At 38.7% G+C, this 57,671-nt stretch carries 45 protein-coding genes (1 of these 45 running past the window's edge); 15 read left to right on the forward strand and 30 right to left on the reverse strand.

Going from position 1 to position 57,671, the window contains the following annotated elements; translation table 11 throughout:
- On the forward strand, nt 1–180 hold a 180-nt coding region (locus tag I6E72_RS19760), incomplete at its 5' end, for a hypothetical protein (RefSeq protein ID WP_231620556.1).
- Nucleotides 181–316: 136 nt separating this feature from the next.
- Nucleotides 317–1,285, forward strand: a complete 969-nt coding sequence (locus tag I6E72_RS13640) for an integron integrase (RefSeq protein ID WP_197112668.1) — start codon at nt 317–319, stop codon at nt 1,283–1,285.
- Nucleotides 1,286–1,474: 189 nt separating this feature from the next.
- On the opposite strand, the gene I6E72_RS13645 is transcribed toward I6E72_RS13640, so the two are convergent.
- The 5 genes from I6E72_RS13645 to I6E72_RS13665 all read right to left on the reverse strand — a co-directional run bounded on the left by I6E72_RS13645 (nt 1,475) and on the right by I6E72_RS13665 (nt 10,845).
- Nucleotides 1,475–3,730 (reverse strand): acyl-CoA dehydrogenase, encoded by a 2,256-nt coding sequence (locus I6E72_RS13645; RefSeq protein ID WP_197112671.1) that lies wholly within the window; start codon nt 3,728–3,730, stop codon nt 1,475–1,477.
- Between the two features lie 339 nt (nt 3,731–4,069).
- Nucleotides 4,070–5,098: a zinc-binding dehydrogenase gene (locus tag I6E72_RS13650; RefSeq protein WP_197112673.1), complete on the reverse strand. Its 1,029-nt coding sequence runs from the start codon at nt 5,096–5,098 to the stop codon at nt 4,070–4,072.
- A gap of 10 nt (nt 5,099–5,108) precedes the next feature.
- The gene (locus I6E72_RS13655) at nt 5,109–6,521 is read right to left on the reverse strand and encodes a TolC family protein (RefSeq protein WP_197112675.1); all 1,413 of its coding nucleotides are present in this window, start codon (nt 6,519–6,521) and stop codon (nt 5,109–5,111) included.
- Nucleotides 6,514–9,666 (reverse strand): efflux RND transporter permease subunit, encoded by a 3,153-nt coding sequence (locus tag I6E72_RS13660; protein ID WP_197112677.1) that lies wholly within the window; start codon nt 9,664–9,666, stop codon nt 6,514–6,516. The genes I6E72_RS13655 and I6E72_RS13660 overlap by 8 nt, the downstream gene beginning before the upstream one ends.
- 9 nt (nt 9,667–9,675) lie before the next feature.
- Nucleotides 9,676–10,845 (reverse strand): efflux RND transporter periplasmic adaptor subunit, encoded by a 1,170-nt coding sequence (locus tag I6E72_RS13665; RefSeq protein WP_197112679.1) that lies wholly within the window; start codon nt 10,843–10,845, stop codon nt 9,676–9,678.
- Between the two features lie 119 nt (nt 10,846–10,964).
- Between I6E72_RS13665 and I6E72_RS13670 the strand changes: the two genes are divergently transcribed.
- Nucleotides 10,965–11,903: a LysR family transcriptional regulator gene (locus I6E72_RS13670; RefSeq protein WP_007582020.1), complete on the forward strand. Its 939-nt coding sequence runs from the start codon at nt 10,965–10,967 to the stop codon at nt 11,901–11,903.
- A 10-nt stretch (nt 11,904–11,913) separates the two neighbouring features.
- Here I6E72_RS13670 and I6E72_RS13675 read toward each other — a convergent pair whose 3' ends face one another.
- The 7 genes from I6E72_RS13675 to I6E72_RS13705 form a co-directional block, all read right to left on the reverse strand.
- Nucleotides 11,914–12,951, reverse strand: a complete 1,038-nt coding sequence (locus I6E72_RS13675) for a GGDEF domain-containing protein (protein WP_197112681.1) — start codon at nt 12,949–12,951, stop codon at nt 11,914–11,916.
- 169 nt (nt 12,952–13,120) lie between these two features.
- The gene (gene moaA, locus I6E72_RS13680) at nt 13,121–14,092 is read right to left on the reverse strand and encodes a GTP 3',8-cyclase MoaA (RefSeq protein WP_007582018.1); all 972 of its coding nucleotides are present in this window, start codon (nt 14,090–14,092) and stop codon (nt 13,121–13,123) included.
- A 186-nt stretch (nt 14,093–14,278) separates the two neighbouring features.
- On the reverse strand, nt 14,279–16,570 hold the full coding sequence (locus tag I6E72_RS13685) for a xanthine dehydrogenase family protein molybdopterin-binding subunit (RefSeq protein WP_121955117.1): 2,292 nt from the start codon (nt 16,568–16,570) through the stop codon (nt 14,279–14,281).
- 12 nt (nt 16,571–16,582) lie between these two features.
- Entirely contained in the window at nt 16,583–17,071 is a 489-nt protein-coding gene (locus tag I6E72_RS13690) for a (2Fe-2S)-binding protein (protein WP_007582016.1), read from the reverse strand.
- Between the two features lie 199 nt (nt 17,072–17,270).
- Nucleotides 17,271–17,864 carry a nucleotidyltransferase family protein gene (locus I6E72_RS13695; protein WP_197112683.1) on the reverse strand — a complete coding sequence of 198 codons (594 nt, stop codon included), beginning with the start codon at nt 17,862–17,864 and terminating at the stop codon, nt 17,271–17,273.
- Nucleotides 17,858–18,886, reverse strand: coding sequence for an XdhC family protein (locus I6E72_RS13700; protein WP_197112685.1), 1,029 nt, complete (start codon nt 18,884–18,886; stop codon nt 17,858–17,860). Before I6E72_RS13700 ends, I6E72_RS13695 begins: the two co-directional genes overlap by 7 nt.
- A gap of 84 nt (nt 18,887–18,970) precedes the next feature.
- Nucleotides 18,971–19,834 (reverse strand): DUF6279 family lipoprotein, encoded by an 864-nt coding sequence (locus I6E72_RS13705; protein ID WP_197112687.1) that lies wholly within the window; start codon nt 19,832–19,834, stop codon nt 18,971–18,973.
- A gap of 687 nt (nt 19,835–20,521) precedes the next feature.
- On the opposite strand from I6E72_RS13705, the gene I6E72_RS13710 reads away from it, so the two are divergent.
- On the forward strand, nt 20,522–21,247 hold the full coding sequence (locus I6E72_RS13710; protein ID WP_007582012.1) for a tetratricopeptide repeat protein: 726 nt from the start codon (nt 20,522–20,524) through the stop codon (nt 21,245–21,247).
- A 143-nt stretch (nt 21,248–21,390) separates the two neighbouring features.
- On the opposite strand, the gene I6E72_RS13715 is transcribed toward I6E72_RS13710, so the two are convergent.
- The 13 genes from I6E72_RS13715 to dnaK form a co-directional block, all read right to left on the reverse strand.
- Nucleotides 21,391–22,809: a coniferyl aldehyde dehydrogenase gene (locus I6E72_RS13715; protein WP_197112689.1), complete on the reverse strand. Its 1,419-nt coding sequence runs from the start codon at nt 22,807–22,809 to the stop codon at nt 21,391–21,393.
- 256 nt (nt 22,810–23,065) lie between these two features.
- A complete protein-coding gene (locus I6E72_RS13720; RefSeq protein ID WP_197112691.1) occupies nt 23,066–24,541 on the reverse strand; it encodes an SLC13 family permease in 1,476 nt (491 codons plus the stop codon).
- Nucleotides 24,542–24,549: 8 nt separating this feature from the next.
- Nucleotides 24,550–25,506, reverse strand: coding sequence for a porin (locus tag I6E72_RS13725; RefSeq protein WP_197112693.1), 957 nt, complete (start codon nt 25,504–25,506; stop codon nt 24,550–24,552).
- 174 nt (nt 25,507–25,680) lie between these two features.
- Entirely contained in the window at nt 25,681–27,045 is a 1,365-nt protein-coding gene (locus I6E72_RS13730) for a sigma-54-dependent transcriptional regulator (protein WP_197112696.1), read from the reverse strand.
- Entirely contained in the window at nt 27,038–28,768 is a 1,731-nt protein-coding gene (locus I6E72_RS13735) for a sensor histidine kinase (RefSeq protein ID WP_197112698.1), read from the reverse strand. The genes I6E72_RS13730 and I6E72_RS13735 overlap by 8 nt, the downstream gene beginning before the upstream one ends.
- A 170-nt stretch (nt 28,769–28,938) precedes the next feature.
- Nucleotides 28,939–29,202: a CBU_0592 family membrane protein gene (locus tag I6E72_RS13740; RefSeq protein WP_010553937.1), complete on the reverse strand. Its 264-nt coding sequence runs from the start codon at nt 29,200–29,202 to the stop codon at nt 28,939–28,941.
- Between the two features lie 203 nt (nt 29,203–29,405).
- The gene (locus tag I6E72_RS13745) at nt 29,406–29,657 is read right to left on the reverse strand and encodes a hypothetical protein (protein WP_165729466.1); all 252 of its coding nucleotides are present in this window, start codon (nt 29,655–29,657) and stop codon (nt 29,406–29,408) included.
- Nucleotides 29,658–29,800: 143 nt separating this feature from the next.
- Nucleotides 29,801–30,169, reverse strand: a complete 369-nt coding sequence (locus tag I6E72_RS13750; protein WP_197112700.1) for a response regulator — start codon at nt 30,167–30,169, stop codon at nt 29,801–29,803.
- A gap of 92 nt (nt 30,170–30,261) precedes the next feature.
- Nucleotides 30,262–30,666: a DUF1761 domain-containing protein gene (locus tag I6E72_RS13755; RefSeq protein WP_024591801.1), complete on the reverse strand. Its 405-nt coding sequence runs from the start codon at nt 30,664–30,666 to the stop codon at nt 30,262–30,264.
- 150 nt (nt 30,667–30,816) lie between these two features.
- Nucleotides 30,817–31,278 (reverse strand): Cys-tRNA(Pro) deacylase, encoded by a 462-nt coding sequence (gene ybaK / locus I6E72_RS13760; protein WP_007585460.1) that lies wholly within the window; start codon nt 31,276–31,278, stop codon nt 30,817–30,819.
- 79 nt (nt 31,279–31,357) lie between these two features.
- Nucleotides 31,358–32,686 carry an IS4 family transposase gene (locus I6E72_RS13765; RefSeq protein WP_010554630.1) on the reverse strand — a complete coding sequence of 443 codons (1,329 nt, stop codon included), beginning with the start codon at nt 32,684–32,686 and terminating at the stop codon, nt 31,358–31,360.
- 128 nt (nt 32,687–32,814) lie between these two features.
- A complete protein-coding gene (gene dnaJ, locus I6E72_RS13770; RefSeq protein WP_010553942.1) occupies nt 32,815–33,954 on the reverse strand; it encodes a molecular chaperone DnaJ in 1,140 nt (379 codons plus the stop codon).
- Between the two features lie 202 nt (nt 33,955–34,156).
- Entirely contained in the window at nt 34,157–36,070 is a 1,914-nt protein-coding gene (dnaK, locus tag I6E72_RS13775) for a molecular chaperone DnaK (RefSeq protein WP_008171317.1), read from the reverse strand.
- Between the two features lie 242 nt (nt 36,071–36,312).
- On the opposite strand from dnaK, the gene I6E72_RS13780 reads away from it, so the two are divergent.
- Nucleotides 36,313–37,128 carry a thioesterase family protein gene (locus I6E72_RS13780; RefSeq protein WP_197112702.1) on the forward strand — a complete coding sequence of 272 codons (816 nt, stop codon included), beginning with the start codon at nt 36,313–36,315 and terminating at the stop codon, nt 37,126–37,128.
- On the opposite strand, the gene I6E72_RS13785 is transcribed toward I6E72_RS13780, so the two are convergent.
- Nucleotides 37,117–37,785 (reverse strand): substrate-binding periplasmic protein, encoded by a 669-nt coding sequence (locus tag I6E72_RS13785; RefSeq protein ID WP_231620558.1) that lies wholly within the window; start codon nt 37,783–37,785, stop codon nt 37,117–37,119. The two genes, I6E72_RS13780 and I6E72_RS13785, sit on opposite strands and share 12 nt — an antisense overlap.
- Nucleotides 37,786–38,033: 248 nt before the next feature.
- Between I6E72_RS13785 and I6E72_RS13790 the strand changes: the two genes are divergently transcribed.
- From I6E72_RS13790 to I6E72_RS13805, 4 genes are all read left to right on the forward strand, one after another.
- Nucleotides 38,034–39,200 carry a paraquat-inducible protein A gene (locus I6E72_RS13790; RefSeq protein ID WP_010553945.1) on the forward strand — a complete coding sequence of 389 codons (1,167 nt, stop codon included), beginning with the start codon at nt 38,034–38,036 and terminating at the stop codon, nt 39,198–39,200.
- Nucleotides 39,197–40,852 carry an intermembrane transport protein PqiB gene (pqiB, locus tag I6E72_RS13795; RefSeq protein WP_007582433.1) on the forward strand — a complete coding sequence of 552 codons (1,656 nt, stop codon included), beginning with the start codon at nt 39,197–39,199 and terminating at the stop codon, nt 40,850–40,852. Before I6E72_RS13790 ends, pqiB begins: the two co-directional genes overlap by 4 nt.
- Complete coding sequence (locus I6E72_RS13800) at nt 40,852–41,460, forward strand: PqiC family protein (RefSeq protein ID WP_007582431.1); 609 nt, start codon at nt 40,852–40,854, stop codon at nt 41,458–41,460. Before pqiB ends, I6E72_RS13800 begins: the two co-directional genes overlap by 1 nt.
- Nucleotides 41,461–41,917: 457 nt before the next feature.
- Complete coding sequence (locus tag I6E72_RS13805; RefSeq protein ID WP_024591807.1) at nt 41,918–43,300, forward strand: Na+/H+ antiporter NhaC family protein; 1,383 nt, start codon at nt 41,918–41,920, stop codon at nt 43,298–43,300.
- Nucleotides 43,301–43,548: 248 nt separating this feature from the next.
- Here the strand turns inward: I6E72_RS13805 and I6E72_RS13810 are convergent, their stop codons facing one another.
- Nucleotides 43,549–46,431 carry an insulinase family protein gene (locus tag I6E72_RS13810; RefSeq protein WP_197112704.1) on the reverse strand — a complete coding sequence of 961 codons (2,883 nt, stop codon included), beginning with the start codon at nt 46,429–46,431 and terminating at the stop codon, nt 43,549–43,551.
- A gap of 235 nt (nt 46,432–46,666) precedes the next feature.
- Between I6E72_RS13810 and I6E72_RS13815 the strand changes: the two genes are divergently transcribed.
- Nucleotides 46,667–47,083: an MAPEG family protein gene (locus I6E72_RS13815; RefSeq protein WP_024593147.1), complete on the forward strand. Its 417-nt coding sequence runs from the start codon at nt 46,667–46,669 to the stop codon at nt 47,081–47,083.
- Between the two features lie 64 nt (nt 47,084–47,147).
- Here I6E72_RS13815 and I6E72_RS13820 read toward each other — a convergent pair whose 3' ends face one another.
- Nucleotides 47,148–47,888, reverse strand: a complete 741-nt coding sequence (locus I6E72_RS13820; protein WP_197112705.1) for a peptidylprolyl isomerase — start codon at nt 47,886–47,888, stop codon at nt 47,148–47,150.
- A 248-nt stretch (nt 47,889–48,136) separates the two neighbouring features.
- Between I6E72_RS13820 and I6E72_RS13825 the strand changes: the two genes are divergently transcribed.
- Together I6E72_RS13825 and ushA are read left to right on the forward strand one after the other, a co-directional pair.
- Nucleotides 48,137–48,322 carry a hypothetical protein gene (locus I6E72_RS13825; RefSeq protein ID WP_024591811.1) on the forward strand — a complete coding sequence of 62 codons (186 nt, stop codon included), beginning with the start codon at nt 48,137–48,139 and terminating at the stop codon, nt 48,320–48,322.
- 87 nt (nt 48,323–48,409) lie between these two features.
- Nucleotides 48,410–50,041 carry a bifunctional UDP-sugar hydrolase/5'-nucleotidase UshA gene (gene ushA / locus I6E72_RS13830; RefSeq protein ID WP_121953579.1) on the forward strand — a complete coding sequence of 544 codons (1,632 nt, stop codon included), beginning with the start codon at nt 48,410–48,412 and terminating at the stop codon, nt 50,039–50,041.
- A gap of 26 nt (nt 50,042–50,067) precedes the next feature.
- Here the strand turns inward: ushA and I6E72_RS13835 are convergent, their stop codons facing one another.
- A complete protein-coding gene (locus I6E72_RS13835) occupies nt 50,068–51,012 on the reverse strand; it encodes a hypothetical protein (RefSeq protein WP_197112706.1) in 945 nt (314 codons plus the stop codon).
- Nucleotides 51,005–51,871 (reverse strand): hypothetical protein, encoded by an 867-nt coding sequence (locus tag I6E72_RS13840; RefSeq protein WP_197112707.1) that lies wholly within the window; start codon nt 51,869–51,871, stop codon nt 51,005–51,007. Before I6E72_RS13840 ends, I6E72_RS13835 begins: the two co-directional genes overlap by 8 nt.
- Before the next feature lie 251 nt (nt 51,872–52,122).
- Between I6E72_RS13840 and I6E72_RS13845 the strand changes: the two genes are divergently transcribed.
- The 3 genes from I6E72_RS13845 to I6E72_RS13855 all read left to right on the forward strand — a co-directional run.
- Entirely contained in the window at nt 52,123–52,977 is an 855-nt protein-coding gene (locus I6E72_RS13845) for a S1/P1 nuclease (RefSeq protein WP_197112708.1), read from the forward strand.
- Between the two features lie 43 nt (nt 52,978–53,020).
- Nucleotides 53,021–56,194, forward strand: a complete 3,174-nt coding sequence (locus I6E72_RS13850) for a TonB-dependent receptor (protein WP_024607515.1) — start codon at nt 53,021–53,023, stop codon at nt 56,192–56,194.
- 336 nt (nt 56,195–56,530) lie between these two features.
- A protein-coding gene (locus I6E72_RS13855) for a TonB-dependent receptor (RefSeq protein WP_197112710.1) crosses the window boundary here: on the forward strand, nt 56,531–57,671 show its 5' end (the start). Its footprint extends 1,979 nt past the window's final position; only the first 1,141 of its 3,120 coding nucleotides appear in the window; it begins with the start codon at nt 56,531–56,533; its stop codon lies off the right edge, out of view.

A 57,671-nucleotide genomic window follows, 5' to 3' on the forward strand; every position in this document is an offset into this window, starting at 1 on the left:
AGTGTATTCATTACTTACCTCCAAATATGGGATAACCCCAAGGTAAGTGTGGCTCAAATGGTCAGAATAGGATCTCCACGTAGCGGCTTAGTTCAACAATTTAATAGTCCGCTCATCGCGCATATTTCTGCCAACGATACGCTCATGTTTTTTATAAATCTTTTTTACCAAATAACTTAATACATTGCTATATATAATTTTTTATTAGCACTCAAACTCTCAATAAAAGACAAAATGCGCTCGCCGCTCATTTTCTTGAATATGTGTGCATCACAACTATACTGTATATAAAAACAGCACTATTGTTGGTAATAGTATGAAAACACGTTCCCCATTTTTAAATTACATAGCTGAATATATGCTAGTTCGTCAATATTCATTACGCACCGTCGATACCTACCTAAGATGGATTGCATCTTATATCCATTTTCATAATAAACGCCATCCCGCCTCAATGGGGGGCAATGAAGTCGAACGCTACTTAGAACATTTAGTGTTAAAGCAAAACGTTGCACCACGTACGCAAGCTACCGCACTCAATTCATTGTCATTTTTATACAAGCACATAATAAAAAAAGAACTCTCATTAAATTTAAATTTTGCCCGTAGTAAAAAACAAGCAAAGCTCCCTGTAGTGATGACCCCAGAGGAAGTTAAAATGTTGATGGCTCATTTAAATAAGCGCTATTATTTAATTGCAGCCCTTATGTATGGAAGTGGCTTAAGAGTAATGGAAGCGGTGCAATTAAGGGTGAAAGATATTGATTTTGATTATAAATGCATTCAAGTATGGAATGGAAAAGGTAATAAACACCGCATTGTTACGCTGGCCACAGAGCTAATTCCTATGCTGAGAAATCAAATTTTGAACGTTGATGACTATTTAAAACTGGATTTAAATAATACGGAATATTCTGGCGTATGGATGCCATATGCTTTAACAAAAAAATATCCAAGTGCCGCAAAATCGCTTGCGTGGCAGTATTTATTTCCTTCTCATATATTAAGTTCAGATCCTCAAAGTGGTGAAATAAGACGACATCATTTTCATCACTCTTGTATTAGAAAAGAGGTTAAAAAAGCCGTCCAAAAATCAGGGTTAACAAAAATAATAACACCTCATACATTAAGACACTCTTTTGCTACTCATCTACTGCAAAATGGCGCCGATATAAGAACTGTTCAAGCTCAGCTTGGCCATTCTGATGTTAAAACCACACAAATATATACTCATGTATTACAACAAGGTGCTAACGGGGTTATCAGCCCTTTTTCGAGGTTATAAGCGTCTCTTTTTAATCCTCTACGCATACATATTCGCTTACAAATCAATACCGTCATCTATTTCCACTTTAAAAACACATAAAAAAGCCCCGCTTGTTTTTACACAAGCGAGGCTCCACACTAATACTTTGCAAGAATAAAAGCGCCGATACTACGGGCGCTTTGCATCATTGAATATTGTTACTTTAACTTACTGATTAACTACGCTTTTAAGCGGGTTAATCGGCTGTGCGTTATCGTCTAGTATGTTCATATCAAAATCGAACTCATCTACACGAATCGCTTTTTCACGTTTGATGTTGTAATCAATTAACTGAACGTGTTCAGCTTGCGTGATTACGTTTGCCGCTAGTGCGTTATCAAGCGTGATGTTAAAGCGTATACCTGGTTTAATTACTTTAGCACGTAGTGCTTTTTTAACTTTAGCCAGCTCGCCAAGTGATGCCATTTTAGCTTTGTAAGCTTGCTCATTAATATGATGACCATCGCCTATTACTGGTTTAACTAAATGCGTAATTTGCGCTTTAAATGCGGTATCTAGCTGAGCTTGCTTAGCTAGTTCGCGGATTAGATCATCGCTAATTTTTGGCATTTTAGTTGAGTAGTTCATTGTAATGAAACGAATAAACTTACGAGTACCACTTGCAGGGAAGTTATCTAAAAACTTATGCAATGCTTCTTCAGCACTTTGTAGTGCAAAACGAGTCGCGTAATGGAAATACGGCGCAGCTTGCTCACGGTCACTACTTGATACTTTTTGCTCGTAGTATTTAATTGATGCCATAGCTGCGTATAAGAAGCTCATTACATCGCCTAAACGCGCCGATAGCATTTCTGCTTGCTTTAATTTACCGCCAAGTACAAGTAACGAAAAGTCTGCGTACACTGCAAGTTTTGCAGATAACTTATGTACTGCTTTTTCGTAGTCGCGTACTTCTGGTAATTCAGAATTAGCACTTGCTGTAAATGGTAAAACACCAAGGCGGAAAGCACGTAAGCTGTTTGCTGTGCTGTAACCAATTGTTTTACGTAAAATACCGTTAAATTCTTTATCTGCGCCTTTGTCTTCGCTGTGAATTGACTCAACCATAGATTGTAAATATGGGTGACAACGCATAACACCTTGACCAAATATCATTAGGTTACGTGTAAGAATGTTCGCGCCTTCTACCGTAATGGCAATCGGCTGAGCAACATAACCACTTGCTAATGTATTTTGTGGACCGTTTTGAATCGCTTTACCTGCTTGAATATCCATTGCTGAATCAAGCACGTCGCGACCAAGCTCTGTCATGTGGTATTTAGCGATTGCAGTTACTACTGATGGTTTTAAGCCCATGCCTAAGCCTTCAGTTGTAAGTACGCGCATTGCTTCTTGTAGGTATGTTTTACCTGCAATGTCAGCTAGTTTTTCTTGAATACCTTCAAACTGGCCAATGGCTAAACCAAACTGTTCACGCACTGCTGCGTATTCAGATGCTGATTTAAATGCAACTTGTGCTGTACTAACACCTAGCGCAGGTAATGAAATACCACGGCCAGCACCTAAACAGCTAACCAGCATTTGCCAACCACGGCCGATATTTTTCTGTCCACCAATAACAAAGTCCATTGGTACAAATACTTTGTTACCACGTGTAGTACCATTGTAAAAACGAATACCCATTGGGTCGTGACGATTACCAAGCTCTACACCTGGGTGCTCTTTAGGAATAAGTGCACAAGTAATACCTAAGCTTTCTTTACCACCTAATAAACCATCAGGGTCCATTACTTTAAAAGCTAAACCAAGTACGGTAGCAATAGGTGCAAGCGTTATGTAGCGCTTGTCCCATGTGATTTCAAGGCCAAGTACTTCTTCGCCTTTATACATGCCTTTAGTAACTGTACCAATGTCTGGAATGCCACCTGCATCAGAACCGGCTTCTGGGCTTGTTAATGCAAAACATGGAATGTCTGTACCATTTGCTAGGCGTGGTAAGTAATGTGCTTGTTGTTCTTGCGTACCAAAGTGAAGTAATAACTCACCCGGACCTAACGAGTTAGGAACCATTACGGTTACCGCAACTGCTGAGCTTTTAGTCGCAATTGTGCCAACAATAGTAGAGTTTGCATAAGGGCTAAACTCTAAACCACCAAACGACTTAGGAATGATAAGCGAGAAAAAACGCTCTTTTTTCAAAAATTCTAAGATGTCATTTGGTAAATGAATGCCGTTTTGAATCACTGAATCGTCAATCATGCCCAGTAGTTCTTTTACTGGACCGTCTAAGAATGCTTGCTCGTCTGCGCTTAATGTAGCAGCAGGTACGTCGCGAAGTGCACTGAAATCAGGTTTACCTTGGTAGATAGAACCTTCAAGCCATACATCACCCGCGTCTAGCGCTTCTTGTTCTGTGATAGAAATACTTGGTAATACTTTTTTTAGTTTTGTACGTAAACTCATGATTGAACTCATCCGACCAGCTAAATAATACCTACATTACGTCATAAAAAATCGTTTAGATCAATTACTCTATTCAATTAATTAACAGTTTTATCAATTTATTTTCTTTACCCGAACGTAAACTGTTGAAACACAAAGGCTTACAGTTGTACGCTGAAAAAAAGTATTTTAACTAAAATGATGAATAAAACAGCAAAAGCTCTAGCGCTGCATCTATTTTTTGATGGGCATAAAAAAACACAGCACAAATAGGCTGCGTTTTTATTCAATTTGTAGAGGCTACATTATCAGTTAATCTAGCTAAAACTACTTAAATTTAAATCAAATTGTATAAGCTCTTTACTTAGCAACTTTAACAACTTGCTTTCCGGTAAAACCACCAGCAAGTTGTTTATTAAGCGCTTGCGATACTGACTCTGCACTAAAATCTACGGGCGTTATTTCTGGGTGTTTAATGTCGCCACTAACAGCTCCTTCAAGTAACAAGTTGCCCATAAAACTCAAACGTTGTTGTGCACATAAACTATTAGCAAGCCATGCACCACCAATTGATACTACGCTAATATTAGGCGCTCGGTGATACATTAAGTCTTGATCAAAACAAGGGAGTGGATTTAAGCAGGCAATACGTCCGCAAAAACGCATTAACTCAATATTACGCTGAGTACACTCACCACCAATCGTATCAATAACCGCATCAAAGCCTTGCGGGCCAAGTTCTCTGCGGATTTTTTCGCATAGCTTTTTATCGCTATAGTCAAAAACCACATCAGCACCTAGCTGCTTAACCAATTTATGGTTACGCTTTGATGCTGTGGTAAATACGTCTGCACCACGCTGTTTTGCATATTGAATAGCAAACTGCCCTACCGCTCCGGCTCCGCCTTCAATAAAAATAGTATCGCCTTCACTAATGCCTATTTTATCTAAGCTAATAAGTGCTGCCATACCGGCGCATGGAAGTGTTGCTGCAATGGCCGGATTTAAACCGCATGGCACAACCGACACTGCAAAGTTAGGTACCTTGGTGTATTCGCTCAAAGCACCTTGCTCACCAATGTTGGCATGCCACATAACACGCTGGCCAACATTTGGAAACACACCTTTATTAGCTTTAACCACAACACCTACGGCATCTAAGCCTAAAATGTGTGGATACTGCCATTTACAAAAGCCTGTTTTAGCAAATTGACCATCAACTGGATTTAAACCAACGTACTCTACTTTTACAAGCAGCTCGTTATCTGCACAAATAGGAACAGGCAGCTCAGCATCCGCTAAGTCAATTGCTTCATTTGGTTCTGGCAGTACAATAGCGCGCATCGTTTGCGGGATAATGTATTCATGTAAATTTTCAGTATTTGGCATCAATATAACTCTACTTATTAGTGTCGTTTAACGCATAACTCCATTGGCCATTAAATGACTGGTAAGCATTTACTTTGGCAAGCAGTGAAGAAATTGTTGTTTCAACAGCATTTTCTTGTGCTATTAAAACATCCTGGCGCGCATCTAACAACTCAAGGTAAGGAATTTGACCTTCTTCGTACATTGCTTGTGCTTGTAAAAATGCTTTATTAGCAAAGTCATAGCGCTCATCGGCAAAGCGTTTTTGCTGTGCTTGATTGACCAACAATTGCAGTGAAAGTTCACTTTCACTTAGTGCAGTTAATACTACTTGTTGATAATCGCTGTAAGCGGCTTCACTTAAAAACTGCTGCGCGTCGCGCTGTGCTAATAATGCTGGGTAGCTTAATAACGACCATTGCAATTGCGGCGCTACTTGCCACTGTTGGTCGGTATTTTTTAAGCCTGTGCTATCTATACTCACAACCCCTGCAAATGCAGATAAGCTAATATCTGGTAATAACGCTTTGCTCGCTGCAACACTTAAGCTATTTGCTTGGCTAAAGTCAAACAGTGCACGGCTAATATCTGGACGTAAGGCAATGGCATTATTAGCGTTTTTTAGTGCTACGCTAAAGTCACGTTCAAGCACGCCTTGCTCGTTTTCAATAGCAATATTTTGCGCTAGCTTACCGCTTAGTACTGCAAGAGCAGATAAATCGCTGTATTTTGCATACTCAATAGCAGGCATTAATGCTTGTTGCTGCCTAAGCTGCGCCATCGTACGGTTTAAATCAAGCTCGTTTGCGACGCCTTCGTCAACACGGGCTTGAAGAACGTCAATACTTTGCTCAAGCGCTTCAATTTGAAGCGTAACAATGTGTTGTTTTTCAACATTCCCTTGATAACTTACAAAGCCTTTAACAACTGACGAAACTACTTCAATTTGTAATAAGCGTACTTGCTCTGCTTGGCTCATGGCTGATGCATTTGCAGCATCAACCAACGCTGTTATGCGACCAAATAAATCTAGTTGCCAATCAAGTGCAACATTTGCACTTGATTGGCGGTCAAACACGCTTGGTGCATCGCTTCGAGCTGCGCCAATATTTACGCCACCTTGCGGTAGGTATTGGGCTTTTTGCTCTCCTAGTCGCGCTAATGCACTTTTAAGTGTTAGCTGGCTTGTTTGCAAATTATAGTTATTTGCAAGCGCACCATTAACAAGCTCATTTAGTTGATCAGAATTAAGCTTTTTCCACCAGTTTGTTTCATCAGCAACGCTAACGTTACTAGCAATATTAGCTTTAGCAACAAATTCGTTAACGGCTTTTTGCTCACTCATGGTGTCTATTTTACTCGCACACCCGGCTAAAAACGCAGCGACTAATACTGCACTGGCGGTCAGACTTGTTTTAAGTCTTTTTTGCATTAATTTAGTCATGAGTATTCTCCTGCGCTTTCTCTTTTTTGTTAGTCACTAACATATAAAATACCGGCGTGAATAATAGACCAAACACGGTTACACCTATCATGCCTGAGAATACTGCGTTACCCATTGCGTGTCGCATTTCGGCGCCTGCACCGGTGGCAAGTACTAAAGGTACAACACCTGCTGTAAATGCAATTGAGGTCATTAATATTGGGCGCAAGCGCATACGACATGCCTCAAGTATTGCCTCTAAGTGCGATAAGCCTGAGTCGTGTCTATCTTTTGCAAACTCAACCATCAATATTGCATTTTTAGAAGCCAACGCGACCAGTACTATTAACGCTATTTGGGTGAATATGTTGTTGTCAGAGCCGACAAACCACACACCTAACAAGGCTGAGAAAATAGTCATTGGTACAATTAATATAATTGCCAGTGGTAAACGTAAGCTCTCGTACTGCGCTGCAAGTACCATAAATACAAGTAATACAACTAACGGGAATACATAAACCATGGTGTTACCGGCAAGTACTTGTTGGTACGTTACTTCAGTCCACTCATATTCAATACCTGTTGGTAGTGTGTCTGCGAGTACTTTTTCAATAGCAACTTGTGCTTGATCAGAACTATAACCTGGCGCTGGGCTACCATTTAACTCTGCACTTGGATAACCGTTGTAATGCATAACACGGTCAGGACCAATTGTTGGTGTTACTGTTAATACTGAGCCTAGTGGCACCATATTACCTGAGCGGTTACGTACTTTTAAATTAAGTATTTGATCAGGGTCTAAGCGATAGTCAGCATCAGCCTGTGCATTTACTTGGTACGTACGACCAAACATATTAAAGTCATTTACGTACACAGAGCCTAAATAAATTTGCAGGGCATTAAATACTTCATCAAGTGGAATACCTTGAATAAGCGCTTGCTCACGGTCAATATCAATATCCATTTGTGGAACTTGGATACGGAAACTTGAGTACAGGCCCATTAATGCAGGGTCTTGTTGCGCTTTAGTAATTACGGCCTGCAGACTATTAAATAGTGCTTCAAACCCTTTATTAGCCCTGTCTTCTATTTGCAGTTTAAAACCACCGGTAGTGCCTAAACCTTGAATTGGCGGCGGTGGAAATACCGCTACAAATGCCTCATCAATGGCGGCAAAACGTTTATTCAACTGCGCCGCTATCGCCATCGCAGATTGGCTTGGGTCGGTACGTTTATCAAAGCTTTCAAGTGGTGTAAATACAATGCCGCTGTTAGGGCTATTTGTAAAACCGTTCACTGATAAGCCAGGAAAAGCAACAGTATGTGCAACGCCTGGTACTTCTAATGCAATTTGCTGCATTTGAGCAAGTACGTCTTCAGTACGATCAAGGCTTGATGCGTCAGGTAACTGCGCAATAGCCACTAAATACTGTTTATCTTGCTGTGGAATAAAGCCACCTGGTACGGTATCAAATAACTTAATTGTGCCGCCAACAAGTGCTATGTAAGCCACCATTACAACAATGGTCATACGAATTAGTTTTTGTACCAGTTTTTCGTAACCTTTAGCACCACGATTAAATACGCGGTTAAATGGTTTAAATAACCAACGACCAAACAATTTATTAAGTAAACGCGTAAATGCATCTGGTTTTGCATCATGCGATTTTAATAACAATGCAGCAAGCGCAGGCGATAACGTTAATGAGTTAAACGCTGAGATAATCGTCGAAATTGTAATTGTAAGTGCAAATTGCTTATAAAACTGACCTGATAAACCGGTAATAAACGCAGTAGGAATAAATACAGCACTTAGTACTAGCGCAATGGCAATAATAGGGCCTGTTACTTCACTCATTGCAACGCGGGTTGCTTCAAGTGGCGATAAGCCTTTTTCAATATTACGCTCTACGTTTTCAACAACTACAATCGCATCATCTACAACAATACCTATGGCCAATACTAAACCAAACAACGACAAGGTATTAATTGAGACACCTAACCACTGCATTACGGCAAACGTACCAATGAGCGAAATAGGCACAGCAATTAGCGGAATAATTGATGCTCGCCAGGTTTGTAAAAATACAATAACAACAATAACTACCAGCACAATTGCTTCAAGCAACGTTGCAATTACCGCGTCAATTGAGCCGCGAACAAATACCGTAGGGTCGTACACAATGTCGTATTCAACACCAGTAGGGAAATCTTTAGATAAGCGCGCCATTGTTTCGCGTACTTGATCAGAAAGCTCAATAGCGTTTGAACCTGGGCGTTGGAATATTGGCATTGCAAGAGCTGGTTGGTTATCAAGCTCAGCACGCAGTGCGTAAGTGTCTTGGCCTAAATCAACACGGGCTATATCAGATAAACGCGTTAACTGACCTTCGTCGCCTACTTTAATAATAACTTGTTCAAATTCTTCAATACTGTTTAAACGACCTTTAACGTTTAACAATATTTGAAATTGACTGTCGTTTGAAATTGGTTGCGCACCTAAGCTACCTGCAGCAACTTGCTGGTTTTGCGAGCGAAGCGCTGTTACTACATCTGTTGCTGTTAATTCGCGTGCAGCAAGTGCATCTGGGTTTAGCCATACTCGCATCGAGTATTTGCCAGCACCAAACATGCGAATATCACCTACGCCTGGTAAACGCGCAATTTCATCTTTAATGTTTAAATCGGCATAGTTAGATAAGTAAGCTGTGTCGTGCGTTTTTTCAGGTGAGTATAAATGCACTACCATGGTTAAATCTGGTGATGACTTTTCAGCCACAACACCTAAACGTTGTACTTCTTCTGGCAAACGCGGAAGCGCACTGTTTACACGGTTTTGCACTTGTACTTGAGCACGGTCTAAATCGGTACCTAACGCAAAGGTCACCGTTAATGTCATACGGCCATCGCTTGTACCTTGCGAAAACATATACAACATGTTTTCAGTACCGTTAATTTCTTGCTCCAGCGGTGTTGCCACTGTTTGCGCAATAACGGTTGGGTTAGCACCCGGGTAGTTAGCGGTAACAACAACAGTTGGAGGAACTACTTCTGGATATTCACTTACTGGTAATTGGAATAGTGATATACCACCAGCAATTAAAATAACCAATGACAGCATGGCCGCAAATATTGGGCGCTGTATAAAGAAATGCGAAAATTTCATTAATAAACCTTATTGCTTAGCCACAAATTGTGCGTTGTCGTTTGACAATGTAAATGCCACACCACTTGTATCAATTGTTACTGTTTGCGGAGAGATTGGCATACCAGGGCCTACGCGAGCTGGGCCATTTACAGCAATAACATCACCTTCGTTAAGGCCCGATGTAACCGCACGTAATGCACCGTAACGCTCACCAGTAGTGATAAGTTTGTATTCAAGTACGTTGTTTTCGCCAACCGTTAATACAAAACGATTTTTTAAGTCGGTACCAATTGCACGTTCTGGGATAATAATCGCGTCGCTAATAGAGTTGGCTGCAAGCTTAATACGTGCAAACGAGCCTGCGCGTAATTGGTTGCTGTCTTCATTAAATACCGCACGTACGCGTAATGTACCTGTTGATGAATTAATTTGGTTATCAATAAAGTTAATGTAGCCTTTGTATGCAAAATCGCTTTGACCCACTTTTTGCATTACAACAGTTTGGTGGCTCGCAGCAGTAACATCATTAAAAGAGCTATTCCATGTGCGTTCATCAACATCAAAATAAGCATACATAGATTGGTTTGAAACAATTGACGTTAATACGCTTTGACCCGCAAGTATGTTATTACCTTTGGTAATATTTGCGCGAGAAATAATGCCATCAATTGGTGATACTACTGACGTAAACTCTAAATCAAGCTCTGCTGAAGTAAGTTGTGCTTGAAGTGCAGAAAGCTGTGCTTCGCGTTGGCGTAGTGTTGAAGTACGCGCTTGTGCTTGCTCAGTTGAGATTGCCTTGCGGTCTAATAAGCGTACCGCACGTTTGTCTTCACTTTTAGCTTGCTCTAAGGCAGCTTCTGCACTGTTAATCTGTGCTTTTAAACTAGCAACCACAGCAGCAAATGGACGAGCATCTAATTGAAATAAAACATCGCCTTCTTTAACCACATCGCCTTCTTTAAATTCAATGCTATCGATGATTCCTGATACACGCGGCATTAAGGCAACTTCTTGTGGAGACTCTAAACGCGTTGTATATGTGTGCCAGCTTTGTACCGGCTTAACAAGCACCTGTGCTACATCAATTGGTTGAAGTTGCTGTGCAGGTGCTGATTGAGCTGTGCTCTCATCAGCACAACCTGCTAGTGTTAAAGATGCCGCAGTAAGTGCAGCAGCAATTAGATGTTTGTTCATGAAGACGCTCCATTGTTGATTAGCCTCGCATAATACGGATTAAACCCGTGTGTAAAAACCATAGATTTTTAAATTCATTAATGCCAAAATGGCATCAATAGATTAATTAAGGTGTAATAATGGATACAACAAGTCGACTTTTAATGTTACTTGAAGTGGTTGAGCAAGGCTCTTTTGCAAAAGCTGCAGAAATACGCAACATAGATCGCTCTGTTATATCCAAGCAAATTAGTCGTTTAGAAGATGAGTTAGGCGTTAGGTTACTCAACCGAACCACACGTTCATTTTCGCTCACAGCGGCAGGCGCCGAAATGATCAAAAAAGCCGCAGAGCTTAGAGAGCTCCTTGGCGAAACCGTACGCATGGCTGAAAACTACCATTTAGAACCGCGTGGCGTATTAAAAATCACTTCATCAACACTTATTGGTCGTCGTTATTTACAACCTGTACTTAATGATTTTCAAAAACGCTTTCCTCAAGTAGAAGTTGAACTGCGTTTAGACGATAGATTAGTAGATATAGTCTCTGAAGGATTTGATTTGGCTTTTCGTGTAGGTGAGCCTAAAGATTCATCACTTATTGCACGTAAAATAGCGCGTAACCGATTATTAATTTTAGCTGCACCGCAGTTTATTGAAACTTACGGTATGCCAAAAACAATCGAAGAGTTAGCGCAATTACCAGCAGCAAGCTATGCCAGTAATTCTATTCGAGTAGAAACCATAGATTACTACGATAGTAAGGGTGAACGCTGCGAGCAAAAAATAAAAAGTGTGTTTCGTGCTAATGATGCCGAGTCATTGTTAATGAAAACATTATCGGGAACAACTTACTTTGTTGCCCCTGCATTTATTATTGGTGATGAAATAATACAAGGTAAGCTAGTGCCTTTATTGACCGATGTAAAACTGATGGAGTTTAGTGCGATGTATGCCGTATATCCGCACCGAGATTTACCAGTGAGGACCCGGTTGTTTTTTGATGCTGTGCGCGAGCATTTAGGAAAAGATAAACCGATTTGGGAAAACGGGATCCCCAATTTTGAGCAAATGTATTAAGTAATCCTGCTTAAGCAACTACCGTTTCATAGTCATGTTCTTTTTTAAACTTACAATACACTTTATTGCGGCCAAATTGTTTTGCTTTGTATAACTGTTTATCTGCTTGGTTTACAAAGCTTTCCAATGAATTAGTACTTTTAAATTTTGCCACACCAATACTGGTTGTAACATTGATTGCAAGGCCGTCAATGTCAAATGTGGTATTTTCAAAACGTGCTCTTATTTGTTCAGCGGTACTAAGTGCAGCCTCATCATTTTCAAAAGAGCTAAATAAAGCAAACTCTTCTCCGCCTACTCTAAATACATACCCTCTACCAAGCACAACTCTTAGTAAAGTGGCCACTTCGATAAGTACTTGGTCACCGACACCATGGCCATGCTCATCATTTATCTGCTTAAAAAAGTCTAAATCGAGTAAAAACAAATATAACTGTGACTTATCTTGTAGTTCTACTTCAAAGTAGTGGTTCATTGAAAGGCGATTACCTGCACCCGTTAATGGGTCAAGTAACGCTAAATTTTTAAGTCGCCTTGAAAAGTGTGAACGACTTCCTTCAAAAACATGAGAAATCGCCCAAATACTAAAATAAGCACAGAGTAGATTAAGGGATAAGTTAAAAGTTTCAAAGGGGGCAAGTGTAGACTTACTCCCTAAAATAAACACTTGGATAACTAATAAATTTGCAGAGAAAATTACACCATATTGTTTACCTAATAACAGGTAGTACAAAATAGGTAATGCAAATGACCATACAAACACACCATTACGAGGCGATGCTAAGGATGTACCTAAAATAACAATTAACGTTATAAGTACACACATTATTAAGGATTGCCAAAACTGTAGTGGACGGCGTATAAGTGAAATATAAGTAAATATACAATAAATAGAAAAACAGATTTCGATATAGCCAAGCAATGGAAAGTTATTTACGGTTAAATTAAATCCCGCAAATCCTACCGATAAAAAACCAAAACAAAGACATATCCCTCTCAGAACGTCCTTTCTTAATGATTTAGTGCTATTAAGAGCCGCGATATCCATTCTAATCACTTAATAAAAATAAAAAGTAAGTTTAACGTGAAAATACAATTTAACAAGCTTTGTTGATATAAAACCATGTAGATACAACCAGTTATTTACATTTTAGGGATAATGTAGTGTATTTCAGAAACACGTTTGATGCTTTAATATCACTAAGTGGCTTTAACAACTAGCCACCTAACATGGATAAATTAGTAGTAATACCTGTATTACCTTGGTGTAAAAGGTGAGTTGGCTTTTTGGTTTTAATATAACGAGATAACAATGCCATTAATTCACTGTTTGAACTGTCGTTCATATATTCTCTTAGCGAAATACCCTCTTCAGAAAACAAACACAAGTGCAGATTCCCTTTTGCTGTAACCCTTAATCGGTTACAGGTACTACAAAAGTCGTTGCTGTAAGGCATGATCAAACCAATTCTGCCTTGATAATCAGGATGAGCAAACTCTTGAGCAGGACCTGCTGATGCACTACGCGCAACTTGCTGCCAACCCGTTTGTAATAACTGAGTTTTTAAAACTTGCCCAGAAACATGGTTAGCATCAAAAAAAGCTTTGTTGTCGTTTGTTTGCATCAATTCTATAAAGCGGATGGTAACGGGACGGTGTTTAACCCAGTTTAAAAATGTATCAAACTCTTTTGCGTTGTATTGCTTCATCAGCACGCTGTTTATTTTTACCGAATCAATACCCGTTTCAAGCGCAGTATCAATGCCTTTCATTACTGAGGTAAATTTGTCATGCCCAGTAATGGTGTTAAACATGCGTGAATCTAAACTATCAATGCTTACATTAATGGCGTTTAAGCCTGCATCTACCCAGTCATGAATATTCTTATGAAGAGAAAAACCATTGGTAGTCATTGCAATTTTTTTTATGCCCGCGACATCTTTTGCCGCGCGAACAACATCTATAAAATCTTTACGAAGCGTTGGCTCTCCGCCAGTGATCCTTACTTTTTCGATACCATGGTGTGCAAACGCTTTAAGCGTGTTGCTAATTTCATCAATTGTCAGAAAACCACGGTCATGACCGCCCTGATAACCATCTGGTAAACAATAAACACACTTAAAATTACATACATCAGTAATAGACAAACGTAAGTAACTAAACTCTCGCCCTGTTGGGTCGATTAGCATAAATAAACCTTAACTAATATCAACACGTAATAACAACCTAATACCAATTTGCAATAATACTTAATCATTTAATTAAGCAAATTGGTATAAACAACGCTACTTATTGATACATAAATAATAATTACATAAATATATTTAATAACTAAAAGGGGCAGCATAAAGCATACCCCTTTAGTTATTTTTGTTTTACGCTTCTAAGCCTTTTTTAAGTTCGCTTGGCTTCATTGGTAGGTCACGTAAACGTACGCCTACTGCATTAAATACAGCATTACCAATCGCAGGAGCAACCCCTATAACGCCAGGTTCGCCTAAACCAACTGGAAACTCATCGCTTTGTAAAAATTCAATGTCAATATCTGGCACATCTTGCATTCTTAGCGGTAAATAAGTATTAAAGTTAGTCGCTGATACTTGCCCATCTTTATACGTATTTGATTCATGCAATGCAAGGCTGCTGCCCCATAGTAACGACCCTTCAATTTGCGCCAGTGCGCCATCTGGGTGAACTATTAAGCCAGCATCTACAACAACATAAAGCTTTTTAAGCGTTATTTTACCACTATCACGGTTAACATGAACATGCGCTGCGGTTGCAAGCCATGCTGGCATAGTACGTTCTTGTCCTGAACTTACAGAAAAACCAATGCCCTCATCTTTAGCTAATTTTACAGAAGCTACTTTGTCAGACACCGTTTTAAGCACATTACGTAAGCGCAGTGCTCCGCCAACGCTCTCAGGTGCTTTACCCGCTTGCTTGCCTTTACCGTCTAACATTTCAATTCTAAATTGAACAGGATCTTTGCCTTGCTTATGGGCAATTTCATCAATAAACGACTCAAGACTCCATGCAATCCAGCCAGGCCCTACTGAACGTAACCAACCTGGAGTAAAGGTGCTTTGTGCAACTTCGTTATTAATAGCGCGTGCACGGTGACTGCTCATGCTATACCAATGATCAGCGCCCGATGCCGAAAATGCATCAAATTTACCTTTACCATCAACACCCGGTGATAAAAACCCTGGTGCCATTGCTTTAGTAGGCCAACCTGCAGCAAATGCATGCTCTAAACCAGTAAAAGTACCGTTTTTATCAAACGACGCCGTCATTTTTGCAGCAGATGCAGAACGAGACTGATCGAATAAACTATCGTCTGCTCGTGTAAATACCAGTTTTACTGGTTTACCTACTGCTTTTGCGGTTAGAGCTGCAGGTACAGTCCAGTCACCAAATAATCGACGACCAAAACCACCACCTAAATAATAAGGACGAATAATTACTTTGTTTTGTTCTATTTCGAGTGCTTTAGCAAGCGCTGGTAACGTAAGTGACTGCCACTGGTTACCTGTATGAATAATCCAATTTCCATCTTTAAATTCTGCAACCGCATTTAATGGCTCTAGCTGATAATGGCTCGCTGTCGCTGTGGTATACATTGATTCTAACGACTCACTGGCGTCTGCTTGAGTTTTCTTTATATCGCCTTGATCAACAAACAAAGTGCCCGAGTCGCGTTGCTCGCATAATCGCTTACCTTCTTTTTGAATATCAGCTTCAGATATATTTGCTGACTCACCCTTTTTGTAACTCACCTTTAAAGCATCTACTGCTTTAATGGCACTTGGGTAACTATCAGCTAATACAACAACCCAGCCTTGCACTGTGTTACTAGGGTCATTTAAAATTTCATAGCCTTTGTAACCTTTAATAGCTTTTGCTGCACTATCGTCAACGTTTGTTACTGTGCTGCCATAACGGGTTGGCGGTATTACTGGTCGCGCGTACAGCATGCCTTCAACTTCTACATCTATCCCATATACTGCGGTACCATTTGTTTTGGCTGGTATATCAAGCGCTTTAAAGTCTTGTTTAAGCCCAGTTAAATGACGTTTATTAGCAGGTTTTAGTGGAAGGTTTGCAACTTCATCACTGGTAAATGTACGATTAAACTCGCCTTTTTTAACTATGTCAGCATAACTAACCGATTTTTCGCCTGCAATAATATAGCCCTTTTCAGCACGACATTTGTCTGCAGGCACGCCGAGCATTTTAGCTCCGGCTTCTATTAATGCAATTCGACCCGCAGCGCCGGCTTGAGATAATGGCTTGAAACTTTGAAATACAGACCACGAACCACCCGTTACCATAAAGCCCCATTTTTCATGGGTATCTACGTAGGTAATTGATACTTTATCCCAATCACATTCAAGCTCATCAGCCACAATGCGCGCAAGAGCAGTACCAATATGTTGACCCATTTCAGCTTTAGCAATACTTACTTCTACGGCGCCGTCGGTGCTCATAGTCCACCAAATGGTGGGTGAGAAAGCCTGTTGCGCAATTGATTCTTTTGCACTGACCGAACCCGAAAATAACGCAGGGGCAAACGCCATGACTAAACCTGCGCTAGCAGTGCCAATCATAAACGAGCGACGATTTAAATTAACGGTTTCGCTATTTTTTTGAAATAATTTTTTCATTATCGGCTCCAGTTAAGCGTCTTGTGCATTTGGATCAAATATATTTACTACACTTTGTGACTCATCTGCAGCGCGTTGAATAGCAGTTTTAATACGTTTATAAGCCATACAGCGACAATAGTTACCATTCATATGGCTTACTATTTCTTCATCTGAAGGACTTGGGTTAGCTGCTAGTAATGTAGCAGCTTGCATTATTTGTCCCGACTGACAGTAACCGCACTGTGGTACTTGCTCTTCAACCCATGCTTTTTGAAGTGGGTGTTCGTTATTAAGTCCTTCAATTGTGGTAATGTTTTTTCCTGCAATTGCGCCAATTGGTAAAACACATGAGCGAGTTGCTTGCCCATCTAAATGCACCGTACACGCACCACACATTGCAATACCGCAACCAAACTTCGTCCCTTTTAATCCAATTTCATCGCGAATAACCCATAACAATGGTGTATCTTCACTTGCGTGTGATTCAACCACCTTGCCATTAATTGTAAACGTCACCATAGCTTGCCCCTTGATTAAGCTTTATAACCCGTGTTTAAATTATTTAATTTAAACGCAGGTTATAACAGTTAAGATTGTTGTAACTACTAATCCATAACACATATAGTTACCGCATCAGCTACATTAACAGCTAAATACCATAACCACTGCACTAAAGCGTTAGCGCAGCTAAAACTTATTTTGCCCTACTAATACTTTTTCACTCATTTTTAGCTATAAAATTACTTAGCTGCTTTTGAGTATCTATGTCTAAACTCGCACTACGTAAACTAATTGTATTGACTACTTCACTGCTGGAGCGCAGTAATTGCTGTGCACCTCTATCTGAAGTTAAGCTTGCAAGCTGAGATAAATCAACTGCTGGGAATATAGCGGGTACACCTAAACGCTCGCCATAGTTTGCGCACCAGCGCGATGGATTACGTGTAAAACCAGTAACTAGCTCACTTAAGTGCGCTACTTTTAGCTCAACCTGATCCGCAAGCATAAATAAAATCCCATCAAAGGACTTATTTTTAAACACTGTTTGAGAAGCTATCGCGATTGAATTACCTAAACCTTGGCTCCATTGCTTGTTCTCAATGAGCTCTATGTTTTTATAACCTGCCAGTGCTTGTGATACTTCTTTATGCCATGCCCCGGTAACTACATACACCGGCATGTCATCAAGTGCTTGAAGTGTATTTACTGCATGCTCAATCATTGTTTTGCCAAACCCGATATCAGCCGTTAATTTACAGCCGTTAAAGCGAGATGATTGACCTGCGGCTAAAACAACTTTTGCAATTAGCACGGCTCCTGCCCCCAATGACTTAGTGATTGGGCATCTTTATCACACAGCACTGCATGTATTTCGCTGATCAGCGATAGTGCAATACTCTCTGGCGAGTCGCCGCCTAAATTTAAACCGACAGGCCCAAAAACAGGAGACTTTATTTGTGAAACACGCGTATTTGCGTGCTCTAAAACTTGTTCACGTCTGTGCTTAGGTCCCAATAACCCTATGTATTTAAATGGAACATCTTTAAATTGAGCCAACGTACTGGCGTCAAGTTCAACGCTGTGAGCCATTAAAATAGCAGCATCTACTTTATTAGTTATGCAATATTCTTTTAACTCACTCGGTGTGGAGCGCAAAATAGCATCTGCATTTTTAAAGTATTGCCTTTTTGCATTGGCAGCGCGTGTATCCCATACAGTTACACTCCAACCAAGTTGTTTGGCAAATGTATAAACCGGAACTGCATCTGCGCCACCACCCACTATTAATAAATGAGGCGGCGGATAAATAGAAGTTTGCAAGCACGTAGCGCCTTGTAATTCTACCAACTGCGCTTTGCGGTTCATTGATAAACCATGTAACTCATCATTTTGCGTAAATACACCACTGCCGGCTGGCAAAATGGGGCTTACTTGTTGAAGGTATCGCCCTGGTTTATTCTCATTAAGTGCTTTAGATACAAGCTCTAGCTGTAAATAGTCATTAGCTTTGTGAATGGGCTGCAGTAAAATATGTACTATGCCCCCACAACCAATGCCAAGTTGAAATGTTAAATCGTCTTCATCGGTGGCATCATAACTAATGGTTTTACTGGTTAAAGTACTCATTACTTGTTTAGCGTGGCGCTGTATGTCAGCTTCTAAACAGCCTCCTGAAAGCATGCCCAAGCGCTCGCCTAGGCTCGAAATAAGCATCATAGCCCCTAGTTTTCTGTAGCTAGAGCCTTCAATTTTGTACAAAGTAGCTAAAACCCATTCTTGGTTGTCCCTATTGAGATACCAAGTGTTTAAGATACTTTTCAAATCTGTAACCATATATTGCCCTTTAAAAGCATTTTTTGCGTTTAAAAACAAACCAGCCTAAACAGCTAATTTAAAACTTAATAATTCACGCACAATTTAGTTTTCTATTATATCGTTTAAGGTCTCAATTAACTCATCAAATTGATCATTAACGCTTTGGCGCTGTTTATCATTTAGAGTTAGGTTTAATTCGTAGAGTAAATTTATATATAAATTTAAGTTTACTTCATTGCTTTTCAATAGTGCGTCGCTCATATATAGTTCGCGCTCTTCAATAACCGTACTTAACTGATTTATAAATTCTTTTTTTGTTATTTCAGCATTTTTAAATACCTGTTTGGCTGCATTCAAACGGGTTTGCTTGTACTCTAACCACAGCGCTCCTGAGTCTCGATGTTGCTCATTAGTCGATTTAATCAGCGCTTTTTGTTGTTTATTAAGCTTGCCTATCCACTGCTCGTAGTATTCAATTTGCTCTTCCAAACGCTCACTTTTTCGCTCAAGCGGGGTTTGTTCGTTAAACTCTTCACGTTCGTCGTTAATTTTTATTTGAATATTGTTTAAAAGTTCTTCTCTTTGCTCACTTGATAAGGTTGCCCCAAGCTCAGCTAAAGGCAGTTTTGCGTACCCAAGTAGGTTCTGCCAATGTTGTTTTGCAAGCACAACCTGTGTTTTTAATTGTTTAGCCTCCAATGTTTGGTTAAACAATACTTTTATATTTTGTATGTCTTGTCTGTAGGCGGGTAACTGGGTAGTTCGGTGCCAATTTTGTGTTGTTGTAATTATGTTTTTTAGTTGTGTATTTTGCTTTTTATTTAAATCAACATAATCGTCAACCCAAAACGATGAAAGCCAACTCAAATTATTGTAAGTAAAAGATGCCGAACAACTACATAAAAACAACATACTTACAGCAAGGCATATCTGTTTTAGTTTTTTTGCTTTGAAATTATTAAGCATAACCTTCTCTATTATTTAGATTGTGGCAAAGCTCAAAACTCATTTGATAATAATTATCATTTAAGTATTGACTTGCATTTAGATCTAACTGATAATCGTTCGCACAAACACAGTGTAACGACCTCAGTGCCTACGGAAGAATATTCAGCAAGGATGCTGACACATTAAAAGAAGAGCGTGCCGCTTCGTGTTATTACTTACTCGACCCAAGTAATAACATCAAATATCACATTTACTTGCTACATTGCTCATATTAGTGACGGTTAATATGACTCAAAAAAGCCCTAACGGGCTTTTTTTATTTCTTTAAATTTTCTATAAAATCTGTATCTTACACTTCTTAAACTCGTTTACTTACCTTAAAAGTCCACCGCGCTATTATTTACATTTTATACGCACGATCTGATAAGGTATCGCCTTGCGTTTGCGCTAAAGCTGGCGTAAAACATAACAGTAGACACCCTTTTTTGCATCTATTTATAATAACCGATTTAGTCTCTACTTAAATGCATTGAGTATTAAACGTTTAAAATGCGCAAATAGTGCAAAAATTTAATAATTTAGCATTTAACTAAAGTCTGTTTACCTGTCGGGATTAAAACTTGTTCTATTTAGGCGCTATTTAATCGCGGCAAGATATACTGGCCCTAAAACCTATCGTAACTATTACTAATTGGAGACATTAATATGTCACAGTTTAATTTGAAAGCACTCGTTCTTGCTGGCGTTTTACTTGCCAGCCCTTTCGCTCATGCAACATTAGAAGATGGCATAAGAGCAGCTAACGAAGGTGAATTTGCAGTCGCCCTAAAAGAATTTCAATACCTTGCCGATAAAGGTTTTGCACCAGGAATATACGAACTAGCTAAATTATACGAAGGTGGATACGGTGTAACACGCGATTACCGCAAAGCAGCTGCGCTTTATCAACAAGGCGTTAAAAAGAACCACCCGGATTCAATGTTTGCGTTAGCTGTTTTATACGACGAAGGTAAAGGCGTAAAGCTTGATCACCAAATGGCCGTTACCTTATTTGAAAAAGCAGCCAATAAAAACCTGCCTGCGGCTCAGTTTAATTTAGGTGTAATGTATTCTAATGGCGTGGGCGTTACGCGAGATTATGAAGCGGCACGCAACTGGTACGAAAAAGCAGCTGCAAACAATTACTCTTTAGCACAATTCAATTTAGCCCTCATGTATTTTGAAGGGCTAGGTATGCCAAAAGATTTAGAAAAGTCGTACATTTGGAATACTATCGCTGAGTACAACGGCAATATGCAAGCGAGTCATAGCCGCAAACTTGATGAGCGTAAAATGCTGCCTAAAGAAATTGAAGAAGCAAAAGAAAAAGCCGATGCAATTTATGCAAAAATACAAGTGGGTACCTATGCTGGCGAAGGTCGCTTATTTTAAAGTCTTATTTTAAAGTTTAAGAGTTTAAGACCTTAGTTTGAAACTAATCTAAAAAGGCTGAATTACATAACGTAATTCAGCCTTTTTAATATCTTGATTTAGCAAGTTCAAAATCTATTCAACTTTACAAAATCAACATACTCTTATTTTATGTAAAGCCACTTTAGTAGCTTAATAAGAAGTTTGCTTTGTTTTAGCAGCATAACAATACGAGGATTAAACGAGCCCGATACTAACGTGTTTTTAGCATGGCTAAACGTTAAAAACCCTTCTATGCCATGATAATGCCCCATTCCTGAATACCCTACACCACCAAAAGGGGCATCGTCAGCAGTTACTTGCACTAACGTATCGTTTATTGCCACAGTGCCACTGATTGTTTGCTTCATAATGTATTCTTGAGCGTGCTTATCTTGCCCTAAAATATAAAGCGCTAACGGATGGTGATGGGCTTTAATATAGTCAATTGCGCTGTCGAGCGTGTCATAACTCATTATTGGTAATATTGGACCAAATAGCTCATCTTGCATTAGCTGCATTTCGTCAGTTACTTGAGTCACTAAATGCAGCCCCATACGATGTTTTTGCTCATCTTGCTGGTTTTGCTCAAGTGGCTTAATAATGTTTGCGCCAAGCTCTTGGGCTTGCTCTAAGTAGGTTGCTAAACGTTTATAGTGTGCATCGCTAATAATAGAGGTTAAGTTTTTACCTTCAACACCGTCTTTAAAGTGCTTTTTATAAAGCTCGCATAATTGCTGAACCAATTGATGCTCAAGCTCTTTGGGTACAAATACGTAGTCGGGAGCAACGCATATTTGCCCTGCGTTGGCCATTTTTCCAAACAGTATGGCTTGTGCCGCTTTTTTAATATCGGCATTTTGCGTAATAATAACTGGCGATTTACCACCGAGTTCGAGCGTTACTGGTGTTAAATTACGGCTCGCTGACGCCATTACTAATTTACCAACGGCCGATGACCCCGTAAATAATAAATGAGCAAATGGCAGTGATGAAAACTGCGCGGCTACGTCGCTACCGCCTTGTATTATTTTGCAATGCGTTTGTATGTCGTCTTTAAATATTTTTTCGATAACGACGTTTGTATGCGGTGTAAACTCGCTTAATTTGAGCATCACTCTATTACCAGCAGCTATGGCGGTAAGCACAGGTACTAACGCTAACTGAATGGGGTAATTCCACGGTGCAATAATACCAACGACACCTTTTGGCTGGTAATTAACACTTACTTTTGAAGGCCATAAACTTAAACCCACAGAGCGATTACTTGGCTTTGCCCATTTTGGTAGCTTTTTGATAATGTGCGCGAGTGTTTGAACCGTAGGCAATATATCGCCAAGTAAAGTATCGAAAGCGGTTCTGTAACCAAAGTCTTTTGAAGCAGCATCTACTAGCTCTTGCTCAAGTTCAACAATACGTACACGGAGTTTTTTTAATAAAACGAGACGTTTATCAATTGGCAAGTAAGGTGTTTCGAGAAAGCTTTTTTGCAATTCATCAAATTGGGGAATTAAAGGCATTGCCTGTGATGTGTCGGTGCTCAAAATAGATTACTCAATTTTTAAAGTTACCGCAGACTATAACCTTGTTCTGTTTTTCGAGCAATAACACTAATTTGCTTGAAAGCGTAATATATAACTTGAGTTTTTAAGGGTAAATCTACCCTAAGCAACTCTTTTGAACACTAATGGCGTGAATTTAACTGAAATAGATTGGATATAAAGAGTAGCTTTGCTTTAAGTTATAACTTTAAACAAAACTACTCTGATATAGGTTGGTTGGAACTAATTTAGTACAGCTTTAAAAGCCAAATACTTGGGCTGCAATCGTCATTGTTACAAGTGTTATTAAAACAATTGCGACGATGTTTAGCACAAAGCCTGCTCTTATCATGTCGCGCATTTGAATTTGCCCTGAGCCAAACACAATAGCGTTTGGTGGTGTCGCTACCGGCATCATAAACGCACAACTACACGCTATAGCTGCAGGAATAACCCAAACCAAAGGCGAACCTGTTATAGACTCTGCAACGGGTCCTAACAAAGGAAGAAAGCCAGCTGCAGTCGCTGTATTACTCGTGATCTCAGTTAAAAATGTAATTAATGCCACTACAACAAGTACACTCATAACAAGTGGAATAGCACTAGCACCTTCAATTAGGTGAGCAATAAATTCAGCAAGCCCTGATGACTTAATTTGAGATGCAAGTGTAAGCCCGCCACCAAATAATAATAAAACGCCCCACGGCACTTTAGCTGCGCTTTCCCAATCAAGAATACGTTCATCACTGCCTTTGTTTGCAGGCAAAACAAATAGTAATAATGCAGCGGCAATCGCAATACCCGTATCAGAAATTTTAAGACCTGTTATATCACCCAATAAAGGTCTAAATATCCAGCAAAGTGCAGCAAGCACAAATACAAACAATACGCCTTTTTCTGCGCGTTGCATTATTCCAAGCTTTTTTAACTGTTCAGAAAATACCGCTTTTGTATCAATTTTTTGATCGTTTTTAACATTAGCATCTACTTTATACGCAAATTTGGTAAGCCAAACCCAACTAATAATAAGCATACTTAAAGACAGTGGTACGCCTACAATCATCCACTGAGCAAAGCCTATTTCAATTTGGTAACTGTCAGATAGGTATGCAGCCATTAATGCATTAGGCGGTGTACCAATTAAAGTAGCAATACCACCAATGCTTGCACCATAAGCAATTGATAGTAGCAATGCTTTGCCAAACCCTTCATTACTCGGGTCTGATTGCTTAACCAAACTGGTAATTGAAAGTGCAATAGGTAGCATCATTACGGCTGTTGCCGTATTAGACATCCACATAGATAAAAATGCAGTTACAAGCATCATTGCTAAAATTTGCAAACTTGGCTTTTTACCCGCATATAACATGGTGCTAAGCGCTATACGTTTATGTAACCCCCATCGCTCCATAGCGATAGAGATTAAAAATCCGCCTAAAAATAAAAATATTAGTGGGTGCGCATACGGTGCAGCCACACTTTTTATGGCTTCTATATCAGCAAGTGGTGATATTACCAAAGGGAGCAAAGCTGTTGCTGGAATTGGCACTACTTCACTTACCCACCACGATGCCATCCAAAATGCTAAGCCTGCTGTTTTAAATGCAGCAACCGACATACCCTCAGGTGGGTTTACTAGACAGGTAAGCAACATAACGCTTGGGCCCAGTAATAGCCAAAACCATTGCATACTCTGTTTTTTAGGAGAATTGTTTTTTAAAATTTGTTGAGTCATTACTTTTCCTAAAATTTATATTTAAGGCCAAGCGCAACACTGCTGTCGTCTTGTTCTTCTAAATTAAGATCGGTATATAAAAGATAAGCTGTAGTTTGCTTATCAAATACATAATCAAGGCCTGTGCTCCATTGCGTTGCCTCAGATGCTTGACGAAGAGTTGAGTCATCTTTAGCAAATTGAATTTTTGGCACCCACTTATCAAGTGTATAACTGGCACTTAATACGTAACCATTGCCCGACTTACTGCCATCTACTGATTCTGAATGCTGGTACAGCGCACCAAGTTGTAATTGTTCGAACTTATAAACACCGGCAATTCTACTTGCAGTAATATTATTAAGTGAATCAACATGGCTTAACGATAAGTAATATGAAGTACTTTTTAAATTACGATCACCATAAATAAGCGTAGCAGCAAAGCCTGCTTTATCGTCTTTATTGTCATCTTTTGGCGCATAAGTAAACGAAAACTGCGTATTATGCCAATAGTTTGAGGTGTAAGTTATAGTATCACCGAGGCGGTCTTGGCCTGCTATAACCTGTGCCATATCGGCTTGAGTTTCGTTAAAGTTATCGAGTTTACCTTCAGAGTATTTAAAGCGAGTGTCGTTACGACCTACAACAACTTCACCAAACGCGCCTTTTAAACCTAAATAAGTATTACGTGCAGTGAAAGGCTCTTGCGTATCATCTTCTTCAAAACCTTTAACTTGTACCTCATATTTAAAAACAGCACTTAAATATTCGTTAAGTTTATGATCGCCCTTAATACCAATACGCGAGTATGGCGCTTCAATTTGAGTACCCTCTTCGGCATAACGCATTATGCCCGTATCAGTACTGGCAATTTGTACTTCAGCTTTACCGTATACAGCGTACTCTGCAGCAAAAGATGTGTGTGAAAATGTAGCTAAGCAACCATAGGATAGAAATAAAATACAGGTGTGTGTAGTTTTTGTCATCGTGTGCCCTAATTATTAGAATCTACTTGTTGTAGCGCTAATAAGGCAACTTTACTGCCAAGTGTATAAAAGCAATCTATTTCAACAACTTACTAAAACAAATCGTTTGATTTAAATAAAAACGTGTGAATTACCACACATAAGAAAGTAGGTCCTGTCACCAAACCCACACATTTAGTCAGTAAACATATCTCTATTAAGATTGTATTTACTCATTTTATCGTAAAGTGTTTTACGAGCAATTTGCAGTGTTTCCATGGTGTTTTTAATACTGCCGTGGTTTTGCTCAAGCGCGTACTCAATAAGTGACTGCTCATAAAAAGAGACTTTTTCAGATAAACTTAAATCGGGAGATAAGCCACCTAATTGTTGTGTTTTAACTTCAGCAAAGGCAAGTTCGGCACCAAGTAATACAGCTCGCTCTGCTTGATTTCTTAGCTCTCTCACATTGCCCGGCCAGTCATAGGCAACTAACCGCTGTTGTATTTCGTAATTTACTGCCGCCGGCGGCTTATGATAGCGAGTTGCAGCAATAGAGCTAAAGTGTTTAAACAAAAGTAATATGTCAGCTTTTCGCTCTCGTAATGGCGGAATATTAACGTTAACCAAACTAAGTCTGTAGTATAAATCAGCTCTAAAATCACCCTTTTCAACTAACGCAAGTAAGTCTACTTTTGTAGCTGCAACAATTCTGATGTTTAAATCAATTGCTTTGTTATCGCCTACAGGTGTTACTTTTCGCTCTTCTAATACGCGTAATAACTTAACTTGCAGTGCCATTGGAGTGCTTTCTATTTCATCTAAAAAGACCGTACCACCTTGTGCATATTCAAACTTACCTTTTCGACTTTGAGTAGCCCCTGTATATGCACCACTTGCTGCACCAAACAATTCGCTTTCTATTAACTGCTCTGGTACTGCGCCACAATTAATAGCAACAAAATTACAGCTAGAGCGATTACTCTGATCGTGTAGATACCGCGCTACAAGTTCTTTACCTGTGCCAGTTTCACCTTCAATCATTACATCGGTTGGGGTATCTATAATTGTGTTTAATAAGTGCATCATGTGTTGCATTTTAGGTGTGTCACCTAGTATGCGTACACCTGGGGCTGAGGTTTTCTGTACAGCCACTTTTAATGCGCGGTTCTCCATAACAAGGCTTCGTTTGTCGCACGCTCGTGCTATGCAATCAAGAAGATGTTCGTTAACTGGTTTTTCAAATAAATCATACGCACCTAATTGCATCGCTTTAACTGCTATCGATACATCAGCGTAACCAGTTAAAAATATTACAGGGAGCTCACTATCAAAAGCCGTTATTTGCTCTAAAAGCGTTAAGCCATTCATGTTCGGCATATTTATATCGCTCAGCACAACTCCAGCAAAGCGCCTGTTGAGTTTGCTAAGAGCGGTACTTGCGTCATTAAAGCACTCAACGGTGTATCCTTCGAGAGTGAGCAATTGCTTTAAAGAGTCTCTGATCATTGCTTCATCATCAATGACTATTATGTGATTACATGGGGAGCTATCAATCATCTTTATTTTCCTGCCTGTTAGAGAGGCTAATTATAAATTCAGCCCCGCCTTCAACTCGATTGTGCGCGCTCAAACAACCATTAAACGAATCTATTATTTGTTTTGATATAGATAAACCAAGGCCTAAACCTTTACTTGATTTAGTACTATAAAAAGGTTCAAACAAATTACCAAATGCATGTTGCTCAATACCAGAGCCAGTATCTAAAATCGACAGTTTTACTCGCTCTTCAAAACACTCCAACTGAAAACTTAAGTTACGAATAATTGCGCCATTCATAGCTTGGCTAGCATTAGTAATTAAATTAACTAGTACTTGTTCAAATTTAAGCGAATCGACCCACACAACGACTGTTTCATCAAACTGAGGTGGCTCTACTTGTACGTTATCTTGCTTTAACTGCGCGCTAGAAATCATTAATGCGTTATTAACAAGCCCTGCAAGAGGGTAAGGTCTGAGCTGCATTTTTGAAGGTTTACTAAAATGCTTTAACTGACCTACAATTTGGTGCACTCGATTAACTAATCCCTCAATCACTACTAAGCTTTCACCAAGTGCTGAAGTATTTCCTTTAGCTAATAAACGCTTTGCTGAAGCTAAATAAGTATTAATAGCACTGAGCGGCTGGTTTATTTCGTGGTTGATTCCTGCACTTAGCTGTCCTATTGTCGCAAGCTTTGCAGATTGCACTAAGGCTGTTTGTACTTTTTCCAAAGCTTGAGTGCGCTCAAGGACTTCAAGTTCAAGGCTATGTCTGGAGTACACCAGCTTTTTATAGCCCGCAAACCGAGTTAATAAAATATAACTAATAATAATCATCAAGCTACAGATAATAAATACCCAAAACAAGCGAGGCAGTTGGGCTGAATTAACTTTTGTTATATCAACGAGTACGTTCATTGTGGCATTAAAATACCGTAAAGGTCTTTGCGACATTACGTAAAGTTTTTTATCTATTTTTAAATGTTTAATACCTTCATTAGAAAATTGAAACTGCTTTATATACAAAGGTTGATGATCTAAATAAGCCCGACGAGATTTAATATCTCTGCGCATAGTTATATCAAGTTCAGTGAAGCTGTTTAATCGCCACGTTTGCATATCTGACATTGCAATTACCTCATCTGCAAGCTGCAAAAAAAAGTGACTACCCTTTGAAGTATTTAGAAGCTCTCTGTCATCCTCAAATTTACTTACATTCACTTTTAACACAACAACACCAATGGCTTTATTGTCGCGATATACTGCTTGTGAAAAGTAAATACCACGCTCTTTAGAGCGCATGCCTAATGCAAAATACGCTACTTTTTCGCCTGCAAATGCACGTTTGAAATAAGGTCTAAACGCAAAGTTGCTACCTAAAAAAGTATAATCTGCTTGCCAATTACTACTGGCAATAACTTCGCCTTGAGTATTTAGAACAAAAATATCTGAGGCACCACTGGCTTGTTGAATATCAGCAAGGTAGTTATTAATAGCGTTATAGTGCTGCGGCTGCGCATCTACAAAGTCTATCATTAACGAGTTATAGGTAAGTAACTGGGGAATAGCAGAAAAACGAGCAAGCTCAGTATCAATATAGTTATTTAATTGCGTAACTTGGCGCTCAGCCTGGTAGGTTGCTTGCTCAACATCATGAGAGCGACCAAGCCAAAACGTAACAACTAATATAAGTACGAGTAACACACAAACAGTAATGATTTTTTTAGAAAAAGAAAACATGAAGAACTCGCAAAAAATAGCCAAGAAAATTTTAGGGCGCTAGTGTAACGGCTAATCTCTAGCAGAGATATAAACTTTTTGTTAACAACAGTTTTAAAGTGTTTAAAAACAAAAATCGCCGTAAACAACTATGTTTACAGCGATCTGTTTAGCATTAAATTAAAAAACAATTAATTTGTAGCTAATGTTGATCTATTTTTAACATATTTATATAAGCCAATTAACGATGCTGCAATCCAAAATATTTCGATTACAAAGCTCGCTAAATTAAAGTTATAACAAAGGCTAATTAACAGTAAAATTGCCCCTGTTAAATTCATCATATTATACGTTAAGCTAGCTGGAGATGTTTTACCTAGCTGCAGTAAAAAAAATGAACCAACTACTAAAAAAGTACCTGTCATGCCTATGATGTCAAATAAGAGTGCTATCACGAAACTATCCTTTATCCATTTTTAAATAACCCAATAAACTGGCCCGATCCATGGGGAGGGTATTTTTTCATTCATTGAAACAGCAAACCGGGCGATTCTATCAATATGGTAAATTCTAACAAGGCCATATGTCCGCATGCACAAGGCTTTATACTTATTCGCTTAATTAAGTATTATTGCGGTTTAGTATTACTTCATATACCTTATTTAAAGGTTACTTTGCCGCCAATTATTTTATAGGCCGGCGCACCGCGAATAATAGCCTCTCGGGCAAATGGACGGCTACAGTTAGGGCAAATACAAGCCTCTGTTGTAAAGTCTTGACTAATACGCTCTTTAAAACACTTAATTAATGTTCCTTTTCCCCCTTTTCGATATTTAAATAAGGAAGCTTTACAGGCTGAGCAAAAAATATCGACCGTTTTAGTTGGGCCTTTTTTATTAGGTTTCGCCATTAAGTTCTGCTGTATTATATGAAGAGTTATTGACTATGATATCAGTTTAGATAGGTAAAGGTGACAACTGGGTTTTAGAATTTTTGTGCGGTATGTTCGTTCAAGCTAGCTCATAATAAATTATTGGTTATGAGGAATATAACCTAATCTCTAAAAAAAAAGCGGTTTAATTGAGATGATAATACATTCATATTAAAAGGTTTAATTATAAACCCCGATACTTTAGCTGCAATAACTTGCTTAACTTTATCTTTACTGTCTTCACAAGTAACCATTAAAACGGGAATATCAGCGAGTTCTTTATCTTTTCGAATGTTAGTAAGTAAACTAACTCCATCCATTTTTGGCATATGAAGGTCAGTAATAACCAAATCGAAATGCTGGTTGCGCAGAAATACCAAAGCTTGCAATCCATCAGTTGCTTCAACGATATTGCTATACTCTAGTTTTCTAAGCATATTAATTAATACGTGTCGCATGAGTGGCATATCATCAACAACTAATATTTTCATTAGTTTCTTTACCAAATTGTATAAATGGGATTATATAAAACTACTCTACTCGTAGATAAGGATCAAATTTGGATTTGCTGATTATTTAAATCTTACGGCCATATCCCTAAAATGAGCCCCATTAACGAAAATTGTAAAATATGGTACCCCCCGTTAATTAAAAAAAGCTTTAGAGGGCGTTGCTCAAATATATAACTCAATCCAAATGAACTACTGATCCAAAAAAAGCCGATCACAAAGCCGGTTCCTATACTTTCACCTACGCTTGCATCCTTACCTAAAAAAAGAGATAGCATTAAAGCCGCTATAAAAACTAAAAAAAAACTGCCACCAAATATCAACTTAGGGTTAGCCGATTGTAAATCCAGATCAGTTAAGCCAATACTTTCTAGCCATGCATTTTTAAAGAGAGCTTTTGAATACCATATACCACCAAGCATAAAAGAAGACAGTGCAGCCACTAGTATCGCAAAATAATCTACATCTAAAAGGTTCATACAAACAGCCATATACAAAAAGTGTAATACCGTTTGGTATTAAATATTAACGGTATAAAGATACTCCCAATGTAGTTATAAATAGGGGATTGAGCAAATGGCCTAACTTAAATTAATTTTTTGTATAGAAGGTAATTATAAAAATAAAATTTATAAATCGCCAAATTTTGCATTGGTCAATAAGGCTAAATCAGTTGGCGAGAGTGCTATTTCTAAGCCTCTTTTTCCGGCGCTCACATAAATAGTGTCAAAGAGAGAAGCACTGCTATGAATAAACGTAGCTAGACGTTTTTTTTGTCCAAGCGGACTCACCCCTCCTAAAATATAACCGGTACTAACTTGTACTTTTTGTGGGGCAGCCATAATTACTTTTTTAGCCCCACATAATTTAGCTAACTGTTTTAAATTAACTTGTTGAGATACAGGCGTTACAGCAACAATCAGTTGCCCTTCATGTGTTTCAAGTACTATGGTTTTAAATACTTGTGCACTGTCTAAATTTAACTTTTCAACGGCTTCAAGCCCGTAGTGGCTATTATTCTTATCGTGCTCATAACTGAGTACTTCAAAGGTTTTTTTTTGCTTTTTAAGTAGATCTATTGCTGGTGTCATGCTGTTTCATCTTTTTTATTCACAGTAACAAAAATTAAGTTTAAAGCAAAAAAAAACGACGCTAAAAGCGTAATGCCAGTCAGTTAAGCTGACTGGCATTTTTCTTTTTATGGGGATACTTAGATGGTTTTGGCTTAACCCATCGGGGATATCTTCTATCCTCTCGTCTAGCTGGAAGCTTAAATAAGACCAGTGTATTGAGTAAGTGCTGCCAGTGTATTGGAATGTTCCCTGGACTCATTATAGATACTGACGAGAAATACTGAATGACAGCCATCGAACTGCTAGAGAAACTAAGCTGGTTAGGCCATATCCCTGTAACTGTCGCCGCCATCGTCATTATTCTTCGTATTAAATTATAGGCGAGTAACACGCCCCATAGCTCCTGACGCACCATGTCTGGGCGCTTGCTTCTTAAATGGTATGCGCTATCAAGCATGGTTTGTTTGATTTCTCTAAACCCAAGCTCTATCTCCCAACGATGACAATATAATTCAACAATTTCATTACCTGGATAACGCAATCTATCCGTCATCGAGGTTAGTATACGGTAGCTTTTGCCCTTTATTGTTTTACTGATTAATCTCGCTTTAATCGTTTCAGGAACATCGGGAAAGTTTTTTTGTGCATGCTTTGTTGTTTTCAATTCAATGATATGGTCATTTTTACCCGCGCTGGAGATGATTTCATACTGTAAGTCGGGCCTTGCTGGTATCAGCCAGTGCCTCATCTTCCCAGTTTGGTGCCAACGATTTAACAGGCCTAAAGAATAATATCCTTTATCAAACATAGTCAGTGAATTATCTGGTGTACGTTCAATTAAACGCTCAGCTAATTTCATCTCGTTGGTTTTATAGTTATCAAACTCGCTACTGAGCAGTTGATGGCTGGTCAATTCCATATGACAGACCATGCGTATTTGAGGAAAGGCTGTATCACCGTATTGGTTGCTACCAGAAGAGAAGGCTTTACGATTATCAGGCGTGTCGGCTGTTCGCCACACAACACCGTCAACAGCTAATAGGTTCAAACCATTCCATGTTTCGAATGACTGTTGCTTATACATTGATTGAGCAGATTTATTGAAAACGTGTTTAACGGAATCATCACCTAACCTTTGTCTCGCCTGTACCATCGCACTTGGAGCAACGAGTTGGTTCTTGCCAGGTAACATGATATCTAGCTTATTAGCGATATTCCAAACCGATTCTTTTCGAAACAATGCCATGCCAATAACTGACCACAAAACGGCCTCAAGCGGTAACCTTCGCTTACGAACGGTTGCAATCCCAGCTTGTTGAAAACCTTGTTCAATGATTTCAGGGTCAAGAATTTCTGATAATTTTTCAAAGGTATGGTATCGGCTGCTTTCTTCAAGTGTTGCTTGCAGTGCTTGTTCTATATTCACAAAAAAATCCGTAGTTAGTTTCCTAACTACGGATTTTGCATGATCGTTTGGATCGGTCAACCGGTCATTTTCTTAACTGATCGGCATTACGCTAAAAGCGTCGTTTTTTTGTTTATAATAATTTAAATTTATTTAGTTAAATCATCAAAAAACTTTTTAACACCGTCAAAAAAGCCTTGCTCTTTAGGACGGTTTTTAGAGCTATCTGTGCCCATGCTTTCATCTAACTCTTGAAGTAGTTCACGTTGACGCTCGTTAAGATTAACTGGCGTTTCGATTACCACTTTACAAATTAGATCGCCTTGTGCACCACTGCGTACAGACTTAACACCTTTGCCACGCATACGGAACATTTTGCCCGTTTGAGTTTCAGACGGTATTTTAAGTTTTGCACGACCATCAAGTGTTGGCACCTGAATTTCGCCACCTAGGCCTGCTGTAGTAAAGCTAATTGGTACTTCACAATATAAATTATTCGCTTCACGTACAAATATTTCATGTTCACGAACCGATACTTGCACATACAAGTCGCCCGATGGCGCGCCATGCATTCCGGCTTCGCCTTCACCCGTTAAGCGGATACGGTCGCCTGTATCAACGCCAGCTGGAATTTTAACTGAAAGCGTTTTAGTTTTTTCTACGCGGCCTTGTCCATGACAACTGTTACAAGGGTCTGAAATAATTTGACCTTGCCCCTGACACGTTGGACACGTTTGCTGAACAGCAAAGAAACCTTGGCGCATTTGCACTTGGCCAGCACCATGACATGTAGTACATGTTTTAGGTTTAGAACCCGCTTTAGCACCACTGCCATCACATGGCTCACAACCAACCCATGTAGGTACTTTAATTTCAACTTCTTTACCACGAACAGCTTCTTCTAAGCTTAAGTCCATGTTGTAACGTAAATCAGATCCACGTTGTTGACGAGATTGACGTCGACCACCGCCGCCACCAAAAATATCGCCAAACACGTCGCCAAATACATCACCAAAGTCGCCATGTCCGCCACCAAAACCACCGTGACCACCGCCACCACCTTGTTCAAAGGCTGCGTGACCATGTTGGTCATACATTTGACGTTTTTGATCGTCGGTTAGTATTTCATACGCTTCTTTAACTTCTTTAAATTTTATTTCGAGATCTTTATCGCCTGCGGTACGATCTGGATGATATTTCATCGCTAAGCGTTTATACGCTTTTTTTATGTCTCGCTCACTCGCATCTTTGCTTACGCCGAGGACTTCGTAATAATCGCGTTTTGACATATCTATCACACTACTCTTTTCTGTTTACAGCGTAAGCTGCAGGATAAATCGATAAATCGCATCGATTTATCATTGAATTTTTAAACCTTGAATACATGCAAAAGGCGCGACAAGCTATTGCTCGCGCGCCTCAATTGTTCATCCTAACCTAAACACCTAACTGAGTTAAGTGTTTTTGGCTAGCGAGAAGCGGTAGCAACAATTACTTGTCGTCTTTCACTTCTTCGAACTCTGCATCAACAACGTCGTCGTCTTGCTTAGTTGACTGTTGTTCGCCAGCGTCTGCTGAACCTTGCTGTGCTTTCGCTTGAGCAATTTCCATTAGTTTTTGAGACTTTTCAGCAAGAGCTTGAGTTTTAGCTTCAATCTCTTCTTTATTGTCGCTCTTAATTGCAGCTTCTAAATCTACAACAGCAGCTTCAATTGCTTCTTTGTCTTCGTTTGGTAATGCATCGCCAGCTTCTTCAATTTGCTTACGTGTACCGTGAACTAAAGCATCAGCTTGGTTACGAGCAGCTACAAGTTCTTCAAACTTTTTATCGTCTTCAGCATGTGCTTCTGCATCACGAACCATCGCTTCAATTTCGTCATCGCTTAAGCCTGAAGATGCTTGAATCGTAATCTTTTGCTCTTTACCTGTATCTTTATCTTTCGCAGATACATGTAAGATACCATCGGCATCAACATCAAATGTTACTTCGATTTGTGGTGTACCACGTTGTGCTGGACGAATACCTTCTAGGTTAAATTGGCCTAGTGATTTATTGTCGCTTGAACGTTTACGCTCACCTTGAAGTACATGAATTGTTACAGCAGATTGATTATCTTCAGCTGTTGAGAACGTTTGCGATTTCTTAGTAGGAATCGTCGTGTTTTTCTCAATCAATGCAGTCATTACTGAACCCATTGTCTCAATACCTAGAGATAATGGAGAAACGTCTAGTAATAGTACATCTTTAACGTCACCAGCAAGTACACCACCTTGAATCGCTGCGCCTACGGCTACTGCTTCATCAGGGTTAACATCTTTACGAGGCTCTTTACCGAAGAACTCTGCAACGATTTTTTGTACTAAAGGCATACGTGTTTGACCACCAACAAGAATAATGTCGTTGATGTCGCTTACTGATAAATCAGCATCAGCAAGTGCACGTTTAAGTGGCTCAATTGTTTTAGTTACTAAATCTTCAACTAGTGACTCAAGCTTAGCACGTGTTAGTTTCACGTTCATGTGCTTAGGACCAGATGCATCAGCAGTTACATACGGAAGGTTTACTTCTGTAGACTGTGCAGATGAAAGTTCAATTTTTGCTTTTTCAGCAGCTTCTTTAACACGTTGCATTGCAAGCGGATCATTTTTAAGGTCTAAGCCTTGATCTTTCTTGAATTCAGCTACTAAGTAGTTGATTACGCGGTTATCGAAATCTTCACCACCTAAGTGAGTGTCGCCGTTTGTAGCAAGTACTTCAAAAGTGTGCTCACCTTCAACTTCATCAATTTCAATGATTGATAAATCGAAAGTACCGCCACCTAAGTCATATACTGCAACTACGTTTTCGCCACGGTTTTTATCCATACCGTAAGCAAGTGCCGCAGCCGTTGGCTCATTGATAATACGTTTAACTTCAAGACCCGCAATACGACCAGCATCTTTCGTAGCTTGACGTTGTGAATCATTAAAGTATGCAGGTACTGTGATTACGGCTTCAGTTACTTCTTCACCTAAGAAGTCTTCAGCTGTTTTCTTCATTTTTTTCAGTACTTCAGCAGAAATTTGTGGTGCAGCGCGTTTTTCGCCGCCCGCTTCTACCCATGCATCACCGTTGTCGGCTTTAACAATTTTAAACGGCATGATGCCGATATCGCGTTGTACTTCTTCGTCTTCAAAACGACGACCAATTAAACGCTTAATTGCAAATAATGTGTTTGTCGGGTTAGTAACCGCTTGACGTTTAGCAGATTGACCTACTAATGTTTCACCGTCTTGCGTATAAGCAATAATAGACGGGGTTGTGCGATCGCCTTCCGCATTTTCAATAACACGTGCTTTGCCACCATCAAGTACTGCAACACAAGAGTTTGTAGTACCTAAATCGATTCCAATAATTTTACCCATGAAACTTCTCCAACTTCAATATTCGTTAATACGTTCGATGACATAGTAAATAGGGATGCGCCAAACTTATTTCAACTGTAAAAATGAAAAAAAATTCATTTTTTATGATTTATTTACAAAATAACCCTAATAATTGTAAGGAATGGTGATTTTTACGCCGCAGGAGTCGCTTTTAATTACTAGTCTGACCAGTTTGATTGTGTTATAAATTTATTAAATCGCACTATAAAAGGACATCTTCTATGCATTTTGAACAATTACTTCTCCAAGCTTCAAAAATTGGAAATTCAAACAATACTGAACAATCAACTAACACAATGCAATTCCCAGAAAACTGGTGCCAAGGCAGAACTGCTTTTGGTGGGCTTTCGGCTGCGCTGTTATATCAAGCAATCAGAGGCAAGGTAACGGGTGATCGTCGCTTACTTTCACTCAGTACTAATTTTGTAGGGCCTTTACTTGCCGATACTCCTTTTTCGTTGTCGGTTGAAATACTACGCCAAGGTAAAAGTAGCACACAGGTACTCGCCAAAGCGATTCAAAATGAACAAGTGTGCGTAATTGTACAAGCGTGTTTTGCTAAAAGTAGAGAGTCAGGTATTAATGTACCTGTTTCAAAATCTTTGGGTTTAAAGCCAGTAGATAAGCGCCATACATTACCTTTTATAAAAGGTCAGATGCCTGAATTTTTCCAACATGTTGATTTATGCCCCCAACAAGGTGCTATGCCATTTAGTAGTGCAGAAACTTCTCACTTAGGTGGCTGGATGCGGTTTAAACATACACCCGAGCAAATAACTGAAGCCCATGTGATTGCACTTACCGATGCATGGCCGCCAACACTTTTACAAATGTTTAAACAACCCGCTCCTGCAAGTAGCATGTCATGGTATTTAGAATTTGTGCAAGAGCCAAACTTAACACCTGGAGAATGGCTTGGCTTTGAAGCAATTACTCATCATTCAAAAGATGGTTACGGTTTAGAGGATGGCTGTATATGGTCGCAGTCGGGTGAGCTAATAGCGCTTACACGTCAAACAGTGGCTTTATTTTATTGATGAATGGGTTTGGGTTTGGCCTTCATCAACAATCCTTTTATAAGTACCATTTTGCTTGATGAGCGCCAAACCAATATCAAACTCAGTAGCTAAAGAGAAGTTGTTAAAATAAGCAGGTCGATCTGCTTTTGGAAATAAAGTGTAAATTTGCACAGCTTCGGGGGATTTATGTTGATTGTAGTAATAGTAAAAAATACGCTTATCTAACACAATTACATCAACCCAACCTTTTAACAGCTTATCTACCTGCGCTTTTTGATTAATAACCTCTTGATATGTGCTAAAGTGTTTAACATTCCTTTTGAATATAGGAGGCAGATATGCCGTTGCATTTTGAAAAGCAAGAACGTTTTTATTAAACATGCCTTCTATTTTATCAATGTTATATTTATTTCGCTTGAGTGTAATGGCCACATTTTCATAACTAAGTACCGTTTTACTTGGATAAATACCCGCACTAATTCCTCCAGCATAATTTAAAAGTATATCTACTCCTTTATTATGTAATTGATGCTCAGCGCGTTTATTCGACATATATTGCACATTAATATTGGCAAATCCATTGGCCTTTAACGCGGCTTTTATTAAATTTAGGTGTATACCCGAGTCTGTTTTTACAAAAACATAAGGTGGAATTGATGCGCTCGCAGCGATCATTACCTCTCGCTCTTTATTAATAGCCACAGCATTTTTCGAGCAAATAAAGAGCCACATTAATATGTAGTAAAAATAATATTTCACACGCTTCCTTTATATAACGAACAGCTTGATAGCAGAACGCGTTGTATTAATGTATTAAATATAGCAAAATTGAAGAAATATTCTTCTTGCTTGGTATTAAATTGCAAACTGTATGCCCCTGCTGCGATCTGATCATAGATATACCTCGCATAATCGCAAAACAAATGGCGATATGCCCACATTGCCACCATAAACTTTGCGAAGCCGATGTTAATCACGATAGTCGTATAGTTGCACTAAGCTTTAGCGCACTATTAATGCTGCTGAGCAGTATGTTTTACCCTTTTATTTCTTTTAGCAGTAGTGGTATTACTCAAACTATTACTCTGCCCGACGCGGCTCGAATTTTATTTAATTACGATAGTGAACTGCTTGGCTTATTTATTGATTTGAGCATTATTGCTCTGCCTATGGGTTTGCTTCTTATTTTAATTCCTTTGCATCTTGGGCTTTTAAAAACATTACCAGAGGGCATAGCAAGGCGACTACTAAAGTTCACCCTTGCGTTAGAACCGTGGATTATGTCGGAAATATTTTTAATTGGCGTACTTGTTAGTATGGTTAAAATCATGTCGCTGGCTGATATTAGCTTTGGCACGAGTTTTTGGGCTTATGTGGGGTTTGTTATTTTATACATAGCTGCGCTTGTTCACTTAAATCGCCCACGCTTATGGGCTCAAATAAAGCCTGTAAAAGTACTCGAAGGCGCAGAGCATGCTAAACGTGCAATAGATGAAAATATTAAAGCCTGCCATGTGTGCCATCAACTATGTACCGGTAATATTTGTCAGCGTTGCCATACAAAAACGCACGTTAGAAATCCTTACAGCGTACAAAAAGCAGCAGCTTGGCTAATTACCTCTGTTGTTTGTTATATTCCAGCTAATGTTTTGCCTATTATGCATACCACTAGTCTTGGGGATGAATCTCCTTCGACTTTAATTGGTGGTGTTATTACTCTTTGGAAAAGTGGCTCCTACCCTATTGCCGCTATTATATTTTTAGCCAGCGTTGTGGTGCCACTTGCTAAAGCTTTTGTATTGAGCTTTTTATGCTTTATGGTAACGAGACCTGCCAATAGACATACAAAAAGTTACACCCGAATTTATCAACTGACTGAGTTTATTGGAAAATGGTCGATGATAGATGTATTCGTGGTTGCTATTTTAGTTGCCTTAGTTCAACTGGGTAATTTAATGTCAGTAACACCAGGATTAGGCATTGTATTTTTTACAGTTATGGTAATATGCCAAATGATGGCTGCCCATGCCTTTGACCCACGCTTGTTGTGGGATTCCCCTAAAAACAAAAAATCAGAGAACAAAGCATGACCGAAACTGCCGAAATAACAAAAGAACCGAAAATTTCCGCTATCTGGATCATTCCGGCAATTGCGCTGTTAGTGGGCATGTGGATGTTATACCAATACCAAGCTAATAAAGGCCCTACAATTTTTATCGAGATGCCACAAGCCGAGGGCATTATTGCAGGTAAAACTGAAATAAAAGTGCGCAGTGTAAAAATAGGTCAAATTGATCATGTTCGACTATCAGACACCCAAGACAGCGTTATTGCCCGTGCGCAAATAGACAAAAACTACAATAACCTATTAACTGACGATGCCAAAATTTGGGTCGTAAAGCCACGCATTGATGAAACGGGTATTAGCGGAATGAGCACGCTATTATCTGGTGTATATTTAGAGTTTTCACCCGGTGAAAGTAAAGAGCTAAAAGAGCGTTTTAAATTACAAGACGAACCCGCCCTCATTGGTAAAGATGTGAAAGGTGGCCGTTTCAAATTAATGAGTTACAACGCTGAAGTGCTTGATGTGAGTACCGGTATATTTTTCAAAAATTATAAAATAGGGCAAATAGAAACCGCCACTTTTGATTGGGAAAACCAGGCAATGAAGTACGGCGTATTTATTAAAGAACCTTATCAAAATCTCATCACCATGAACTCTATTTTTTGGGTGAACGCAGGGATTGAAATTGACCTATCTGCCGATGGCATCAATATTAATACGGGCTCTTTAAGTAAACTTTTAAAAGGCGGCATTTCGGTTGGCTTACCTGAGCAACAGGCCCCGGGTGAAATAGCACAAGATGGGCATAGCTTTTCGTTAAGCCAAAGCTATAAAGAAGCGCTAGAAGAGCGCTTTTACGATTTTGATTACTACCTCATTGAATTTGAACAATCAGTTCGAGGACTACGCACAGGTGCTCCTGTCGAATATAGAGGTATGCGTGTAGGTACTGTTGTTGAAACCCCTGCCAATGTAATTATTGACGGTAAACCTGCCCACTTTAGAAACCATAATACGGCGGTTCCAGTACTTATAAAAGTAGAATACGGACGCTTGTATCACGACAGTGCCTCAGCTAAAGAGTATTGGCAAGGTAGTTTAAAAGGCTGGATTGAAAGTGGTATGCGCGCCTCGTTAAAGCCTGGTAATTTATTAACGGGTGCAGTATACGTTGATTTTGATATATACCCAGATGCACCGCAAGCACACCTAGGTAAACTTGTGCAGTATGATGTTTTTCCGAGTATTTCTAGCGGCATAACCGTATTAGCAGACCAAGTCTCTGACGTACTTAATAAAGTAAATAACTTAAAAGTTGAAGATAGCTTAGAACAAATGCAAGCCACATTTACCGATTACCGAGCGCTTGCTAATGAAATGCGAGAGCTACTAAGCCAAAAAGATACACAAAACTTACCAGGCGACTTTAATCGTAATTTCGAAAAGATGACAAAAAGTATGGAGCAGTTTGAAGTAACTATGCGCCAATTTGATAAAACCATGGCCAGTTACCAAGCAGGTTCTGAACTTCATCATCAAATACAGCAAACATTAAAAGAGTTTAAACGTTTAAGCGAGGGCCTACAGCCTCTAACTCGCGGATTAAACGAGCAACCTAATATGCTAATTTTTGATAAATCATTACCAGCAGATCCAAAACCAAGGAAGCAATAATGAAATCGTTATTTTTAACTGCAAGTTTATTATTACTATTGGCAGGTTGTAGTTCATCAATACAAACTGCAACACAATATTATCAGTTTGAGCAGCCTATTGGTGCCTCGTCTCGAAATGTGACAGACACAGACGCACAATTAAGAATACAAACAGTTGTACTTAGAGGTGCTTTAAATAATTTAGGTATTGCTATGAAAATAGATAGCAACCAAATTCATGCCGCAAATTACAACCTGTGGGGCGAATCGCCGGATGTAATGCTCACTGCAACAGCCCAGCAAACTCTTTTTAATGCTATGCCAAATTGGATGGTAATAAAGGGCTTACCGGTCATTACTGAACTCGATCAGCAAACGTTTTATGAGCTTGAATACGAAATTCACCACTTTAATGGCGATATGGAAGGTAACGCTGATATTTCAGGGCTTTGGCGTTTATATTACACACACCCTGAAACAGGCCGACGTCTTATAAGTATTCATAATTTTTCAAACCTAGTGCCTATCGATGATGATGGATACGACGGTTTAGTTTCAACGCTTGAAGCAACATGGCTAAATATAAACCTAAATGTTGCAAAACAAATAGAACAAGCAAGACTTTAATCATTAAGTGAAAATATAATTACGGCGGTTTTATCATCAATTACCGTCGAATCTTACTTTTTGCTGCTTCTTCAATAATTTTTTAAGTTGATGAATGGCATCTCTTTACATCAAGGAATTAACGCTACAAAGCACTCTATTAAACCGCCTCTAATAAAATTTTATCAAACATGTAAATTTTTGTTGACTGAAATTAAAAAGCGGATTATTTTTGCGCCGATGTTTTTACAGGCACAACAATAGCGGTTTGCACTCCTTGCACCGTCTGGCGCCAAAGCCAACGCGTTTCATTTAAACAGCTATTTAACATAACTGTTTATGTGTCCCTCCCACGCGTACAAAAGCAGTGACTTGGAAAATGATTTAACAACAAACTTATCATCTTCTTTGTTTTTGTATAAGCGGCTTGAAAATTAATTTAATTTTTATGCATGCTTTTAATTTTGTGAATACTTAAATGCTTGAACCTTCTGCGTTGAGTTTACTACCACCGTTAGTGGTGGTTGTATTGGCTGTTGTATTACGCCGCCCTATTTTATCTTTACTTATTGGTGCTTTAGTTGGTTTAGTTATAGCCGATCCTGCACAGGTACTTACTAACTTTGCGAGTACATCGCTAAAAGTAATGACAGACGAAACCATCGGCTGGCTAATACTTGTATGTGGTGGTTTTGGCGCACTTATCGCACTATTAGTGCGTACAGGTGGTGCATCAGCTTTTGGCAAGTTAGCTCTTAAGTACACCAAAGGTAAGCGTTCATCGTTGTTCATGACCTTTTGTTTAGGTGTGGTTATTTTTATTGATGACTACTTAAATGCGCTTACTGTGGGTGAGACCATGAAACGCATTACCGATAAATTTAAAGTTAGCCGCGAAATGCTTGCCTATGTTGTTGACTCTACTGCTGCACCAATTTGTGTGCTTGTCCCTTTATCTACCTGGGCGGTATTTTTTAGTGGCTTATTGGTAGATAACGGTATTGCTGAAGAAGGCAAAGGTATTGCTGTTTATATTCAAGCTATTCCGTACATGTTTTACGCGTGGTTTGCGGTGCTTGTTGTTTTACTTGTTGTGTTGGGTGTTATTCCTGCGATTGGTCCAATGAAAAAAGCAGAACAAATGGCGCAAATTGAGCAAGCTCAAGTCGATCCAGCTCAATACAATAACGTTCAAACGGCAGATGAATACGCAGTAAAAGCAGCTGAAGAAAACTTTGAAGACGCTGATCCTAAAGGTAAATTACGTAACTTTTTAGTGCCGATTATTTTACTAATCGCATTTACTGTTTACTTTGAAATAGACGTATACAAAGGCTTACTAGCAACAATGGCGGTCACTCTCCCGTTTTATGCGCTACAAAAATTAATGAGCGTAAGTGAAATGATTGAGCGCATGCTTGATGGCTTTAAAAGTATGATCCCCGCTATTGGTACTGTTATAGCGGCGTTTATATTCAAAGACGTATGCGACTTAATTGGTTTGCCTCAGTTTGTTATTGGTAGCTTAAGCCCTTATATGACCGCAGCATATTTACCAGCCGTGGTATTTATTTCAATGGCTATTTTAGCGTTTGCAACAGGGTCGAGTTGGGGTATTTTTGCTGTATCAATTCCGATTGTTATGCCACTGGCAAATGCGGTTGATGCAAACATACCACTGGTCATTGGTGCGCTATTATCGGCTTCTTCTTTTGGTAGCCAAGCGTGTTTTTACTCAGATTCAACGGTGCTCGCAGCGCAAGGCTCTGGTTGTAATTTAATGAGCCATGCCGTTACACAATTGCCTTACACGCTAATTGCTGCGGCATTAGCTGTTATAGGCTTTTTAATAATGGCTTAAATATTATACCAATCCGCAATAATACTTAATCATTTTGCGGGGCTAAACGTGTCGCTACCTGCGTTAAAAAATTTTCATTTAGAACAACTAAATAGCGAATTTTTTGCCTAGCTATCAACACGTTTTTCCATCCTCAAAATAGATCACTTAATTAAGCGAATTGGTATTATTAGTAAATATAGTGAGATAAATAATAAACCCCAATGTATTACTACATTGGGGTTTATTTTTAGCTGCGTAAATAAAGCTTATTTTTGTAGTTTAATACCATTGTAATAGGCATCAAGCGTTGTGATTTTAGTTTGATTTGGTAAATCGGCAAAGTCACTTTCTATAAACTTAGTACCACGTAATTGCACATTTAAACGTGCCGCATTAGGGTTAAGCATTGTTTGCTTGTAGTAGTCTTTTATATCTGCGAGCGTTACTTTTTCAACTTCATCAATCAGCTTTTGCTTAGAATCAAAGGTAAAGTTTTCACGGTACCAATCGTTTATAAGTGGGCTCATTTCGTCACTTAAATTTTTAGGCTGCTCTTTAAGCGATACTAGGGTTGAATTTTTAAGCTGCTCAAAAGTCTCTTCGCTCATGTTATCAAGTTCAACTGCGTATTCTTTTTTAAACTTATCAAAACGAGCTTGTATTTCTTTTGGTCCTTTAACTGGTGTTTGAATATACAAACCAATTGCTGAGTAACCTTCAATTGGGCGAGCTAATGCACCTACTGCGTATGCAAGCTGCTCCTCTGTACGCATTTTATCAAACGCAACTGTTCTAAAGTGGCTTTGTAATACAGCCGCTTCTGCTTTTTGTTTGTAACCCGCAACAGGATGAACGGTCATATCAACCACCGCTACATCAGCTACATCAATATCTTTTTGCAGTACCAGCGTTTCGCCCGGTTGTGGCAACCAAGCTTTGCTGCGCGCAAATTCACTGCGTTTATGGTTGCTTGGTAGCGTTGCACTTAATTCGTCTGCAATCGCGTCTATATCTTGCTGATTGTAGTTACCGTAACTAAATACGCGTAAATCGTTTTGTGCAAACGTAGCTGTTTTTAATTGTGCTAAGTCGGCAACACTCACTGAGTCAGCGGCTTTAATAAGCGCGTCTGTATCAAAACCACCTGTACGCGTTAGTTTTGAATACTCGCCAAATGCTTGTGCATACGGAAACTGTTTTTGTTGGTTTAGTAAATTACGTTTAAAGCGATCAACTGCTTGGCTAAATGCTTGTGCTGTTTCATCGGCTTTTAATCCGGTTAAAGCTTGTTTAAGCAATACATCTTGTTTATCTGTGAAACCACTCATAGATAAAACAAGACCATTACTCGGCGCAAGGCTTACACTCATACCAGCGATTGCTGCTTCGGTACTTAACTGACTTTGTTGAATATTGTATAAATCAGCCCAAACAGAATAAAGTACTTCTGCTTTAATATCGTTCAAACCGGGTTGAGTATTTATATAAACTTCAACAAGCCCTTTTGGCTGCTCTGCAAATTTTTGACTTGCTTGGCGCCATACTTTTACACCATTTTTATCGTAAGCAAGTTCTGGGTGTTTTTGCTCTTTAAATGCTTGAGTTTTTATTGCAAAATTTTCAGGCAATAAATTGTTTACCGTCGGTAGTGCTAACTTAAATTCGCTTGGTTTTTTCCAGCTTGCAATCTCTTGTTCGCTAATGTCACTGATGCGGTATTTACCGTCGTAAAAGTGTAGTTGTGAGTCTGTCTCTTCTTGCTGCGATACATACCAAATACGAAGAGTATCGGCATTTAACTGCTCAAGTACTTTATTTACCGCATTAGCATCAAACTTTGCATAATAATAAGGTGCATTAATGGCGTGATTTAACGGGTAATCTTGCATGCTTTGTGTAAGTGAGCTTACATAATTAAATTCATCACCTTTTTCTAAAAACTTAAATTGGTTATTTAGTGATGTACGAATTTCGTTGAAGTACTTGCTATCAACGCCCTCTTTTTTAATTAAATCGATGTACTGCATAATAGTCGCAACTATTTCGTCACGATTTTTCATGCCTTCATCTGTAAGCTCTGCGTTTACGTTTAATGACCCGTAGTTACCATATTGATTTGGTGCAGCTGAAGCTGACAACTGAGATACCCACCCTTTGTCACGAAGCAATTGCGCTGGGCTGCCCGGCATTTCATTACTTAGTAAATACGCTACAAATCGGTTTGGTTTAAGGGCAAATTCGCTATTATTATTAGCAATGGTGAAATCAAGTTGTAGCTGTTTTACATCTTCATTTGGTGCATAAAACACGCGTTTTCCGCCAGCGTTATCAAAATCAAGTTTTGCAGTTACTGTTGGTTTTTCGATGTTTTTATTTTTTATATCAGCAAAGTATTTTTGTGCTTTTTGCTCCATTTCAGCAATAGATAAATTAGAAATAAGCGCTACTTTCATGACATTTGAAGAATAATATTTATTATAAAAATCAACCGTTTCTTTATGAAGCGAACTGTTTTCTTTATCACCAAGTGTTTCTAGATTACCAATTAAAAAGCGATTAGCTGGGTGATCGCCCATCATTTTACGCGCTAGTTTAAATTGACCAAAAAAGTCCATTTCGCGACGCATTGACCACTCTGCGTTTACTGCATTTTTTTCTTTGTCTGTGTATTCAGGGTATAATTTAGGTGCTTTAAAAAAGTCGGCAAAACGGTCTAGCCCTTCATCAAACGCGTCGTTATTAATTTTAAACATGTAATTAGTAATATCGAGCCAAGTATATGCATTGTGCGCGCCACCATTTTTGGTCATAAAATCAGAATACCCTTTTGTATCTGGGTAACGATCAGTGCCTAAAAACAGCATGTGTTCTAAATAATGCGCCATACCCTGTTGCGACATCGGGTCGTGTAGTAAACCTACACCTACACTTAGTGCCGCTGCTGACTTTTCAGCACCAGGATCAGACACTAAAATAACTTCAATGTCGTTTGCTAATTTAAGTGTTTTATATTCGCGGTTATCGTTAGGACTTACAACTAACGTGTCTGATAATAAAGAGGCCGGAGGCGCTACAGAAACCGAAGCTGTATTTGAACAACCACTTAAAACTGCAAGTGCGATAGCACTAAAACCAATAATCTTTTTCATTTTTGTTTTCCATTAAAAAGTATTGCGCAAAATAGCGTGCGCCAATTCAAAGCAATATAGTTAAGCTAAACTAACATTTTCAATTAATAACTTTCTACAAAATAACGCTATTTTGTGTAACACATTGTGAAAAATGTCTTCATAATCGGATATTAGTTGGGAGTCTGCCAATCTTCGAGATTAAAAATCATTCAATATAAAAAGATACACAAACTCTAAATAATAAGGAAAAACAATGGAAAAAATCATCATACTTGCCATGTTTGCACAAGTTACGCTTTCACTGGTTGTCATGCTCATTATGGGTAAAAGGCGCTTTGCAGCAGCTAAAAACAAACAATTAGATTTAAGCGATTTTAAAACAATGCAATTAGATAAGGCTGGCGACACTATTAGGGTTGCAGATAGAAACTTTTCAAATCAGTTTGAAATACCTGTGCTTTTTTACGCGGGGTGTTTACTTGCACTACAGCTAAATAGCGCCAGTACACTTGTGGCTATACTGGCCTGTTTATTTGTAGCAACACGTATTGTGCATAGTGTTATTCATTTAGGTGAAAATAACGTACGCGCACGTTTTAAAGTGTTTTTACTAGGTTGTGCTTGTGTGTTTTCAATTTGGCTTGCGATGGTTTGGCGAGTATTACTTTAAACAGCAAAGTTTAATAATAATGTGGGCGGCTGGTTTACGCCATCCACATTACCGTTAATTTTAATTATTTAGCACGTTTTAAACGAGGAACCGCAAGTAAAAAAGCACCTAAAAGCCAAATTAATCCGCCGCCAGAACTGCTACCTGAATCTGTTGATGTGTCAGAATCAATTAGCGTATTTTCAGTAACAGTAAGACCTGCGGCTGAATTAGGATCATCATCCATTACCGCCACGTTTTGAATAGTCACTAAATTAGCATTGCTAATTGTTACATCAGTGCTTGCACATTGTTCAGAAGTAATACCAACAACGGGTGTTTCACCACAGTGTACTAATGCTGCAATTTTATCTAACGTTGATTGGCTTGCTGCAGTAATTTGTCCAAACACAGTAAAGCCACCGTTTTGCGTATCAAGTGCTGCACTATTGTCTGTAATATTAAAAAACCACTGGCTTGTTGCGCTATTAGCATCACCCGATAGTTTAGCCATCGCAATGGTGCCCTTAACATTAGAAAAAACAGGCTCATTTTCTACAGCAGGCTTTGTGGTAATAGCATCTAGCGAGTCAGAAAATGTAAATCCTCCCCCTTGAATAACAAAGTTACTAACAGAGCGGTGAATTACTGTTTCGTTATATGAATCGTCTTGAACGTAACTTAAAAAATTTGCAACTGTTTTAGGTGTTTGTTGATCAAACAAGTTAATTTCTATGACACCTTGGCTCGTGTTCATTTCGACAATAGTGGCAGCACTTGTAAAGCTTGCTGCGGCGAGTACTGAGCCAAGTAAAAGTTTTTTCATGTTGTATTCCTGTTGTTATATTTTTAGATAATTGTTAATGCGTTAACACATTAATGCCATAGGCGATCAAAATCGATTCTAAAGTGCGAGTTGATACAAATTAGACCGTGTTGATAACAAATTAATTACATATACCATTATTTATATTCTTTTTAGCTATATAAATCTAATTATTTAAAATTAAATCATCTTAAGAGTATGGCTACTTTTTGTTACCTTTAAAAAACACAAAACAACAGGATCTTATAATGCCACACACTAAACATGCAATTTGCGACTTTGGTTTACACAAAGGCGAACCCTATACAAAACTGCCAGCAAGCTTTTTAACCTGGATGATAGGTACTAATCACCACAAGCGAGAGTATGCGAATACGGAGTTGAAGCGTCGTGAACGTGCTGCCACAAACCAATTAACAGCCCCTTCCAAATAAAATGTAAATAAGTACGTTTTTTTAGCATAGAACTAGTTTAAACTAGCTGCCTGATAAATTAAGTAGACCTTAATCCATAGGTATTTTATGCGTATAATTATTTTATTTTCGGTTATTTTTAGTGTACTCGGATGCACATCTCCTGCTCCTGAATCCGTGTTTAGCGCTACCCCGACTAAATATTTAACTGTTCTTCATACTAATGATAACCACGGGCGTTTTTGGCAAAACGAAAAAGGCGAATACGGTATGGCCGCTCGCAAAACGTTAATTGACTCTTTACGCAATAAAGCTCAAAAGCAAGGTCATGCAGTATTACTACTCTCTGGTGGTGATATAAATACAGGTATTCCTGAGTCAGACTTACAAAAAGCAGAGCCTGACTTTAAAGGAATGTCGCTGATTGGTTACGATGCAATGGCATTGGGTAATCACGAATTCGACAACCCTATTGATGTATTGAAGCAACAGCAAAAATGGGTGAACTTTCCTTTTCTATCAGCCAATATATTTGAAAAGGAATCAGGCGAACACGCGTTTGATAGCTATAAAATATTCAAAAAGAATGGATTAACTATTGCTGTTATTGGTTTAACAACAACCGACACAGCTAAAATTGGTAATCCTCAGTATATTGGGCACTTAGAGTTTAAAGACCCTGTTGACGTTACAGCAAAACTAGCTAAAGAAATAAAAGCTAAGTATAACCCTGACATTACAATCGCCCTGACTCATATGGGTCATTATGTTGATGCTAGCTTTGGTATTAACGCACCCGGTGATGTAACACTCGCTCGCTCACTTCCTGCAAACACCCTTGATATGATCATTGGTGGCCACTCTCAAGAACCTGTATGTATGAGCGATACAAATGTAAATGACGATAGCTTTAAACCAGGTCTTGCCTGTAAACCAGACCAACAAAACGGTACTTACATTATGCAAGCCCATGAATGGGGTAAGTATGTTGGTAAAGCTGAATTTAAGCTTGAAAACGGAAAATTAACGTTACTAGACTACAAACTGATGCCGGTTAATTTGTATGTAGATAAAGTACAAGCTGATGGCTCAACTAAAGAAGTATTAGCAAACGAGTACATTAAACCAGACTCAAAACTTGAATCTTATTTAGCGGTATACCAAGCTAAAGGCGCTAAACAAATTGAAGGTACCATTGGTGAAGTAGATGCTCGCTTAGAAGGTGACAGAAACAAAGTTCGCTACCAACAAACAAATCTTGCACGCGTAATTATTCAAGCTCAAATGGATGTAGTGGGTGCAGACTTTGGACTAATAAGTGGTGGTGGTATTCGCAGCTCAATAGAGGCTGGTGAAGTGAGCTATAAAGATATTTTAAAAGTACATCCTTTTAAAAATCGTATTACTTACATGGATTGGCAAGGCAGTGATTTATGGGACTATTTAAATACAGTAACCAGCTTCCCACCGGATGCTGGCGCTTATTTGCAATACCATAAACTATCGTTTGAGCGTAAAAATAATCAGTTAGTTAATGTTGTTATTAACGGCCAACCTTTGAACAAAAATAAAACTTACCGCATGAGCTTAAATAGCTATAACGCATCAGGCGGTGATGGCTATCCTGCGCTTACAAATAAAAAAGGCTTTGTTAGTACAGACGAAACAGATGCCCAAGCACTTCAAGATTTTATATCAAAAAACAGCCCTCTTAAAACGGCTGAATTTACTCCTAAATAGCCTCTAATAATAGGAAAGTAACCTTGTTACTTTCCTATTATTTCAATACTGCCCTTTTTAATATTTGCCAGCCCATAACTATGCAGACGAGAGCGAGAACCCTCCCCGTATGCTTTAGGTGGATAATATAACTCTTTTTCTTCGGGATACTCGCTGAGTACTTCATCTAATGCAGCACGTACTTCGCTCAGGGTTTTTTCTAGGCTATTATTAAAGTTAGGCCTTTTTCTAACCGTATGGCCGAGTTCGACCAACCTATAAAAATACTTGTTAGCAAGCTCTAGCAGCTCCTCTGGCACATCTTTATTATGACTAAGCGCTACATCATCGTTATTTGTACAATACTCTACAAGTGCTAAATAAAAGCACAATGGCTTATTGGCTAAACACATTTTTTGTTCTGTATTACAACTACTTGATAATGTTTTATCATTAAGGTCAACAATAAGTATCAACTGCGTAGGCTCTGTAATTGATTGATGCTGTGCATTATTAAACCGCTTATTACTTTGTTTAATAAACGCAAACTTTACCCAAAAACTAATCAATACACTTAATACTAAAAATATAAAATAGTAAATAAAATGGCTCAATGTAAAGTGGGTTTGTTGGACGTTAAATACAACTAATACGAGCCCATTATTAGTGCTCAAACTACGTATTATTTGGTGTGAGTTTACAGGTGTTACCATTTCGCTTTTTGGTGCAATAGCAACAACTTTGAGCTCGTTCGAATTAATGTAGCTGTTTAAAGTTTTAATGTAGCTGTTAACTGCATCTTTATTACCTGAATGCTTTAGCAGCTCATTCGATAAATCGAGTAAGGGTAAGTCGAGTGCTATTTGCCTTTCTATCTGCGTAATTTTTTGTTTAGCTACTTGCTGGCTTTTTTGAGTTACAGAAATATAAAAGACAGACGATAAAATAAAAAATAAGCTTATAATAACAATTAGTTGCTTATACTTACTCATCACCACCCCCCTCTTTTAAGCTTACTAAGTTGGCACCGCAACGCCAAAATGGCTGTACGTTTTGATAGTAATGCAAACTTTGATCTTTAGACATATCAAGCAAATTTTCCTGCACTGCGCATAATAAATCAGTGTTGTTTTGCTGCATTTTTAAATACCATCTTGTTCCAGAAATATTATTACTCAATGGCGTAATATAGTTTTTTGAAAAACGTTTTTCGTCGCTCTCTTTCCAAAACGAAGCAATAATATCTACTTTTCCATTAGCGAGTAAATCACGTAATTCGTTATGAGAGCTAGCATAAGTGATTTTCAAATTGGCTAAATTAATATCTAACTCTTTAAACGTTTGTTTTGGTAAAATATGCCCTGATCGGCTGGTCGGATAATCAAGTAAACCTATGCGCTTATCTAAAAAGTATTGTTTAGTGACTCGAGGTTTTTCTTTAGAAGATATAAAAAAAGCCGTGTAGTCAGAAAAACCAACAACGGGCTGGTAGTTATATGTCGACTCTGCTTTAAAGGCTGCCATAATATTGTTTTTAGCCAAAATTAAGTCAGCAATTCCTTTACCCACAAACTCAAAGCTGTCTGCCGTTCTATACCCCCAATACCCTTTTACAGAGCCATATTGCTTAGCCACCACGTTATCAGAGCATAACTTTTGTGTTAATAACTTAGCTATTTTTTTTGATTGCGTAAAAACAATTAATTGGCCTTTGTTACTTGTTGCAGTTGTTTGACACTCTGTTGAGGTTTCGATCATAACTGGAAAGTGTAATTCATCATTGTATACACTAACTTGACCGCAAACCCACGTAACGACCAACAATAGAAACAAAAATGTAACAATTAACATTTTGTGCAACACGATATTTTTAAAATTCAAAGCAATGCCACTCAAAAATAGACTATATAGTGCATTTGAACAATTTCGCTTACTTATTACAACAAGTAATTTTACCTGTTAAACATAACCTATTGATTTAAAAGTAATGTGAATAAGAAACTATGAATTTTAATGAGTCCTTCCTATCAACACCAAAAGTAAGGACAATTGACCGCATTAGCCTATAGCAACGCCATGAAATATTCATTAAGGAAGTTCTAATGCATAGCAATATAAAGTACTCGATATCTTCTGCGCTTTTGATTAGTGCAATATTTACAAGCACTGACTCACATGCTTGGGGTCAAAATGGCCACCGCATTGTAGGGCAGATTGCAGAATCTCATATAAGCGAAACAACTAAAGCGGCAATACAACCCTACCTTGATGGTGAATCACTTGCACAAATATCAACGTGGCCTGATGAAATGCGCTCTGCCCCTGGCGAGTTTTGGCAAAAGCAATCATCTCGTTGGCATTATATTAATGCAGCACCAGGAAAATCTTTCAGCTTCAATCACGATCACACTAAAAACAAAGAATCTGTAAGTAATATCCTAGAAGGCATTCACTATTCAATGCAAACGCTCACTGATAAAAATAGCACCTTAGATGCTAAACAGTTCAGTTTACGTTTTTTAGTACATTTGGTGGGCGACAGTCACCAACCATTTCATGCTGGTCGAAGTGAAGATAGAGGTGGCAACCGTATTAAGGTTTCATTTTTTAACGAAGAAACAAATCTTCATAGCCTTTGGGATACAAAGTTAGTTGAGAACGAGAATTTATCGTTTACTGAGTACGCACAATTTATTGATACAAATAACAGCGAGTTAATTGCTGAGTATTTACAAAGCTCACCTATGACATGGGTTGAAGAATCTCATAATTTAGCCACAAAAATTTATAAATATACCAACAACGAAATTGGTTATAGCTACATATATAACAATACTCCAATTATAAAGACACGCTTACAACAAGCGGGTATTCGATTAGCTGGATTACTAAATGCCTTATTTGACCCTTCTGCAAAAGAGTTAGAAACGGCACTGAAAATGACGACTGACAAATAAACTGTATTAAATTTATATAACCTACACACGGGAAATCAACATTATGACTAAGCTTCGCCTTTCGAAATTAACTGGAGCGGTAATTTTAGCTCTAGGTGTTTCTACAAGCGCAATGGCTGCTGATACTTCATCTGCAATGCGTGGTAAAATTACAACGCCTTCAGGTGGCAGTGCTGCAAACGTTAAAATCAAAGTAATTCACCAACCAACGGGAACTATTAGCGAACTAACTACAAACGAAAGTGGTACGTTTATCGCTAATGGTTTACGTGTAGGTGGTCCTTACATGGTTATCATTGATTCTGATACGTTTAACGATACCACTGTTGAAAATATCTACTTGAACCTTGGTGAAACTTACCGTTTAAGCTCGCAGCTTGCTCCGCTAAACATCGAAAAGATTGAAGTGTCTGGTTATAAGATTGTTCAACAATCAGGTGGCTCTAGCAGTACATTTGGCTCTGACACTATTGAAAATATGCCAAGCTTTAATCGCGACATTAAAGATATTGCGCGCTTAAACCCACTTGCCAGTATTAATGGTAATGGTGAGCTAACGTTTGCAGGTAGTAACCCTCGCACCAACGGTTTAACAGTTGACGGTATTGGTCAAAATGATGACTTTGGCTTGAACTTTGGTGGTTACCCTACTTCTCAGCCTCCTGTAGCACTTGACGCTATTGAACAAGTTTCTGTTGATGTGTCTCCTTTCTCAGCTTCTAAAGGTAACTTTGGTGGCGGTACTATTAACGCAGTAACAAAATCTGGTACAAATGAGTTTAAGTTCTCTGGCTTTTATGAAATATCTACTCCTGAGATAGCTGGCGATGTTGATAATATTGTACAAGAAGACGATCTTGATGAGCTAGGTCATAAAACTTACTCTACAAATAAAGTAGAGCCGATTAAAACTGAAGAAAGATTTGGTTTTAATGTCGGTGGAGCGATTATTGAAGATGAACTGTTTTACTTTGTTAACTATGCAGAATGGTCAAGTGAATTAGATCTAGATTACGGCTTTGACGGTTCTGGTGCTTCAAATGAATTTAATACTTCTGAAGCTAACTATAATCGTTTCATTTCTATCTTAAATAATGAATACGGCTTAACTGATTCATTAGCCGGTGCGCCAGAAGATACAAACAAAAACTTGCTTGTTAAATTAAGTTGGAACGCAAGTGATGACCACCGTTTAGATTTCACTTATCAATGGCAAGACGACCAAGATGAGCGTAACTCTAGCACTGGCGGTGATAATATAGCTTTAGTTTCAAGTACTTATGCATACGTAACTAAGTTTAATAACTTTTCATCAAAACTTTACTCTGATTGGACTGAAAACTTTTCAACAGAAATTGGTGTGTCGTATAAAGATGTTACCTCTGATAGCGCAACTCGCTCTAACTTAGGAAGCATTACTGTAGAGGAAGACGGTCGAAATGGTCCTTCTTACAACTTTGGTACAGATCAATACCGCCATGCAAACCGTTCAGAAACACAAAATCTAACTTTTACGTTAGACGCTACGTATTTAATGGATGAGCATGAAATAAACTTTGGAGCTCAGTACGAGTCACTTCGTTTATATAACTTGTTTGCTCAAAACTCTCTTGGAACGTGGAAATTTGATAGCTTAGAAAATTTTGAAAACCGTGAAATTGGTTCTTATGATTTCTCTTATCAAAATGCTTACACTAATGATTCAGCTGATACAGCATATGATGTAAGACGTAACCAGCTAGCGCTTTACATAGAAGATACTTTTTATGTAGGTGATGATTTAGAAGTTACAGCAGGTGTTCGTTATGAGCGCTTATCATCTGATGATAAACCAACTCTAAATGAAAACTTTGCTAATACGTATGGCTTTACTAACCAAGAAAATCTTGATGGCCTAGACATTATACTTCCTCGTGTTGGCTTTAAGTACTACGTAACAGAAGCGCTTACTATTAATGGTGGTATTGGTCGTTTCCAAGGCGGCATTCCAAATGTTTGGTATAACAATTCATTCCAAAGTGATGGCATTACTTTAGTATCAGCACAAAACGATGTAATTAATGATTACTATGCAAATAACACAGCTGATATTACTCAGGTTCCTGATGAAATAAAAAATACATTAGAGCAAGGTGCTGGTAGCGTTGCGTATATCGACCCTGATTTTAAATTGCCTTCAAGCATTCGTACTCAAATAGGTTTTGAATATGAGTTTGATTCTGAACTATTAGGTGATGGCTTTAAATGGCAAGCAGAAATTGCTTACCATAAAAAAGAGAATGAAGCGGTATGGCATAATTCGTCTATTAACCCAGTAGGCTTAGCTGCGGACGGCGAACGTGTTATCAATCAAAGTATTTACAGTGGCGATAATGTTGACATAGAAATGACTAATTCATCGGATGATGGTCGTTCAATTATTATTTCAACGGGTATTGCTAAACAATGGGACAATGGCCTGTTTGTATCGGCAAGCTATGCTCACCAAGATGTTACAGAATCATCAGCAGGTTCAGCTTCTCAGGCAGAAGGTAACTATAAGCACAATATTACAGTAAATCGTAATGAAGATATTGCAGCACGTGGCTTTTACGAAGTTGAGCACAGCTTTAAAATTAACTTAGCGTATAACACTGAATTTTTTGAAGGATATGCAACCAAGTTCAATGTTTATTTTGAACGTCGTTCAGGTCGCCCATTTAGTTACACAATGAATATGTATAAAGATGAAGACTTAGGTGATACTAGCTCTTTATTCACTAATGGTGCTTACTTACCTTATATCCCTACAGGTGCTGATGATCCGAATGTAAATTGGGCTGATTCTAAAATGACTTGGGCTGAGTTAGAACCGTTATTAGAGCGTGCTGGTATATCTCAACGTGGTGGGATCTTAGGTAAAAATACAGCAACGCAACCTTGGGTTACTACAATGGACGTTAGCATTAAGCAAGAAATACCTGGCTTTGCTGAAGGTCACACTGGTGAGGTTTATCTAATGATTGATAATTTCGCAAACCTTCTAAACAGCGATTGGGGTGTAGAAAAACGCTTAGGTTACTCTAACCAAACTATTTATGACTTTGGTGGTCTTGATGATCAAGGTAGATATAAAATAGACAACAGTTTTGGCGGTGCGGATGTGCGTAATTACTCGCAAATCAGTTCATCGTCATCAGCTTGGCAGGCTAAAGTTGGTATTAGCTACAAGTTTTAAGTCTTAATAGGTAAGTAATAACACATTAAGTTATTTGTTAACAAAACCCATTGCAAAATTGTAATGGGTTTTTTGTTTTTCACACCCCAATTTCACATGTTTGTCATAAAGCCCACGTAATATATACCCCGATATAGAGTTATTGCTCGAAAAAACACTCAAATAGACAAAAATAGTACTATTTATTAAAAATATATTGCAGTTGTATTTTATTTGTAACGAATAAATAAGGTACACTAGTAACGGATTTTGAATAAATGAATTTCAACTGTTTATTTTGCAAAATTTTAAAATAAAAATATAAAAATTTAATTAATAACTACACGGGAAAATTAAATGAAAACTCAATTACGCAAAACAGCTCTTTCACTTGCTATTGCAGCATGTGTTGGTGTAAGTGGCGCTGCAATGGCTAACGAAACGACCTCAGCAATTAAAGGTCAAGTAATGGGGCCTAACGGCAACCCAGCAGCCGGCACTAAAGTAACAATTTTACACGTGCCTTCTGGATCAGTAAAAACAACTGAAGTAAATGACGCTGGTTATTTCACAGCTAAAGGCCTGCGAGTTGGCGGTCCTTATAAAGTGGTTGTTGATTCAGATGTATATGCAGACCAAGAATTCAATAACATTATTCTTAATATTGGTAACGATTACCCAGTAAACGTTTCTCTTGAGTCACAATCAAGCATGGAACAAATTGTAGTTTCTGGCGCGCCAATTAGCTCTATGTCTGGTGGTACTGGTCCGGCGTCTACATTTACGCTAACTGATCTTGAAAATACGCCAGCTATTAACCGTGATTTAAAAGACATTATTCGTATCGACCCGCGTATCACAATTGATGACAGCCGTGGTTCAATTAACTGTGGTGGTGGTAACCCTCGCTACAACAGTTTAACGCTAGACGGCGTTCGTATGAACGATAACTTCGGCTTAAGCTCAAATGGTTACCCTACTATTCGCGCCCCTTTCTCTTTTGATTCAATTGAACAAGTTTCAGCTGAACTTGCACCGTTTGACGTTCAATACGGTGGTTTTACATCGTGTAACATCAACGCAGTAACCAAATCTGGTGGCAATGATGTTCATGGCGCTGTTTTCTACGATTACACTAGTGACTCTTTCAAGGGTGATAAAATTGAAGGTGATGACGTTGATAACGGTAACTATACTGAAAAACGTTACGGCTTCAACGTAGGTCTTCCACTAATTGAAGATAAACTATTTTTATTTACTTCATATGAAAAACTTGAAGGTGTTCAACAGTTTAACTACGATGGTTTAAGCAGCGGCAGTGTAACTGCTGATGATATATCGCGTATCACAAGCGTTGCTCAAACTGTATATGGTTACGATGTAGGCGGAATGCCTTCAAGTATGCCTGTTGAAGATGAAAAAATCTTAGTTAAACTAGATTGGAACATCAACGAAGATCATCGTGCAAACTTAATCTATAACTACAACGATGGTAATA

Source organism: Pseudoalteromonas sp. NSLLW24 (assembly GCF_015864725.1).
Classification (GTDB): Bacteria; Pseudomonadota; Gammaproteobacteria; order Enterobacterales; family Alteromonadaceae; genus Pseudoalteromonas; species Pseudoalteromonas arctica.

What these genes read in the sequence shown, in the direction of transcription:
- I6E72_RS13640 (WP_197112668.1), top strand. Translation starts at nt 317, where the DNA reads ATGAAAACACGTTCCCCATTTTTAAATTACATAGCTGAATATATGCTA.
- I6E72_RS13645 (WP_197112671.1), bottom strand. Translation starts at nt 3,730, where the DNA reads ATGAGTTTACGTACAAAACTAAAAAAAGTATTACCAAGTATTTCTATC.
- I6E72_RS13650 (WP_197112673.1), bottom strand. Translation starts at nt 5,098, where the DNA reads ATGCCAAATACTGAAAATTTACATGAATACATTATCCCGCAAACGATG.
- I6E72_RS13655 (WP_197112675.1), bottom strand. Translation starts at nt 6,521, where the DNA reads ATGACTAAATTAATGCAAAAAAGACTTAAAACAAGTCTGACCGCCAGT.
- I6E72_RS13660 (WP_197112677.1), bottom strand. Translation starts at nt 9,666, where the DNA reads ATGAAATTTTCGCATTTCTTTATACAGCGCCCAATATTTGCGGCCATG.
- I6E72_RS13665 (WP_197112679.1), bottom strand. Translation starts at nt 10,845, where the DNA reads ATGAACAAACATCTAATTGCTGCTGCACTTACTGCGGCATCTTTAACA.
- I6E72_RS13670 (WP_007582020.1), top strand. Translation starts at nt 10,965, where the DNA reads ATGGATACAACAAGTCGACTTTTAATGTTACTTGAAGTGGTTGAGCAA.
- I6E72_RS13675 (WP_197112681.1), bottom strand. Translation starts at nt 12,951, where the DNA reads ATGGATATCGCGGCTCTTAATAGCACTAAATCATTAAGAAAGGACGTT.
- moaA (WP_007582018.1), bottom strand. Translation starts at nt 14,092, where the DNA reads ATGCTAATCGACCCAACAGGGCGAGAGTTTAGTTACTTACGTTTGTCT.
- I6E72_RS13685 (WP_121955117.1), bottom strand. Translation starts at nt 16,570, where the DNA reads ATGAAAAAATTATTTCAAAAAAATAGCGAAACCGTTAATTTAAATCGT.
- I6E72_RS13690 (WP_007582016.1), bottom strand. Translation starts at nt 17,071, where the DNA reads ATGGTGACGTTTACAATTAATGGCAAGGTGGTTGAATCACACGCAAGT.
- I6E72_RS13700 (WP_197112685.1), bottom strand. Translation starts at nt 18,886, where the DNA reads ATGGTTACAGATTTGAAAAGTATCTTAAACACTTGGTATCTCAATAGG.
- I6E72_RS13705 (WP_197112687.1), bottom strand. Translation starts at nt 19,834, where the DNA reads ATGCTTAATAATTTCAAAGCAAAAAAACTAAAACAGATATGCCTTGCT.
- I6E72_RS13710 (WP_007582012.1), top strand. Translation starts at nt 20,522, where the DNA reads ATGTCACAGTTTAATTTGAAAGCACTCGTTCTTGCTGGCGTTTTACTT.
- I6E72_RS13720 (WP_197112691.1), bottom strand. Translation starts at nt 24,541, where the DNA reads ATGACTCAACAAATTTTAAAAAACAATTCTCCTAAAAAACAGAGTATG.
- I6E72_RS13725 (WP_197112693.1), bottom strand. Translation starts at nt 25,506, where the DNA reads ATGACAAAAACTACACACACCTGTATTTTATTTCTATCCTATGGTTGC.
- I6E72_RS13730 (WP_197112696.1), bottom strand. Translation starts at nt 27,045, where the DNA reads ATGATTGATAGCTCCCCATGTAATCACATAATAGTCATTGATGATGAA.
- I6E72_RS13735 (WP_197112698.1), bottom strand. Translation starts at nt 28,768, where the DNA reads ATGTTTTCTTTTTCTAAAAAAATCATTACTGTTTGTGTGTTACTCGTA.
- I6E72_RS13745 (WP_165729466.1), bottom strand. Translation starts at nt 29,657, where the DNA reads ATGGCGAAACCTAATAAAAAAGGCCCAACTAAAACGGTCGATATTTTT.
- I6E72_RS13750 (WP_197112700.1), bottom strand. Translation starts at nt 30,169, where the DNA reads ATGAAAATATTAGTTGTTGATGATATGCCACTCATGCGACACGTATTA.
- I6E72_RS13755 (WP_024591801.1), bottom strand. Translation starts at nt 30,666, where the DNA reads ATGAACCTTTTAGATGTAGATTATTTTGCGATACTAGTGGCTGCACTG.
- ybaK (WP_007585460.1), bottom strand. Translation starts at nt 31,278, where the DNA reads ATGACACCAGCAATAGATCTACTTAAAAAGCAAAAAAAAACCTTTGAA.
- dnaJ (WP_010553942.1), bottom strand. Translation starts at nt 33,954, where the DNA reads ATGTCAAAACGCGATTATTACGAAGTCCTCGGCGTAAGCAAAGATGCG.
- dnaK (WP_008171317.1), bottom strand. Translation starts at nt 36,070, where the DNA reads ATGGGTAAAATTATTGGAATCGATTTAGGTACTACAAACTCTTGTGTT.
- I6E72_RS13780 (WP_197112702.1), top strand. Translation starts at nt 36,313, where the DNA reads ATGCATTTTGAACAATTACTTCTCCAAGCTTCAAAAATTGGAAATTCA.
- I6E72_RS13785 (WP_231620558.1), bottom strand. Translation starts at nt 37,785, where the DNA reads ATGATCGCTGCGAGCGCATCAATTCCACCTTATGTTTTTGTAAAAACA.
- I6E72_RS13790 (WP_010553945.1), top strand. Translation starts at nt 38,034, where the DNA reads ATGGCGATATGCCCACATTGCCACCATAAACTTTGCGAAGCCGATGTT.
- pqiB (WP_007582433.1), top strand. Translation starts at nt 39,197, where the DNA reads ATGACCGAAACTGCCGAAATAACAAAAGAACCGAAAATTTCCGCTATC.
- I6E72_RS13800 (WP_007582431.1), top strand. Translation starts at nt 40,852, where the DNA reads ATGAAATCGTTATTTTTAACTGCAAGTTTATTATTACTATTGGCAGGT.
- I6E72_RS13805 (WP_024591807.1), top strand. Translation starts at nt 41,918, where the DNA reads ATGCTTGAACCTTCTGCGTTGAGTTTACTACCACCGTTAGTGGTGGTT.
- I6E72_RS13810 (WP_197112704.1), bottom strand. Translation starts at nt 46,431, where the DNA reads ATGAAAAAGATTATTGGTTTTAGTGCTATCGCACTTGCAGTTTTAAGT.
- I6E72_RS13815 (WP_024593147.1), top strand. Translation starts at nt 46,667, where the DNA reads ATGGAAAAAATCATCATACTTGCCATGTTTGCACAAGTTACGCTTTCA.
- I6E72_RS13820 (WP_197112705.1), bottom strand. Translation starts at nt 47,888, where the DNA reads ATGAAAAAACTTTTACTTGGCTCAGTACTCGCCGCAGCAAGCTTTACA.
- I6E72_RS13825 (WP_024591811.1), top strand. Translation starts at nt 48,137, where the DNA reads ATGCCACACACTAAACATGCAATTTGCGACTTTGGTTTACACAAAGGC.
- ushA (WP_121953579.1), top strand. Translation starts at nt 48,410, where the DNA reads ATGCGTATAATTATTTTATTTTCGGTTATTTTTAGTGTACTCGGATGC.
- I6E72_RS13835 (WP_197112706.1), bottom strand. Translation starts at nt 51,012, where the DNA reads ATGAGTAAGTATAAGCAACTAATTGTTATTATAAGCTTATTTTTTATT.
- I6E72_RS13840 (WP_197112707.1), bottom strand. Translation starts at nt 51,871, where the DNA reads ATGTTAATTGTTACATTTTTGTTTCTATTGTTGGTCGTTACGTGGGTT.
- I6E72_RS13845 (WP_197112708.1), top strand. Translation starts at nt 52,123, where the DNA reads ATGCATAGCAATATAAAGTACTCGATATCTTCTGCGCTTTTGATTAGT.
- I6E72_RS13850 (WP_024607515.1), top strand. Translation starts at nt 53,021, where the DNA reads ATGACTAAGCTTCGCCTTTCGAAATTAACTGGAGCGGTAATTTTAGCT.